We start from the raw sequence: 50,053 nt of genomic DNA on the forward strand, positions 1-50,053 counted from the left end.
TGTCAGCATCACAAGGGCCATGCAGGCATGGCCCCCATAAGATGCTTAACGGGATACTTACTCGGCGCTGCTGTCTTCTTCGCCTTCGCTTTCACCATCTTCATCTTCTGCATCAGCACGCACTTTTACTTTCGTGATGCTGAGTACTGCATTGTCGTGCTCTTCACCGTGGGACAGGTCAACTGAGGTGACGCCGGCCGGTAGGGTAAGGTCAGACAAGTGCAGTGTCGTGCCAAGCTCAACGGCAGCGATGTCGACTTCGATAAAGTCAGGCAGGTCTTTCGGCAAGCAGCTGATCGCCACTTCGTTGGCCAGTACGTGCAGTTCGCCGCCTTGGTCTTTGATACCGACACACTTCTCTTCGCCCGTCACGTGCAGTGGCACGTTGATGGTGATTTCGTGAGTCGCATCAACGCGCAGGAAGTCGGCGTGGGTCAGCAACGGCTTGAAAGGGTGACGCTGCAGGTCACGAACAACGACTTGCTCTTCTTTACCTTCGATCATCAGTTTGATGACGGAAGAGAAGAAAGACTCATCTTCAATCGCTTTGTAGAAAGCGGTTTTTTCAACAGCGATGGACTGCGCGCCTTTTTCGCCACCGTATACAACGGCCGGCACTTGCTGGTTCGCACGACGCAGGCGGCGGCTCGCACCTTTCCCCAGGTCGTTACGAACGCTGGCTTTCAGGATAAAATCAGACATGGAATTGCCTCTTAGTTTAAGTAAGGAAGACGCCGCCGACCGCGACCAGACGACGACGTTTCCGTGGCCCCAAAAGGGGGCTGTATCGTCAGCGGATTAGTGGAACATCGCGCTGACAGATTCTTCGTTGCTGACCCGGCGAATCGCTTCTGCGATCAGTCCAGCAACGCTCAACTGGCGAATTTTTCCGCTACGACGGGCAACGTCAGATAGCGGGATGGTGTCGGTCACCACCACTTCATCCAGTACGGAGTTGGTAATATTATCGACCGCAGGGCCGGACAGGATCGGGTGTGTCGCATAGGCCACCACGCGCTTGGCGCCGTGATCTTTTAACGCTTCACCGGCTTTACACAGCGTACCTGCGGTGTCGATCATGTCGTCGACTACGACACAGGTGCGGCCCTCAATCTCGCCGATGATATGCATCACCTGGGCCTGGTTGGCCTGAGGGCGACGCTTATCGATAATGGCGAGATCGGCATTCAGCTGTTTGGCGATGGCACGGGCGCGAACAACGCCGCCCACGTCAGGGGAAACAACGACGAGGTCGCTGTAATTCTGACGCTCGATATCATCCAGCAGAATGGGAGAGCCGTAGACGTTGTCGACAGGAACATCAAAGAAGCCCTGGATCTGATCAGCATGTAGATCCATGGTCATCACGCGGTCAACGCCTGCTTTAACCATCATGTCCGCCACTACTTTGGCGGAAATCGGTACCCGTGCGGAGCGCACGCGGCGATCCTGGCGAGCATAACCAAAGTAGGGAAGTACTGCCGTGATGCGAGTTGCCGAGGCGCGACGCAGTGCGTCGACCATCAGGATCAACTCCATCAGATTGTCGTTTGTCGGTGCACAGGTGGATTGTAGAATGAAGACATCCTTACCGCGCACGTTCTCATTGATCTCGACTGCGATTTCGCCGTCGCTGAATTGACCCACCGTAGCGTTACCCATACGGCTGTCTAAGCTCTCGGCAATTTTTTGAGCGAGTGCGGGATTGGCGTTCCCGGCGAAAACCATCAATTTTGACACGCGCAGCCACCTTTGCAGTGTTGGGGATCAGGGGAAAAAACGCAGGCCATTGTTGGGTTGGCTGGGGTACCAGGATTCGAACCTGGGAATGCCGATACCAAAAACCGGTGCCTTACCACTTGGCGATACCCCAGCAATAACCTAACGCACTGACCGGGCGCTTTTAGCTGCCCAGAGCGGAACTATAAATAGCCCAGAGCATCATGTAGGGGAGAGGTGTTGAGTCCGCGTGCTACCCATGCCGGCCAATGTTGTCCCGCTAATTGCGCGATTGCTTGTGCCGATTGCTGTGTATCGAAAGCAGCAAATAGACAAGCCCCCGTGCCGGTCAACCGACTAGGTGCGTGCTGTGCAAGCCAGTTCAGGGCTTCCGCAATTGGCGGATAGCGTTCCTTTACCACGGCCTCACAGTCATTGCGCCACTCCGGCGCTCCCCCCTGCAGTGCGCGCGCCATAGTAATGGGGCGGCTGTCACGTGTCAATTGCGGGTCTTGGAAGACGCCTGACGTAGACACACTAATACCCGGGTGAATAATCACAAACCAAGGGGTATCAAGCGTCACCGGGGTAAGCCGTTCGCCAACGCCTTCGCCCCAGGCGCTATGGCCATGTACGAATACCGGCACATCGGCCCCCAGCTGAAGCCCCAGACGAGCTAGTTCGACTAACGGTAGATTGAGCTGCCAGAGGTGGTTGAGCCCCACTAATGCGGTGGCTGCGTTGGAACTGCCACCCCCTAAACCGCCTCCCATCGGCAACTGCTTATCGATCGTAAGCGTAGCGCCTAGTGCAGTGCCGCTATGCTGTTGCAATAACCGTGCGGCGCGTACGATCAAATTGTCATCGTGGCTAACGCCGCTAACCTCACTGGTTAACTGAATTTCCCCGTCATCGCGGGGGGCCAACGTAAGGTGGTCGCACAGGTCGATAAACTGAAATAGCGTTTGCAGTGCGTGGTAGCCGTCTTCACGACGGCCCACTATATGCAGCATACGGTTAAGCTTGGCCGGCGCGGGAAGCGTTAATGGCGCGTTCATTGAAACGGTTACCTTTACTCTTCGCTAGCTTGCCACTGGTTGACGACCAGCGTAATACGCACATCATCGTAGTGCATGACCATGCGCCGTGGCAGCCATAAATCGTCGACTTTCTCCCAGTCGCGGTAGTCGATTTCCCAGCCGTCTTGGGTAAGATGGCTAGGAAAGCCCAGTTCGTCGGTTTCTAGCTGATAACTGCCGGTATTGTCATTATCAGGATCACCGGGCAGGCCGCGCACCCAGTTGGGCATAGCGGTGACGGGGAGTGACCAGCCCAACTGCTCTTCCATAAGCGCTTCTGGGGTTTCTGCCTCAAAGCGGCCGTCGCTATTGGAGAGGGAGAAACGTCCCTCGCGCCCCTCAAGCACGTTGCGTCCGCCGCCAAAGGGCCCGCTGATCAGCATACGGAAATAGTAGGGGGTTTGATTCCAGTCCAGGTTGGCGCTGACGTTCTCTTCTGGGGTGCGCAATCCTGCCTTGCCGACCAGCGTCCAGGTATCGAATGCTTCTACATCGGCCTGCTGGCGTTCCCACTGACCTGCCTGGCGGCCACTTTCATCCATGGGAGCCTGGGAGGCACAGCCGGCGAGCAAGAGAAGCGCGAAGCCGGCAAGCCAGAGGCGCGAAGTGTGACGTGTCAATGGCCAGCGGGGCGAGGGGGACGTCAGTGTCAACATAAACAGGCTCCATGTCAGGTGGTTATAGCGCAAGGGTAACATGATGGGGGCGCTTAAAATGGGGTTCGCAGGGTTAGGGTGCCTCTGGCGGCGTTAGTTCAGGACTTATTTAAGGACTGAGCTCAGGGCTTAGCTCAGGATAACGCTCGAGTAGCCCGTCGATCAGTGGGTGTTGGTTCGTCCGCTGCATGATTTGCTGAATCAACTGGCGCGCTTCTTCATCACGCCCCAGTGCATTTAGCACTTCGGCCAGATGCGCAGCGACCTCCTGGTCAGGTAGCTGCATATAGGCGCTTTCAAGCCAGGGCAGCGCTTCTTCAGGTTCGCCAAGGCGGAAGTAGACCCAGCCCATGCTATCGAGCACGGCAGGGTTGTCCGGATCAGCCTCGTAGGCACGCTCAATCAGCTCAAACGCCTCTTGCAAGCGCCCTGGCAAGTTAAGGTCGGCCAGTGTGTAGCCCAGCGCATTGAGCGCTTCGGCATTGTCTGGGTCGGTGCGCAGTATCTGACGTAAATCCTGCTCCATACCCGCGATGTCACCTGCTTCCCAGCGCCGCATGGCACGCATATAAAGCAGCGATGCGTCATCAGGTGTACGGCTAATTTCGCGGTCTAATAGCGCATCAGCATCAGCAGGCTGATTTATTTCGTCCAGCAACTGCACTTCGAGCATCACCAATTCAGTAAAGTAATTATCAAAGCGCATCCGTTCAATGCGTAGGAAGGCGCGAGCATCCAGCAGGCGATCTTCCTCAATCAGCATTTGCGCGGCCGCCGCGCGAGCGGGCAAAAATTCACTGCCCTCGCTGACTTGGCGATAATAGAGCAGCGCATTATCGATATCGCCTTGCTCTTGGGTGATGGCGCCAAGTAGGTAATAGGCTAAATCTGGCACGTTAGGTTGGCCAATCAGCGGCTGCAGCAAGCGTTGCGCGGGTTCAGGGTGCCCCTCTTCCAGATAAAGCTGGGCTAGCGATAAGCGCAGATCTTCATTGCCTGCATGGCTCTCTAGCAGAGCGTTGGTTTGCACTTCAGCCGCGCTAATATTGTTAAGGCGGATTTCTGCTTGAGCCAGTAGCAGGATAAACCGCACATCGTCAGGGGCGAGTTCAAGGCCCTGTTGGGCAGCGCGTTGAGCGGCCGGGTAATCCTCAACCTCCAGTGCCAAGCGAGCTTTCACCAACCATAACGCAGCAGATTCGGGGTCGAGCAACTCGACTTGATCAAGCCGCCGCTGGGCAAGCGTTGTATCACCCAGGGCGGCCTCAATCAGTGCCGTGCCCAACAGTACATCGCTGTGATGGGGCAGTTGGTCAGCGTTTGGGCGGGCTAAATGCTCACGCAGCTGCTGGGCGATCAACGTTAATGGTGCCTCTTCAGCCACCGCGATCTCTGCAAAGGCGGTGAGATCGCCATGGCCGCCAGCTTCAACAATCGCAATGCGCTGTTCAAGGCTGTCGAGCCAATCACCACGCTGCAGTGAAAAGGCCGCCAGCAGACGATTGGGTGCTTCTGCCTGGGGGGCAAGCTCTCGCCAGCGAAGTGCCGAGGCTTCGACTAATGAAGCTTCATCGCCAAAGCGGGCCGCGAAGGTGGCGCGCTCAGCAAGCGCTGGCTCGCGATAGCGCTTAGCCGCTTCCAGGTAGCCTTGGCTCGCGTAGCGATAGTCGCCACGCTGGCCAGCAAGCTCAGCGCCCAGCAGCGTACTGAGCCCCGCGGCATCCAGCCCGCGGGTTATTGGCGGCGCATTGCGCATTGGGTCATCGGCCCAGGTGCCGAGGTGGCTATCCTGAGGGCTGGGCGTAGATTGGCAGGCGCTCAGCAGCAGAGCAGCAGAAGCGGCCAAAGGTAATCGCATCGAATGCCGGAACATAGCGCTCACTAGTGAGAAGCCCGAACAGGTAGAGCCCTTTAAACCAGGGCCCAATAAAGAAAAGCGAGGTCGCATGCGTCTCTCGATTAAGTGGCCAGATGCCCAGCATAGCGGCTTGCCTGCCTGCGGCAAAGTGGTGTGGGCCAGATGATAGCCTGCTGTGATAGAATGTTCCTCCTTGAAAAAGTGGTCAGCAAACTTTATGCCTACTTATTAAAGACTATTGTAGGCAGCTTACAGATGTTTGTAGGTAGCGCCGAACCACGCTAAAGACTTGTTTTAGCAAGCCCTAATTGACGGTGCAGCCGCTTATCATCACGACGGCTGCCAAAAAGTCCGACACACTAGCGAAGACGCATAACGCATGACGCTTCTTGCCCTGGGAATAAATCATCGTACCGCCAGCGTGGCCGTGCGTGAGCAGGTGGCTTTTACGCCAACGCAGCTTGAAACCGCATTGGCTGAATTGCGTAACCTGCCACAAATCAGTGAAGCGGCGGTGCTCTCTACCTGCAACCGCACGGAGCTTTACTGTGTCACGGATGCGGCTGGCGAGCAGGCAGTACTCAATTGGCTCGGACGCTTTCATAACTTACGCGTCGATGAGCTGATGCGCTGTGCCTACCACTATCTAGACAACGATGCAGCGCGCCATTTAATGCGCGTAGCGGTTGGCCTGGATTCCATGGTGCTGGGCGAACCGCAGATTCTGGGGCAGTTGAAGGATGCCTATCAGCAGGCGCGCCAATCCAAGGGCTTGGGTGGCGAGCTTGAACGCCTGTTCCAGCATACCTTCGCGGTGGCCAAGCAGGTGCGCACCGAAACCGGCATCGGTAAAAACCCCGTTTCAGTGGCTTACGCTGCCGTCAGCATGGCCAGCCGCATTTTTGATGATTTTAGCCGTTCTCGGGCGTTGCTAATAGGCGCCGGTGAAACTATTGAATTAGTTGCGCGCCATCTAAATGAGGCGGGGGTCCGAGAGCTTACGGTTGCTAACCGCACCCGAGAGCGCGCTGAGTTGGTCGCCGGCCCTCTGGGAGGAACGGCGATCACCCTGCAAGAGATTCCTGACGCTCTCGAGAACGCCGATATTGTGATCTCTTCCACCGCGTCCCCGCTGCCTATACTTGGTAAAGGCATGGTTGAGCGCGCGCTCAAAAAACGTCGCCATCGGCCGGTATTTATGGTCGATATCGCGGTGCCTCGGGATATTGAGCCTGAAGTGGGCGAATTAGCGGATGTGTTTCTTTACACTGTGGATGACTTGGAAGAGGTCATCCAGGAAAATCGCCGTCACCGCCAGGTTGCCGCTGACCAAGCCGAGTCGCTGATCGAACACGGGGTGGGTAGTTGGCAGCATGAGCGGCGTATTCGTAATGGTGGTGAACTGATCCGCGACTACCGCCAGCATGGTGAAGCGCTGCGCGATCTTTCCCGCGACCAAGCGTTGGAGCGGCTGGCACGAGGTGAAGATCCGGCTAAAGTCATTGAGCGCTTGGCGCATCAATTGACTAACCGTTTGCTCCACCAGCCCACCCAGGCCATACGCGATGCTGCGTCTGAAGAGCACCACGATTTGCTCAACGCCGCTCCGCGCCTGCTGTTGCCCACTAAGCCTGCTTTTGAGACTACACCAGCGCCCCCGGTTAACCGCCAGAAGGATGATACGCCCGCATGAAAGAGACTCTGCGCCAACGCTTAGACAGCTTTACCGAACGCTTTGAAGAGCTGGCGATGCTGCTGTCGGATCCCGACGTGATCAATAACCAGCAACGCTTTCGCGATTATTCGCGTGAGTATGCTGAGTTAGAGGAGCTGGTGGCGGCCTGGCAGCGCTATCGTGATATTGAAACCAATATGCACGAAGCCGAGCAGCTTAGCCGCGATAGCGACGCGGACATGCGCGAGTTGGCGGAGATGGAGCTAAGCGAAGGGCGGGAGCGGTTAGCCGAGCTGGATATCGAGCTGAAGCGCCTGCTGGTGCCTAAAGACCCTGATGATGGCCGTGGGGTGTTTCTGGAAGTGCGTGCTGGTACCGGCGGCGACGAAGCGGCAATTTTTGCCGGTGACCTGTTTCGCATGTACTCCCGCTACGCTGAAAAACGTGGTTGGCGGGTCGAGGTGGTGAGCGCCAGTCATGGCGAGCAGGGCGGCTACAAAGAGATCATTTCCCGCGTCAAAGGCGATGGTGTTTACGCCCAGCTGAAATTTGAATCCGGCGCTCACCGGGTACAGCGCGTCCCTGCGACCGAGTCCCAGGGCCGCATTCACACCTCTGCTTGCACCGTCGCAGTGATGCCTGAAGTCGATGACGTGGGCGATATCGATATCAATCCTTCGGATCTGCGCGTGGATACCTACCGCTCCAGCGGCGCCGGTGGTCAGCACGTTAACACCACGGACTCTGCGATCCGCATTACTCACCTGCCTACCGGCGTGGTGGTGGAGTGTCAGGAAGAGCGCAGTCAGCATAAAAACCGTGCCAAAGCGATGTCGCTGCTGGCCGCGAAGTTGAAGCGTAACGCCGTCGATAGCCAGCGTCAGACGCAAGCAGATGCACGCCGTTCTCTAGTGGGTTCGGGGGATCGCAGTGAGCGTATCCGCACCTATAATTTCCCCCAGGGGCGGATTACCGACCATCGCATTAATTTGACGCTTTATAAACTCAATGAAGTGGTCAGCGGCGAGCAGTTGGATGACGTGATTAGCCCGCTGATTCACGAGTATCAAGCGGAACAGCTCTCAGCCCTTCAGGATGTCTAATGACCCTTGATGCGCTGTTGAAACAGGCTGCCCAACGTTTGCAGGCGGCGGGTTCCAGCTCGCCGCGTATCGACGCTGAAGTGCTGTTATGCCACGTGCTCGGGCGTGATCGCACTTGGCTCTACACCTGGGGCGATAAAATATGCTCCTTATGGGAGCAGGCCCGTTTCGATGCGCTCATCGCTGCACGTTCCCAGGGCACTCCGGTTGCCTACCTTACCGGGGAACGCGAATTTTGGGGGCTGCGCTTAGCCACCTCACCTGATACGTTGATACCCAGGCCTGATACTGAAACCCTGGTTGAGCTTGCCCTAAAGCGGGCGACGCTCCCCTCAGGTCGGCTGCTCGATCTTGGCACGGGAACGGGTGCCATTGCCCTGGCATTTGCCAGCGAACAACCTCACTGGCAGGTAGTGGGGGTGGATCTGCGCTTTGAGGCGGTCGCGTTGGCAAACCGTAACGCGCGCTCGTTAGGCATATCCAATGCTAGGTTTTTACAGAGTGATTGGTTTGCTGCTTTGGAAACGTGTGCGGATGCAGATAAGCAGTTCGATATTATCGTCAGTAATCCCCCGTATATTGCCGCCGATGATCCTCATCTAGCCGAAGGCGATGTGCGTTTTGAGCCACGCTCAGCGCTGGTTGCTAACGCCTGCGGCATGGCGGATTTGCTGCATTTGGTAAACTCCGCGCAGCGCTATCTAGCGGCTTCTGGTTGGTTGCTGCTAGAGCACGGCTATAAACAGGCCGAAATGGTGCGTGAGGCGCTTGAGCGCGCTGGCTATAAAAACGTTGAAAGTGCTCGTGACCTGGGGGGGCATGAACGGGTTACCCTGGGGCACCTTTAATAACTGCCTGATTCATCAGTATTGGATCCTGCCATGAAACCAAAAAATAGAACGCTGGACCGTATCGACCTTAAAATCCTGCGCTGCTTGCAGGAAAATGCGCGTATTTCTTACGTCGATTTAGCTTCGGAAGTGGGTTTATCCACAACCCCTTGCCTTGAACGCGTTAAGCGTTTGGAGAAAGCGGGTATTATTCGTGGTTACCAAGCCATTCTTGATCCGCGGGCTTTGAAGGCCAATTTATTAGTTTTTGTCGAGATCAGCTTAGAAACGCAGTCGCCAGCGGTCTTTGATGAGTTTCGCCGTGCTGTGGAGAATTTACCGCAGATTCAGGAGTGCCACCTTGTCTCGGGTCAGTTCGACTACATCTTGAAGTGCCGCATTCCCGAAATGGCCGCTTACCGCCAGCTATTGGGCGATGTGGTGTTAACGCTACCGGGTGTGAAAGAGTCGAAAAGCTACGTGGTGATGGAAGAGGTCAAAGAGAGCTTCAATTTACACATTCCTGCCTTTGAGGAATTTGAGGATAAGTAAGCCGATGATGGATGACCAGGCGCTGCTGCGCTATAGCCGTCAGATCATGCTGCCCGAGGTGGATTTCGAGGGCCAAGAGCGCCTGCAATCTGCCCATGCAGTGATTATTGGGGCCGGCGGTTTGGGCTCTCCGGCAGCGCTCTATTTAGCTGCTGCTGGGGTCGGGCGCATCACCATTGCCGATGCCGATCATGTCGAGCTTTCCAATCTTCAACGGCAAATTGCCCATCAGCAGTCCAGTATTGGTTTAAATAAAGCGCACTCTGCCCAGGCCAGCATGTGCGCACTCAATCCCCACTGCCAAGTGGTTGCGTTAGACCAACATGTTGAAGGCAAATCGCTTGAGCGGTTAGTCGCTTCGGCGGATGTGGTGCTCGACTGTACCGACCGTTTCTCAAGCCGCTATGCGGTGAATGCGGCGTCCCAAAAAGCAGGTGTGCCGCTGGTATCGGGTGCGGCAATTCGCTTTTCAGGTCAGTTGGCAGTCTTTGACCCACGCAATGCCGAGTGTCCCTGCTACGCCTGCCTCTATCCGCCCGACGAAAGTGGCGATGAAGCGCTAAGCTGCTCAGAAAGTGGCGTCATGGCGCCACTGGTGGGTTTGATCGGCTGCTTTCAGGCGGTTGAAGCCTTTAAGCTGCTTAGTGGCGCAGGTTCTGCCCACCAAGGCCTCTCTACCTTTGATGGTTTAAGCGGCCAATGGCGGCACTTCCTAGTGCCTCGCGATCCCGCTTGCCCTGTGTGCGCTCAGCGCCTCTGATGTGCTGAAAGCGCCTTAATCGTTAGCTTTTGCTTCTGTTGTGTCATGCTCTGCGGCGTTCGCACTCGTGGTTGAATGCTTTTCAACGGTTGCTTTTGGCGAGGTTTTAGTCATGCTGCCGATAGCGTCGCTAAAGGCACTTTTCAGCACATCGTTGTCGGGGTTCATATCGATACTGCCGTGGAAAACGCTGCCATCTTCCAGTACCAGGCAGGGGGCAACAATAGTGCCTGAAACCTGGGCTCCCTTATGAATGGTTGCGCGGTGGTGTGCCACCAGGTTACCGGTTACCTCGCCTGATATATGCAGTGTGTGAGCAAATACATCGCCGTTGATATAGCCATTGGCACCTAGCGTCACGGTGTGTTGTTTACAGGTGATAATGCCGCTTACGCGTCCCTCTACCGTCAAATCCTCATCGCTATTAATGTCTCCCTCCACTTGCGTATGACCCCCAATAACGGAGAGGCTTGGTCGCGCACTGCTGGTTGGCGTGCCTGGTGTTGCTGATGAGCGTGTATCAGGTGGCGTTAGCGCCGCAGCCTTATTCTCAGGTGGGGCATTCTTGGCTTTGTTAAACATAGGGTGGCTCCTAGTGAATGACGCCAGAGCGCCTTTGGGGTGCGTGGTATTGAGCATTGAATACCTTAATCGGCTTGTTACTGTCTCAAAGCCTGGAGTTAAGCCAAGTGAGTGGGCTTATTCACGCCGCCGCAAACTAAAAGAGCGAGTATAACGTTAGCTGGGGCAACCACATCTAAAGCGGCAGGAAGCGGTATGGGCATTCAAGTATGGTTTATTGTGCTGGGCGTTGGCGTAATGACGCTGATCGTATGGGATGGCAAGCGCCGTAAGCTAAAACAGCGCGCTTTAAGCGCCGCAGGGAGACCACACAAAGCGCCTGCAGTGAATTCCGCTTCCATCTCAGAACACCCCTTTGAAGCAATGTCGCCACCTGAAGAAGCCTCCGCTGTGACGTCTCCCGCCATCCAGTGCATGCCAGGTGGCAGCCGAATTGGGTCAGCCACTCATATTTTAGGCAAAGTGATCGCCGATGAGCCTGTGCTCATTAAGGGCCGTTTGGAGGGGACTCTTATTGCGCCTAATCATCCTGTCTCTGTGACTGCCTCTGGCCACGTCGCATCGTATCTTGAAGGCAACAGTGTCGATATTGACGGAAAAATGGTCGGTACGCTTAAAGCCAACACTAAAGCCACACTGCTGTCTCGGGCGCGTATTCAGGGGATAGTCGAGGCGCCTAGCCTAGAGTGCATGGCGGGAGCTTGGCTCCAGGTGGATGTGGCTAAGAAGGTCAACCTACACAAAATTGCCATGGTGTCTTAACCGCTAGCTGCTACATCTGTCACGCTATTTATTATACCAACGTCTAGATTCGCTCTGCAGTGCTTCAGTTGGTTTTAACCTGGCCGATACCTAATTAAATGACTTAAAAACGAAAAAGGGATCAACGGGATGAAGCACCTCTCTATTAAATGGAGCCTGACTGCTGCGTTAGCCTTGCTGGTGCTTATGATTGGGTTGATCAGTGGTCTTGGTTTTTTTGCTAATCACAATAGCTCTCAGGCGCTTGAAGAACTGACGGCTACCAACGTGCGGCTGACGAATTTAGCCAACCGCACGCAAGTCAATGCACTCAGAGCACAAACGTTTTTAGACCGCTCGGCAAGTTTTAGCACTCAGGGTAATCCAGAAAAGGGGCAGGAGAGCCTTGCCATGGCTGCAGAGGCGGTAGCTGAGGCAGAGGCACGTTTTAATGAGTTTCGTGCTGTGCCAATCAATCCTGAAGGCACACTTGCACCCCACCGTGATGCGATTATCAGCGCTTACAATGCCTTTGTGACAGAGGGCATTTCGCCACTGCTCGAGGCCGCCCCTTTCCAAATCCAGCGCAGGCAAGAGGAACTGGGAGTATTAAGCGCCGAGCTGGATCTGGCCATGAGCGGTTTTATTGCTTATACCGAAGAGCGTGGCGCTAGCGTTCTTCAGCAGGTCAATCGCTTGGCGACGACTATTGGCGTCATTGCGATTACCCTTTTAGTGATTTCACTGGTGGCCGTGGTGGTCATTCGGTGGGCAATGATGCGTAGCGTTGTAAGGCCCCTTCGGCGTGCCAGTGAGCATTTTGCACGGATTGCTGATGGCGATCTGACAGGTCAAATTGAAGATCGGGGCCGTAATGAAATTGGTCAGTTGTTCGGTGGCCTGGCGGCCATGCAGGAGAAGTTAAAACAGCTGGTGATAGCATTGAGAGGCAGTAGCGAACAGGTCTTCAGCGGGGCGGGTGATATCTCTGCGGGAAGCCAGGATCTCTCTTCACGAACCGAGCAGCAGGCCTCCGCGCTTCAGCAAACCGCTTCCAGCATGGAGGAGATGTCGACGACGGTAAGTAAAAATGCTGAAACGGCCGAAGAAGCGGATCAGCTCTCGGTGGCGGCGTCACAGTCGGCGGAGACAGGTGGTGAAGAGGTGGAGCGCACGGTGCAACTCATGCGTGAGATTGCAGCCAGTGCGAGCCAGGTAAACGATATTATCGGTGTGATTGACTCTATTGCCTTCCAAACCAATATTTTAGCGCTCAATGCATCGGTTGAAGCCGCACGTGCAGGCGAACAAGGTCGTGGCTTTGCCGTGGTGGCCAGTGAAGTTCGCTCACTAGCGACGCGAAGTGCTGACTCGGCCAAAGAGATTCGTAGCCTGATCGAGCAGACCACCACGAAGATTAACGGCGGCGCTGAACAAGCGGAGCGTAGTGGACAGACGATTTATCAAACAGTGGATGCGATTCGTCAAGTCACCACTCTGATGGGCGAAATTTCGACCGCGACGCGGGAGCAGAATAGTGGCATTGAGCAGATTAACGCTGCTCTTACTGAAATGGATTCGGTCACTCAGCAAAACGCAGCGCTGGTGCAACAAACCAGCTCGGCGGCTAGCGCTCTAGAGGGGCAGGCCCGTGAGCTGGCCGACTTGATGGCTACCTTTCGCATTGATGAGAGTGCTACCAGCGCTGTTGCGCTGACGCATAAGGACACTACTCAGCAGCAACAAGTTGACAGTCGTATTGAGCCAGCGCCACGCCAGCAGGCGACGCAAAGTAAAAAAGAGGCCGTCGATGAATGGGATGAGTTCTAGGTCTGAATTAACTACAAGCTGCCGGTGACAAGCGCACTTATCATCGGCAGCTTTTTTACATCTCACACACCTCAGAGGCAGCTATCGCTTACGCGCGAGCAGAAACGCGCAGACGCACATAATCTGCCGTCCAGTTTCCTTGCTCATCGCGTAGGCTGTGGCCCAGCAGCGTCATGGTATTCTCAAGCACGGCATCGCGCACATCCTCGTCGAGCCCATGTAAGAACGGGCTAGCAAACGTCTCAAGCCATCCAATCATGCCGGTGGGCAGCGGAGTCGGGCGTGGAATCAGCTCAATGCTTTCTACTTTGAAACCGACGGTTTCCAGCAGATGGCCATATTCATGGGTGGTCGGGAAATACCACGGATGACGGCCGCGGGCGCTAATGCCCCGAAACTGGAGAGCGGCAATCAGCGCGGTGCAAATAGCGGCGACATTGCCATGACCACCGAACTCAGCCACAAACCGGCCTCCCGGCTTCAATGCACGCTTAACGCCTGCGAGTACCGACTGAGGGTCAAGCATCCAGTGCAGCGCCGCATTGCTAAATACCGCATCAAACTCATGGTCGAAGGGCAATTGGTGGCCATCAACAACGCGAGCGGTAATGCCCCGTTGGCGGGCGGCATTTACCATCTCTTCTGAAGCGTCAACACCGAGAACGTCAGCGCCCAGTTGTACAAGGCGCTCTGTCAAAGAGCCGTCGCCGCAGCCAAGATCCAAAATACGTTCGCCGGGTTGAGGCGCTAACAGCTTGACCACTTCGCTGCCTAGCTTAGGTACAAAATTAGCATTCTGGGCGTAGTCGCTGGCATTCCACTCTTGCCCGGGTGCATTTTGAGGGGTATGGGTCATATCGGCTTCCTGGCGTCGTTATTATTCCGTCAAAATTCAGTTATCAACGTATAGCCATATCAGTATAGCTTGCTGGTGCCTAACTTATTAGATAGCCAATGAAAATCATAATAAATGACTCGCCAGCACTATCTATTTGATAATTTAGATATCGGCCTTGATAAGCAACTTTTAATAGTGGTCTAGTAAAAAAAGCTAGAATGACACCATTTAACCGCTGGAAGAGGCTGTTAATGAGCCCATCTATGCTTTGCTATAGGGTTAATTCTCCCGTTGGAGTGATTGCCGATACCCACGGTTTGCTGCGTGATGAGGCACTTTGTCTGCTGCAGGGGTGCGAGCTCATTCTTCACTTGGGGGATGTAGGTAGCAAAGAGGCAGATAAAACGATTTTGCAGCGTTTGGAGACACTGGCGCCGGTGCATTGCGTTAAGGGCAATATCGATACGGCGGCGTGGGCGACGAGTTTACCGATACATCAGGACATCATGGTGAACGAGAAGCACCTGCACCTTGTGCACCGCTTAGAGGATTACGACCCGAGGTTGGCTTGCGATGCACTTCTGCATGGCCACTCCCATAAGCCCCGCAATGAATACCAGGAGGGAATGCTGCTTTTCAACCCAGGTGCGGCGGGAAAGCGGCGATTCAAACTGCCGATTACCCTAGGCAAATTATGGATAGATCAATATGGCATACGGGGCGCGATCATGCATTTGCTATAGCCATGTTTAACGCCATCCGCAATCCTGTCATGTTGTACAAATCTGTTACCCTGTTAGTTAGCTGTTTTAAATAAGCGTTATCAAGATAAGCGAGGTTCCATGAACGACGTTATTAAGCTGCTGAAATCCCACCGTTCGATCCGTAAATTTAGCGACCGACCGATCCCGAAAGAATTGCTGCTGGAGCTTATCCAAGCCGGGCAGGGGGCAGCGACCTCCAGCCACGTTCAGGCGTATACGGTTATCCATGTAAAAGACCAGGTGAACCGTGAGCAGATAGCAGAACTGGCCGGTGGGCAAGGTTATATTGCCACCTGTGCCGACTTTCTAGTTTTCTGTGCCGATATGAAGCGTCCCACGGAGGCTTCAGAGCGCACCGGTGCAAACGTTGTGCGGGGCATGACTGAGCAACTGTTGGTAGCAACAGTGGATACGGCGTTGATGGCGCAAAATGTGGCAGTGGCGGCTGAGTCCGAAGGGTTGGGGATCTGTTATATTGGTGGTATCCGCAATAATCCCCAGGAGGTTAGCGACCTGCTACGCCTCCCCAAGCACGTGTACCCAGTGTTTGGTATGTGCCTCGGCTATCCGGATCAAGAGCCTGAAGTGAAGCCGCGCTTACCCGTGGAGGCGGTTCTGAAAGAAGACTACTACACTGAAGACGGCGAACAGGTAGAGGCCTTCGATACGACCATGCAGGCTTACTACCGGGCTCGCAGTAGCAGTAATAAAGACACCGACTGGTCTCGCAATCTCAAGCCTTTGTTCGATAACAAGCTGCGCCCTCATATGCGCGATTTTTTAATCGAGCAGGGTTTTGAAATGAAATAGTTTTGAAATGAAATAAAGGGCACTGCACACTGTTTTTAATAGGATTTTTGGAAAAGAGAACGCTCAGTCGGTCGGTTGAGGTTCTCTTTTCCTCGCTTTCAGGAGCTTTACCGTATGCGCGTATTTTCAAATCCCGTCGGTTCCGGCTCTCTATGGTTCGATAATCTCGCAACCGCAGATGGTACCCCCGTTGCCTACGACCCTCAGGCCCGGGCCTTTGTGCCAATGCCTCCTTTCTGTATTAACCGCGACATTATCGGTTGCAACTGGATTGCACCTGAAGAGGGAGCTTTTTGTCGTGCTTGTGCCATGACAGCGCTGGCTCCAGATCCTAGCCTTCCTAATGCGATTCCTAATTGGGCCAAGACTGAAGCAGCCAAACGCTGGGTGCTTGATAACCTCGGGCGTTGGCACTGGTTCCGCCCGGAAGATCCAGGCGCGCCGCCGGTTTTCCATTTGCTCGCCGAAGGCCGTACGCCTGTGCCGATGGGGCACATTGAAGGGGTGGTGACCATTAGTGTAGCCGAAGTAGACCCCGTACTAGTCACGACCCGTCGTGAAGCGCTTGAAGAACCCTACCGAACGATGATTGGCCATATGCGCCACGAAATATCGCATATGCTGTGGTGGCGGTTAAGCCTGCGGGAAGACTTTCTTGATGCTTTTCGTGAGATGTTTGGAGACGAACGTCAGGATTACACCGCAGCACTTCAGCGCCACTATACCGATGGCCCGCCGCCCGATTGGAAAGAGCGCTATTTAACCACTTATGCCTCTGCGCACCCTCATGAAGATTGGGCCGAGACTGCTGCTCACCTGCTGCATTTAACCGATATTGCCGATAGCTTTGCGGCATCAGATCTCTCTTCACCAGAGCTGCCTAGCCATCAATGGGAGCCGTATGCAGAGCCTGATGCAGAGCGCTTGATCTACGTGGCAGCTTCACTCACCGTGGGCGTTAATCATGTTAATCGCTCAATGGGCTTGCCGGATCTTTATCCCTTTGTCCTCTCAGAGACTGCCCGACATAAGCTCGCTTTCGTGCATGATTGGCTACGCCGAGGGGCGCAGGGGTTATGACCTGTATTGGCTACATCGGCAATAGTGAAGAATTTTCGTCATAACCTATACTGCAGTTTAAGGATTTTTCCGTATACCAATAACAATAAAACCGATGGCGATTAGGTTATCGGCTAACCCGCATGGAGACTGCATATGACTCTTGATCGTGCTTACTACCTGCTAGCTGCTTTCTACAGTTTAATAGTGATTATTGGGGTAATTGCTATATTGGCTGGAGGAGGAACGCTGCTTGCCCCCATTCATTTGTTGTTAGGGGCATTGTCGGTGATTGGGCTTTGGGGGTATATCCTCAAGCGCGGGTTTATGAACCCGCGTATGTGGAGGCCTCTGGCCGGTGTGCTGGCAGTGGGTATCGTGATTCAAATGTTCATCATGCTGACAACGGCGCTTTCGAGCGTTTTATTAACCTGGATGCTGACCAGCAGTATTTTTTCGGTCATGCTGGTGATTATGCTCTACCGTTATGGTGACCGAGATCAACCTCTCTGGGCATCTGATGAAGAGCGCACTGCCGCTCGACAGCTAGACGTTTTATTAAGCGATAGCTCTCCATTAACGGCCATTAAGCGTGATGGAAGCCGCGAAAATAGCGTAAAAGTGACTAAATCTAATGGCGGCTATAGAGCAAGCGTGACACGGCGTTCGCAAGAGGGCCAAGAGCGCTTCGAGGAGCGTTTCCAATATCCTGAAACGCTCGTGTTTTTCTTAGAGAAATTCACCAGCGTAACGGTTGATGATTTTAGATGTTCTGCTTCGTTGGATGATCGAGAAAGCGCCGCGGCCACGGTATAGATAAAATATTCAAGTTATTAGTGAGGTACTAACATCTTGAGCTAGCATTTCTTCTAGCTGGAGGGCCAGCGTTTGCTGTATGTGCAAGTAGAGGGGGAGCAATGATTTCTTTAATCCACTCTCTGCTTGTTGCTTATTGATGTAGTAAGCACTTCTTCTTCCATGGAAGTTGATTGTTTCGCCGACTTTGGTGAAGTGAAAGCCTGTCAGAGCAAGAAGTCGGGGCAAGCTAGGTTCCATCATTGCAAAAACTTGAATTTTACCTAGCTGCCTCCCTAAAGCATAGCCGGTGACAAATAGGCCTGTGGCTAGTAGTGGGAAGAGCTGCCTCTCTTCAGTAGAAAAAAAGGTAACATTGTGATTGGTAGTCGAGCTTTCTAAAGAAGTAGAGCTATCTTTAAGTCTTATTCTGAAAAGGCGATTCACAGCCAGTCGTGAGATTTCATAGTAACTGCCTTGGGCAAGTTTGTCGGGATGCAGCTCTGCGTGTGTAAGGCTTTGGCTGCCATAAGATTGTAATGGAAGCTGGTTAAGTGGATGAGGTCTGGAGGCCTGAGGCATAACCACCCGCACGCAGCCTGCCACTAGTCCTGTTCTGCGGTGTTCTATCAAACAATGAATAGAGTTTTGGTCATGGATATCAAATTCGAGTTTTTTTATGGGGTCGCTGGCTTCTTCGTACTCAAGTTCTTCGCAGTAAACATCATGTCTTAAACGATAAGCCAGTTGTTTCTCATGCTCAGTTATGCAGAGTTTGAATTTGAACTCTTGTATGAATCTTGTAATAAATGCCGCTGACGCATCCTTGTTCTTCACTTGCAGTGGTAAAGAGCTCATGTACTATCCCTATTTAAATCCAGAGTTAAGTATAAACGGTATCCATTATTGAGCACTAATTCCACTAAATGCTTCGATGATTTTTATAGGCCTGCCTAAATGAAACCCTTGACCATAAGTTATCCCATAGGCCTTTAGTATTGGCAATAGCGCTTCTTGATCAACGAATTCAGCAATGGTTTGCTTGCCAAAACCTTTAGCGATGTCGGCAATAGCACGAACAATGACGCGGCTGTCAGCGCTAATCAGCAGGCTGCGAATAAAGGAACCATCTATTTTAATATAGTCGACGGGTAACTGCCCAAGGTAGTGAAAACTACTAAAGCCTACTCCAAAGTCGTCCAGTGCGATACGGCAACCCAGGTCGCGTACTGCTTGTAGTACGCCACGGGCAGTAGAAAAATCGGTTACCGCGGCAGTTTCCGTTACTTCCAATATAAGGTGGTGAGGATCAGCGCCGCTAGCCGTCAGCTCGTCTGCCAAGTATTGTTTCAACCCTCCGTCGTGAAGAGACTGACCCGAAAGGTTAACTGCCAGAGTGATACCTCGATCCTGCAATTGGCTAAGTGCTTTTAAACTGTGTCGCAATACCCAGCGGTCGATTAAAATAATCTGCCCGCTTTGTTCGGCAATAGGAATAAAGTGCGCGGGAGAAATTAGGCTCCCATCTGCGTCGCGCATTCTTAGCAACACCTCGTGGTGTTTTACGTCTTGATCTTCCAAACGCATGATGGGCTGCACCATCAACTCGAAGCTATCCTCCTCAAGCGCATTGTGTATGCGTTCAACCCAGTAGACTCGTGCTTGCAGTTCGTCTTTGGCATTCTCCGACTTGGAAAGTAAATGCCAGTGCTGAAGGCCACTCTCCTTCGCTTTGTACATTGCCACATCAGCGCTAGCCATTAGGTCAGCAGGCGTATTGCCGTGGGTTGGAAACAGGGCAATACCAATACTGGCCGTTACTCGATGCCGCCGCTCACCCACAACGAAGCCGATACCGTCTAATAGTTGGACAATATATTGCGCGACACTGACGGCTTGATCGGCGTTGGTATCTTCTAATAGGAGGGAGTATTCGTCGCCACCTAGGCGTGCAATAACGCCACGGGGGCCAAGGTTGCGGAAGAGGGTGTCAGCCACTTCACGAAGCAATTTGTCGCCTACATGGTGGCCACTTAGCTCGTTAACCTCCTTGAACTGATTCAAATCAAGTAGCAATACTGCCCCTTTTGTCTTCGATGGGCGTTCAAGGGCGGTTTGCAGTGCATGTTGGAAGAAGCGCCGGTTGTAAAGTTCCGTTAGCGGGTCACGTTCGGCCAGCCACGTTAGCCGAGCTTCGGCCGCCTTACGTTCGGTAATATCCAGACCAACCGATATACGTGACACCTTGCCGTCATTACCCGTTTGTAACGGCGCATGGTACCAAGCGATAGTATGAGTCCTGTGATCGGGCGTACGGAGTGTTTTCTCCTCTTGCTGGGGATGGGAGAACGTATTCACCTTGGTAGAGGCACCTGCCTCGAATACATCAACAAAATGACGCCCGAGTAGCGAAGCTTCAGTAAGTCCTAGCATCAACTGGGTATACTCATTGACCAAGCTAATTCGTCCAGTGTCATCCTGGGCAATGATAAATACCTGGGCCGTATCCAGCAGGCCATTAACGAAATCTCGCTCTTTGGCTAGCTCCCCAATGCGCACGGCTAGTTGGTCACCGCGCTCTTGTACTTCACTCTCTAACAATTCAAGTTGGCGTGAAAGCTCAAGGGTAATGCTCTCAAGTACATCGATCTCGTCGGGAATGCGGCGGCGGTGGTTGGGAATGGCGGCGTGTATATCGCTAAATTTTCCGTCAGCTAGGGCAGGAAGCAATCCAGCGACTCTACGCAGTCGAGCCATTGGGCCCAGCAGTATGACCAATAGCAGTAGTTCAGCGGCAATCCAGCCGAGTACGCCTACGAACAAGAGTGTGCGAGTATCCTGGTTAATTGCCTTAATTTGCTCGGTAATGTCTGATATCAGCAGCAAGTATCCGATATTGCTACGTTCATTATCCTCTTCCATGCGTACTGCGCTGAGTTCTAAATGTCTGCCATCATGTTCAAGATTTAATGGTGTTTCCATTAAACGGCGAACAGGAGCTGTATCTGACGCTCGCTGCAAAGGTGCTAGGGTTTGCTCTTCGCTTGTGAGGGCTAGCAGTTGACCATTCCATGATTTTAGCTCTCGAGTTGCTGTCATCCCGCTATCTTCAGTGGGCCCGGTGACAAGTAGTGCGACTTCACTGCCAGATACCTCCTTGGCCTGCCGAGTGACATCGGCTAGCGAGCGGGTCAGTACGACCATACCAACGCTTTCTCCCGCCACTAGCACCGGCACGGCAGCGAACTGTTGGCAGCTAGCTGAACAACGCAATGTAGTGAGTGGCTGCTCGGTGTGCATCACCCGCCTGATCCAACTCAGAATGGGAAGCTGCGTTTGTGTATTGCCGGTGCCCCAATTACCCAAGATTTGCCCCTGGGTATTAATAATTAATATTTCATCGATACCCGCCTCAAGCTGTAGAGCGGGCCACTGGGAGTCTAGTGCTTGCTCAACTGCGGCGGTATTACCTGCTTGCAAGGGCGAGCCTAAGCTTGCCGAGGCCGCGGTTAACCCTGCCAACTGACGTAAATTTTCCGATGAGCGAACTAGCGCTAAACGAATTTCTCGCTGTTGGCGTTCATAGTGCTGGCTTCGGCTTTCTTGAAACTGACGGGTAAGATTGTCGTGGCCTAGCCAGGTAAAGAGCGTTACCAGCGCCAGCAGCAGCAGGCTACTTAACGCGATGACCCGCCATGTCAGGCTAAGGCGTTGGGGCGTTCGGAAAAGGGTAAATGGTTTCATCGCGGTAGCGTCCTAGCCAGGATCGAGGTAAACGTCAGAAGCGCAGCGATAATTGAAACAACCACATGCTCCATCTTCTGCTGGTCGCTGATGAATCTGGATTATCCTGAATAGGCAGCCAACCCGTGCCATCGACATGGTGGTATTCACCTGCCAGCATGACTTGAGGGTGCGGCGTCCACTGCAGGCCAACGGTTAGGTCATCTGCGAATTGGGTATGGGCTGGAACGCTTCCCCCTGTACTCGCCTCGAAAGATTTACCGTTGCGGTCTGCGCGGTTGCTGGTAAGGCTGTCATAACGCATTAACCACTGCCAGTCATTTGCAAAACGCCGAGCGTATTGGATATACCAACTTTCCCCTGTCGTGTCGAAGTTTACAGAAGACTGGTTGAAGTTTTTTAACCCTGAACGGCGCAGTGCGTATTCAGTCGTTACACTCCAGAGTTCTTGATTGTATTGGAGTGAAAATACCCAGGGTGTAAAATAAAAATCTCCGTCGCTGACACCTGATTGATGTGACTCTATTTGGGATCTCACGTTGGCATTGCTAATCGCTGCAACGACACGACCTCCATCATGTTCATAACGAACTTGGGCAATCGTAGACTGCTGAGGATCGAAGGTGCCTGATATACGCTGAAGTTGAAGCGTATCGCTTAAATCGTCACCAGCCTGAGGCTTTCCTAAGCCAAACTGTCCTCGTAGTACTCCGTTGCTTAATCTCTGTTCCAAATAGAACGTTAGGCCGTCACCTGTGAGAGCCATTGAGCGTGTTCGGTCAAAATAGATAGACTGAGGCAGTAAGATGCTGGGACGGGTAAATGCCACATCGCGGGTTTGATTATAAAATCCAAAAGGATTTTTAATCCGACCAAGCTGAACACCAAACGTACGCCCTTGGTCAGAAATCATTTGGTAATCAATGAGACCGTAATCCAGTTTAGGTTCTGCGTCGCTGCTATTGCCTCCAGCTCGACGACTTAGCACCTGAGCAGCAACGAGTACATCCTGATGGGGGCGTAAGGAGACGTTGAGGCCAATTTCGGTAAATTCTATGCTGCCTTCATCCTGGCTGCTCTGACCAAAAAAGTTGTTATTGTCAGTCACGACCAGCGCCTGACTAAGAAAGCCATGTACCTGTAAAGTATCCAGAGCGTGTTCGTCGCTTTGGGCGGGAGCAGATAAACCCATTACAACGGTGCCTAGCAAAGCGGCAAGGGCTCTGCATTCATTCCATCGAAATGACTTGGACTCTATCATCCAGATACTCCCTTTCAAGATACCCAATGGCACCCGGCGTTGAGGCGACGCGCTCGCGCATCTCTTCCTGGTCATTTACTCGGTCGGGGGCTTGACCGGTACCTGAAAAAACCATGCGATCCCAGGCTAATTGAAGTTGGTGCGGGTAAACCGCCAACTGCTCTTTGGTAAAGCGAGCATGTACTGGGTTGTTGTTACTTAAAACGAAAACCCTAACCGCTTGACCATCCGGCCAGGTGCGTTGGCGCATGGCGAAAATCGCGCGGGTAGTATCACGGTTCAGCCAGTGGGTAGTGACGTCAGGGTGAGCCACTAAAAAAAGCGGCGCTTCTCGAGCGATGGCATTCGTTGTTGCGAAAGCGAGCCCCACCAACACAATAAAAGTAGTCGCTGCCAGTAAGGCCAATCGCATTAGAGAGCCGCTTATAATGGGTAATGGCATTGGTAGTGGCTTACTGGTTGATTGATGAACGCCAGGTTCACCCGCGGTGCCGTTCTGCTCTGCGCTGAAAATGTGTATGTATTGATGACGTGTTCTCCCTCGCAGCACTAACGAGACTGTTTTTATATTCAGTCATGATGGTATGACTGAAAGATACACATCTAAAGCAACTGTGCCGTATCGATACGGCGTATACGCAAACACTACATCAATTCAAGAAAAATAACAGAAAGTTATGTCAACGAATAACGAGGATAAGCTGTGGCTATTCCATTACCGTATGCTTGTACATAATAGCTAATCGTCTGTGCGACACTGCGAATGCCATCCATCTTAAAAGGATCATCCACCATGTTCACCGGCCTAAGTGCATTCCCGCTAACCCCCATGAACGAGCAGGGCATTAATGAGTATGAGTTTGTCCGTTTAGTTGCTTATTTAGCTGAGGCAGCGGTGGATTCCATTGGCGTGCTGGGCTCGACCGGTAGCTACGCCTATTTAAACCGTGATGAGCGCGCCCGTGTTATTCAGCTTAGCGTTGAAAATGCAGTTGGCGCGCCTGTCATTGCAGGCATTGGGGCGCTACGTACTCGTGATGTGCTGGCTAATGCAGAACGCGCTCAGCAGGCAGGTGCCAGCGGCGTGCTGCTAGCGCCGGTCTCCTACCAAAAGCTCACCGACGACGAGGTCTTCGATCTATACGCCACGGTTTGCCAATCGCTGAGTGTGCCGCTCTGCGTGTACGATAACCCTGGCACAACCCATTTTGAATTTAGCGATGAGCTGCATGGGCGAATCGCCCAACTGCCCCAGGTTCGCTCTATCAAAATTCCGCCGGTGAACAATGATATTGACTCTGCAAAGGAGCGAGTGACTGGGTTGCGCAAGCTGATCCCCGCTGATGTCACTATCGGCATCAGCGGCGACGCGGCAGCAGCCACCGGTCTAAATGCAGGATGTGATGCCTGGTATTCCGTTATCGGCGGGTTATACCCTAGAGCAGCGCTGGCGATAACCCGAGCTGCTCAGGCGGGGGATGTTCAACAGGCCAAGGCGCTTTCAGACGGCCTTGAGCCGCTGTGGGCACTCTACCGTGAATACGGCGGTAGCCTGCGAGTGGCGGCTACCATTGCAGAAATCACCGGGAAGGTGAGTCAGCCCTGCTTGCCCCAGCCGCTTAAAACGCTGCAAGCGGGCGATCGTAAAAGAGTAGAGCAGGTACTGGGGCAGCTTGGGCTTGAGTAAAACCTTATTATAAAAACGCCCGGCCAAGGCCGGGCGTAATATGCCATTAAACGATGGTTACTCAACGAGCTTAAGCAAGCGATCTGGATAATTTGTGAACAGGCCGTTTGCGCCCATTTCCATCAAACGCTCCATCTCATCGGTTTCATTGACGGTGTAAACGTGCACCGGCAGGCCATTTTCATTTGCTTGACGAATAAAGTCGGCATCGATGACTTCTTGGCCTTCGTAGATATAGTTAGTTCCGATTCCTGACGCGTATTCCGCTACCGCCTGGAAGTCTTCATCATTAATCTCTGCTGGGCCCGGTGTCACACCAGTCCACTCCACTAAACGCGATTCGTCCTCTTCACTGGGGTAGTACCAAACGAGCTGGATTAGCGGAATGTCATCGTTTAGTTCCTGCACTTTTAACAGGCTCTCCTGCTCGAAAGACTGCACTAATACTCGGCCACTCTCGACCATGTCGTACTCTTCCAGCGTTTTTACCAGGGCTTCTTCCAAGCCTGGGTTTAGCTGCGGTGACTTGGTTTCAATGTAGTAGCGAGCATCGTGACCGAAACGCTCGAAAAGCTCATCCAGCGTGAGGATCTGTGCCCCTGCAAAGTCCGCGTCTGCTTTATCAGCATTGGCTTCATTGAACCAAGAGCCGGTATCCAGCGCTTTCAGCTCTTCCATGGTGTAGTCGTTAATCTTGCCTTCACCATCGCTGGTGCGGTCAATGGCGTCATCATGAAATACCACGACTTCACCATCGGCGGTGATTTGGGCGTCCAGCTCTAAGTAGTCGACATTCCACTCATGGGCCAATTCATAGGCCGCCATGGTGCTTTCCGGCGCGTGGCCGCTGGCCCCGCGGTGGGCGATCACTTGGAATGACTCAAGCTCTTTGAGCTGCTCCTCCAACGGTGTGGACTCCGCCAGCGCGGTGGTTGTGGCAGCACCAGCAAAAAGCCCCAGTGACATTGCGGCGAATAGCGAATGACGTTGCATTAAAGCACCTTAATTGAATGTTCGTTCAATAAGCGTACATGGCCTGGAGCGTTAAAGCCAAGTGACGAGAACTGTTCGGTGATTCATCGAGAGCCGAAGAGAGCAGCCATCAAGCGAATACGCAGTGGGGCTATATAGTCACCTAAGGGCTAGGTACCCACGTTGAGACTCTTCACCAACGCTTGCGCTTCTTTTATAGAGGTCAAACGTATAAATTGAATAGGCGCATAGCGTGGATTCACCATATCGGCAAAGTAGCGTTTACGGTTTTGCCGCCACGTTTTTAGTGACCATAGCAGAACCGAATCACGGCTTAGAAATGTTTTGCGGAAGCTTTCGTGATTACCTGTACCGGGCCAAAGCTCCTCTTGGCTGATGATGCGTTTAACAGCACGGGTGAGGGCTTGGCTAAATACTCGCCAAAAGGGGTAGTCGATCCACACCACCATATCCACTTCGCGCCACTTTATATGCCGAGTACGGTCAAAATTACCGTCCAGTATCCACTCTTGAGGTGAGGCTGCTAAAGCCTCTTCCAGCTCGGCGAAGAACTCATCGTCCGGTGCTCCTTGCCAGTTAGCGCGCCAGAATAATTGATCAAGCTGGACGCATGGGGCGTTCAAGGCATCTGCGAGCTGCTTTGCAAGGGTACTTTTGCCACTGCCACTCGTACCAACCACATTAATTTTCATGGGAGTTCTCTTTAGGTGGCGCGACATTTTAATAAGTGCTCAAAGAGGCAGCAAGCGCACCATACGGCGTCAATGAGTACCCTGGTACCGTACCACCACTTTTAGAATGGACGCCCTCTATTGCCCCTCGGGGATAGCGCTTTACAGCGGCGAGCTGTTCCCGCAGTGGCAGGGCGATATACTGATAGGAGCGCTGGTAAATAAGAGGTGCGCCGGGTACGTTTATCTAACAATGGCCGCGAAGCCAGCGATGTAGAAGGCCTGTTTGGTGAGCTAGACGAGCGTATAAGAGATGTGCGGGTAAGGCCCAGAAGGTGAAGTGTACCTACTTACCGACAGCTCCGAGGGCAGGCTACTTCGAGTAGTGCCAGCAAAATAGTTCATGACCTTAGATGCTATTGTTGGCTTGGATGCGCCTCACAGAAAGGAAAGCCCATGATCCATTCAGAGCACCATCGATCTCACCGTTCCGGCTGGCTGCGTGCCGCTGTGATGGGCGCCAACGATGGCATCGTTTCTACTAGCAGTTTAATACTGGGGGTAGCCGCAGCCAATACCACTCAAAGCGGTATTATGCTGGCGGGTATTGCGGGCCTGGTGGCTGGCGCAATGTCGATGGCAGCGGGGGAGTATGTTTCGGTAAGCTCTCAGTCGGACACTGAAAATGCTGATCTCGATATCGAACGCAAAGCATTGGCAGAGCACTATGAACTAGAGCAGGAAGAGCTTGCCGCTATCTATGAAACGCGCGGCTTGACGCCCGAGCTGGCGCGGCAAGTCGCCGAACAGCTGATGAGCAACGATGCCCTGGGTGCCCATGCACGGGATGAAATTGGCATCACTGATACTGGTCAAGCGCGCCCGCTTCAAGCAGCCCTCTCATCAGCAGCGACCTTTACCACGGGCGCGCTGTTGCCGCTGTTGGTCGCCTGGTGGGCACCATCATCATTATTGACTCCTCTGGTAGCGCTGTTTTCACTGCTCTTCCTGGCTTTGTTGGGTGCTCTTGCGGCTCGAGTGGGCGGTGCACCTATCTTGAAAGCTGCAGCAAGAGTGATGTTCTGGGGCGCGCTTGCAATGGCGTTAACTTCTGCCATAGGGCGTGTGTTTGGGGTTGTGGCTTGAGTGCGTGAGCGCTGAATGTAGTGTTCTTGTCGAAAAGCTGGATTTCAGCGAGAAGCTTTTAGATGCACCACCAACATCCAGCTCGCGTATCTCTGGCAATTATCGACGTTGAAGTTCTTAGGTCAGACTGCAGCATTGCTGCGGCCAGAAGCCTCAATAATCTCATGGTGTATGCGTTGCTGCTGCTCAACTGAGAGGTTTTCGTACGAACAACCAAATAGTTGCTGAGCGTATCGCACGAAAAGAGCAGCAAGGCTAGGTGGTGTTTTTTTTATTTGCTCTGCTCTCGCCAGCCCCTGCACACTTGTCAGTTTCCTATACTCATCCATGACTTGGTTGCGCATCGCATGACAGTACTCTGCTGCCTCAAGATAACTGATTCTGCCTGCTGAGATGTCTGCTTTAGCCGTCGAAGAAATACGCTGAATTTGCGATATATAACGTGCTCGGGTATGAGCATCGTTATTCGCATCAACACCGACACTGCGTTCTGCCTCGGTCATAGAGCCCCTCCTGGTAACGACTAGGCGCAAAGCGCTCACTGATTCATTATAGCTTTACCATCTCAAGTTTTACGCTTAAGCCATTCTGCCAGCGGCTCGCTGCGGGGCCATCGGCTTGCTCCGCCGGTTCAATCACCGAGTCATATATTCGCGACAACCTAACCGACGGTGCGAAAGGCCAGGTTCACAACTCCCGCAAGCATGTCTATCGCTTTAAAAAACCGTTAGATAGATCACTCGTGCTTGATGACACCCTGATGATAATTCACCCCAGCGTAAAAGCCCGCTATGAGCGCGACGCTAACTACCGGCCTCTCTACTTAAAAGCGTTGGTGGAAGAGTTCGGGTGGCAGGGGCTCACTGTGGGTAAGTGATCAGTACGGGTTGAATTTCGCCTAAGTGCCTGCATTGATAGAAGGATAAGCAATTCACAAGGAGTCGTTATGACAACGTTAGTGATTGGCGCGAATGGACAGATTGGCAAGCAGTTTTGCGAACTGGCCCAAAAAGCGGGTACGCCTATCAAGGCGATGATTCGCAGTGAAGAGCAGGCAGCCTGGTTCAAAGAGCACGGCATTGATACCGTGGTCGCCGATTTAGAAGGTGAGTTTGAGCACGCCTTTGACGGCTGCGACCAAGTGGTCTTCACTGCGGGGTCAGGGCCCCACACCGGGCCGGATAAAACCCTGATGATTGACCTTTTTGGCGCCATTCGTACCGTCGATATCGCCAAGCAAAAAGGTCTCTCCCGCTACATCATGATCAGCGCTATGCGGGCAGAAAATCCTATGGAAGCGCCCGAAAAGCTGCGCCCCTATATGGCTGCTAAATTTGCCGCCGATGCCCACCTTCGCAACAGCGGTATGCCCTACGTTATTCTCAAGCCAGGGCGTTTGACCGACGAAACCGCCAGCCAGCAGTTTGCCAGTTCACTGGATGAAGCAGGTGACAACCAAATCTCACGAGCCAACGTGGCCCATGCGTTACTTCACGCTGTGCAAAAGCCCGATTTGGTCAATCAAGAGTATCTGCTGCTGGATGGCAAACGCTCGATTGGTGAGATTATTCAGTAGTAGCGTCTTGCACGGAAGTTATCTGGCGGCTTAATTCACCCACCCCAACAATCGCCACCAAAGGTAGTCTAATGGCATCAATAGAAAGATCGTTATCAGCGCTAACGGGATGATAATCTTCAATAATTGGCTAAGGGGCTCTTTAGATAGCTGCATTGCCATAATCAGCGGCGCCACCTGATAAGGAAAGATTACCGTAGAAAAGCCGACGACCTGAGTCATCAATACGGCGGGTAGAGAGAGCCCTGAGGCGCCAGCGAGTTCTGCTGCCATGGGGGAAAGTACGGTAGGAACACTGGGGGTGGTGGCCACTACTCCCGTCAGGGTGGCCATCAGTGACAGCGATATAAAGTCCCCAAAACTGCCGCCATTGTCGGTTTCCATCAGTTGGGTAAAGCCTTGGCCCACAGCACTGCCAATGCCTGAAACGTTGACGAGTGTACCCAATCCCAGTGCCGCGGCCACAAATATCACAGTGCCAAAATCTACCACTGTGTTGAATGACTTCGGGTCTACGGCACCAGCCTTTGGCATCATTAGCACTACCGCCGCTACGAGTCCCACCCACGCCGGGTTTGCGCCGTGTAGTGTATCTGTTACCCAGAGGAGCAGGGTAATGCCCATGACTACAGCTACCTTTTTTTGCTGTGTAGCAGCACTGGTTGTTTTGATCGTCTCGATGGGCAGTTGGCATTGTGGTGCGATGCGAGCGGGAAATACCACGAGTACCAGTACCACGATTAAGATCGATTTCAGCATTCCCAGAATGGGAAAATGCAGTAGTAGATACTCCGCATAGCCAATATGAATGCCATACAGACTTTCACTCGACCCTGCCAAAATCATATTAGGGAGGTTGGATGGAAGCACCGCAAAACTTGGCATGTTACAAGCGGCAGCAAGAGCGGTGGCTACGCCCAGGCGTCCAGCACTACCCGGCTCAAAGCCCACTCGTTCGGCTAGCGCTAAGCCGATAGGGATCAATACCACTGCTCGCCCCCCGGAAGAAGGCATCACAAACCCCAATGCCATAGCGGTAAACACTAACCCGCCAATCAACTTCGGGTAGCTTGCGGTGAGGAGCGGCGACAGCACTGCTGCTAGCCGATCGCCAAGCTTGCTAGATGTAATGGCTGAGCCAATGACAAATCCTGAGATAACCATCCACACGGCTGTCGAGCCAAACCCAGCGAATAGTTGCTCCGGCGGGAGCAAGCCGAATACGCTAACCAGCGCGAAAAATAGCAAACCGGTTAGGAAGGGAGGCAGCACGCCGGTACTCCATAGAACCAGCGTAATTACTACCACACTAGCGGCGTAAGAAAATGCTGTGGGATGGGGCGCTATGGGAAAAAGTGTCAGTAGCAAAGCGGCCAGCAAGGCCGTTGCCACCATGGCATGAGAGAAACTAAGCGAGCGAAGCATGGCGAGACCCTAGCTGTGGTGAGCCAATTGCGCGGTGCGCGCAGCTGGGCCTACAATAGTTTCTGTATGCTGACGTGTTAAGGGTAAGATGTGACAATAAATAGCGATAATGCGACAATGTCGCTGCCCAGTGATATAGCGTTCATCCTTGACCCTGCTCGTCCTGTATTGACCCATGCTCGCAGTATGCAGGCGGAAACCGGTGTCTTGCCTCACGCCCACCCACGCGGGCAATTGCTGTGGGCCAAGCAGGGTGTGCTGCGCGTTACTAGTGAACAGGCGGTGTGGGTTGTACCCTCTACCCACGGTGTATGGATACCCGGTAACTGCAACCACCAAGTGAGCTGCGAAACGCTGGTGGAAACCCGCAATCTCTACATTGACCCTACTTACCCGGTACGCGATCAGGACACCCAGGTGGTGATGGTGGCGATGACCGCGTTGATGCGCGAGATTGTGCTCAGGCTAAACGATTCTCCGAAGTGTAGCGGCGATGCCAGTACCGCTCGCCTAGGCTTAGTCGCTATTGATGAGCTCAATAGCCTATCCGCCGCGGACTTGTCGCTACCTGCTGGTACTGACCCGCGGTTGCGGCGCATTATTAGCCACATGGTTAGCCACCCAGACACCCGGCATATATTGGGCGAGCTGGCCAGCTTAGCTGGGGCTAGCGTGCGCACCTTGGAGCGGTTATTCAAGTCCGAAACCGGGTTGACCTTTCGTCAGTGGCGCACCCGTTTCAAGCTGATGAACGCGCTCGAAGCCTTGGATAGAGGCGAAAGTTCAACCGCTGTGGCCTATACGGTAGGTTATAAAAGCACCAGCAGTTTTGTGGCTGCCTTCAAAGCAGAGTTTGGCTATACACCCCAAGTCCACGCTCGCCGACTGTGACCTGACCCACGTCAAGACGTCAACAGACCCTAGCAACATATTGCTAGGGCATGGCGGACAACAGGCCCTTAACTCATGAATTCACCCCCTTCATGCCCTCCGGTGTATAGCGCTCGCCGATGACAGGAAGGCGAGCAGTGGCCGCCTCAAGTTGTTGCTGCTCATCAGTGGTCAGGGTGATGGACGCCGCTGCTGCATTCTCTTCAAGGTAGCGCAACCGTTTGGTGCCCGGAATCGGTACGATGTTGTCGCCTTTGGATAGCAGCCAGGCCAGCGAGAGCTGCGCAGGGGTGCAGCCTTTGAGTGCTGCCATGTCACCAATCACCTCCGCGATTCGGCGGTTAGAGTCCATGGCCTGTTCAGAGAAGCGCGGCAGGTTAGAACGAAAATCGTCTTCGCCGAAATCAGCGTTTTCTTGAAACCTGCCCGTTAAAAAACCTCGGCCGAGAGGAGAGTAGGGCACGAAGCCGATGCCGAGCTCCTTGCAGGTGGGCAGTACCGCTTGCTCCACGTCCCGTGTCCAGAGCGAGTATTCGGTTTGAACCGCCGTCACCGGGTGCACGGCGTGTGCGCGGCGCAGGGTCTCGTCGCTAACCTCGCAGAGGCCAATGTGGGCAATTTTTCCCTCTTTAACCAGTTGTGCCAAGCCCTCCATGGTCTCTTCGATAGGGGTTTCCGGGTTAACGCGGTGAACGTAGTAGAGATCGATCTGTTCGATGCCCAGCCGCTTTAGCGACGCCTCGCAAGCTTGGCGGGCATAATGGGCGCTGCTATCCAGGCTACGCTGATACTCACCAGGGTTGCGAACAATGCCGAATTTGGTGGCGATACGTACGTTTGGCTTATGGCTGGCAAGAAAACGGCCAATCAGCTCCTCGTTATGGTGTGGCCCGTACATATCCGCCGTGTCAAAAAAGTCGATTCCCAGCTCCACCGCACGAGCCAACACCCGAAGCGATTCGCTATCGTCTCGGGGGCCGTAAAACTCGCTCATTCCCATGCAACCTAAGCCTATGGCGGAAACGGATAGGTCGGTTCCGAGAGTGCGTTTTTGCATGCTATGTCTCCTGTCATTACTTACGAAACCATGGCTCATCAAGAGATCGTGAGCCGTTTTCGAGCGCTTGTTGAAACGCGCAATAACAGCGTGGCACTATCCAATAATGAAAAAAATGAACGAGTTCGGTAAACCATTTTCCAGTTATGAAAACCAGATGCCCCGCGGGTGGGTCTGGGATGACACACGCGCCTTTCTGGCGGTGGCCCGCCAAGGCACTTTGAGCGGCGCGGCAGCGGAACTCCACCTGGGTATCGCGACGCTCTCCCGGCGTATCGAGCGGCTGGAAAAAGCCTTGAAGCTGCCGTTGTTTGTTCGTCAGCAGTCGGGCTATCAGCTTACTGAAGAAGGGGCCGGGCTAATCGAAAAAGCCGAAGCGCTGGAAGCCGCCGCAGCGGCCTTCTCTAGCGAGGGCGCACTCGCTACGCAGCTGAGCGGCAGGGTGCGCTTGGCCACCGCTGAAAACCTGGCCACGTCGTTGATTCTGCCCGCATTGCCACAATTTTATGCTCAGTACCCCGGCATCACACTTGAGCTGGTGACCGATATCACCACCGTCAATCTGCACCGTCGCGACGCTGATTTGGCGCTCAGAATGGTCAAGCCCGAGCGGGGTAATGTCACCCTTCGCCGACTCGGCTCGCTGGGGTTTGGGCTTTATGCTAGCCCCGGTTATGTGGCCCAGCGTGAGGTTCATCATGACGCGGGCAATTACGACAGCGACGCCTTTATTACCTGGGGAGAAATGCAAGCGCACCTGCCTGCCGCCCAATGGGTTGAGCGGGTTCTGCAAGGGCAGGAACCGGCGTTAACCACCACCTCGCTGGCGACCCAGCTAGCGGCGGCGAAAGCGGGGCTGGGGATAGCGGTGTTGCCGCATTTTCTGGCGTTGGAGGCTGGACTGGTGTGTGTCGCTGCGGATATTGGCGTGGATCAGCCCATCTATCTCGTTATTCAGACGGATCTCACCCAATCAGGCCGTACCCGGGCCGTGGCGGACTTTCTGACTGAGCTGGTGGCCAGTAACCGCAAGCGCTTGAGTGGGTGATATAGTCACTAAGTCTTCACTTTTTATCCGACAGGCCATCCATGACACCCACTGATATTGGCAGCGCCTACGATCAGATCACCCACCTCTGGCAAAGCGACAAATTCAATCTCGCTAACGGGATAGAGGCGCACAAAAGGGCGCTTTCGTTTGTGAAGGGCCGAGGAAAGGCACTCGATATCGGTTGTGGGTGTACCGGCCGCTTTATCGACTTCTTGCAACAAGAAGGCTTTACGCCTGAAGGCGTGGATATTTCCGATGAAATGCTGCGCCTCGCTAAGCAGAAGCACCCTGACGTGACCTTTCACCACCAGGATATTTGCCAGTGGCAGCCGCTGGAAAAATACGACTTTATCACCGCCTGGGACAGCATTTGGCATATTCCGCTAGTGCAGCAGGAAAGTGTGATGACCAAACTTATCGGAAGCCTGAATAAGGGTGGGGTACTGATCTTCTCTTTCGGCGGTACCGACGAACCTGGTGAGCATACCGATAGTTTTATGGGGCCCGAGGTCTACTACTCTACGCTTGGCACAAACGGCTTCGTATCCTTATTGATGAAGTTAGGCGCGGTGTGCAGACATCTGGAGTACGATCAGCACCCGGAGTTGCATACTTATTTGATAGTGCAGAAAAGGTAGCGTCGTGCTTTTCATCAATTAACTATTATCAGGACTGATCGTAATGTCCGCCGATGGCAAAAATATAAATAGCTTTGTCATCGAACCGGTAGATCAGCCGATCTCTTTGTGAAATGCGCCTTGACCACAAGCCAGAAAGATTGTGTCTGAGTGGCTCGGGTTTTCCGATACCAGCCGTTGGATCGTCAGAGCGGAGCATTTCTTTTAAGAGTTTGCAGAGCGCTTTATGCAGCTTCTTATCTGTTTCACGCATTTTTTCATAGGCTTCCCACGTACGGCCCTCAAATACCAGTGATCTCATTCATCTGCTCATTATCAGGTTGGTATCCTTGACCACGACTATGGGTATCTAGAGAAGCCGCAATTTGTTGCATGAGGTCTCGGTTCTGAAGCACATGCAGTGTTTCTTGCTCTCTTTCCCAGTCCTCAGCGCTAATCACCACAAACGCCTCTCCGGTACGACGGGTTACCTTTAAGGGTTCGTGCTGGCTAATCACTTGTTCTACTACGCTTTTCAGGTTGTCTCTGAATTTGTTAACACTGATAATATCCATAACGTCACCATAATGTACGGAAATTCCGTACAACTATATCTCACTAGCTCCGACAAGGCCAAGCGCAGCGATAGCTTTATCGCTGCGCTTGGCCTAGATTTCCTGAATTCATAGTTGCACGTGCTGGTAATATTGTGCAGCTAATAATACTTTGTCTGCATGATGTTGCTGTCTAAAAATCTGCTAATGGTCGATGTGAATGGTCAGTCCCTCTTTCCCCATAGCAATATGGTCAGCGAGTATATTTTGCTGATACTCCCCACCATTTTGCCGCCGGAATGGAATAGAGGATTCATTAAAAAGATTTTCGAGGCGTAGACGCCAAGCGGCTAGCTCCTTCGCTACGCTGACTTTCGAAAGTTTGCCGGTGCCATACACGGCATGGGTTGGCAGTACATCCATACCTGGGAAAAACAGGGCGCCGTGGGTGATGGGGAATAGCAATTCCTCCAAGGGGCCATTAATACCTCGGGGTGAATAGTCCTCCGCTGGGCCACCCACCATTACCGACAGTAATGCCCGTTTGCCTTTGAGAATACCGTCTCCATAGCGATAACGATTGCCTTCATCTTTGTATCCGTAAGCAAATCCATAGGCGTACACCCGGTCTATCCAGCCTTTGAGAATGGCGGGCATACCAAACCACCACAAGGGAAAGTGGAATATGACGGCGTCGGCGGCAAGCAGCTTGTCCTGCTCTGCGGCGACATCCTGCGTCTGCTGGTGAGTGGCATAGGCGTGCTGCGACTCTTGAATAAAGCCTAGCCGGTCATTATTTATACGGTTGGGGAAATCGTGCTCATCAAACGTCGCTTTCCAACCCATGCCATATAGGTCTGACTGCAGCACGGTTTGGCCTTGTCGCTCCAGTATTTGTACCGTTTCAGTTACGAACCGGCGGGTCAATGATGTGGGTTCTGGGTGCGCATACACAATCAATATGGTCTTGGACACTCTAATGCTCCTACAGGCGAATTTACTTGGTGGATACGCTAGAGATTGTGGGCAAGAATAAGCTATCAATGAAATTAATAGTTTTATGATCTACTATATAAAATATGGATAATAAAAGGCTGGATCTTAATTTGTTGGCGACCTTAGAGGCTTTGCTTGAAGAGCAAAATGTCACGAGAGCCGCCGCACGCCTGCATCTTAGTCAGCCTGCCGTCAGCGCTCAGCTGAGCCGCCTTAGGGATATGTTCAACGACCCGCTGCTCATTCCGGCTCACCGCGGGATGATGCCTACCACCAAAGCGTTGGAGTTACTTACCCCACTACGTATTGCACTGGATCAGGTGCGAGAGACGCTGATAACGCACCAGCACTTTGAACCTGCCCAAGCGTCGCTGACCATTACGATTGCATGCACCGATTACCTTCAAGCGGTCATTGGTTTGGCGGTCATGAACGAATTAAGGCGTCAAGCACCTGGCATTAGAATCGCCATACGTAGTCTGGAGCCACCCAGGCTGGAAGCTCAAATGGCACGGGGTGAAGTGGATCTTGCACTCATGACACCCGAAGAGGCGCCCAAGGTTTTACGAATCAGGCCGCTGTATGATGAGAACTATGTGCTGGTTGGATGCTGGAATCACTCACAGCTAAGTGAGGAAATGACGATTGAAGAGTATGTCCAGCTTGAGCACGTAATCGTTTCGCTCAGCGGAGGCGATTTTTCCACTCAGGTGGATCAGGTCTTACAAACATTGGGCTATAGGCGCAATGTTGTTCTGTCTACATCTTCATTCCTGTTCGTCCCAGAGATTGTTGCGCACTCACGTTTTGTGGCACTGGTGCCACGGCGTTTAGTTGCCCAGCGTTCCGACCTTAAAGTTGTTGAATCCCCCATTAAATCACTGGGATTCAAAGTCGGTATGGTGTGGCATGAGCGCAATCATGGTCACAGCGCACATCGTTGGGTGCGTGAGCAAATAGCGCGCATCGTTGGGTGCGTGAGCAAATAGCACACGTACTCTAATCTTAGCTTAAGTAGTCACAGGCAACGTCCGAAAACGACCTATCTGGTCGATCACCAATTCAACCACCGCCTTAAGATCCTTTTCGGTGGCGCCATCGCGTGCTTGCACGGACATCCCTTGGATGATTGCCCCGACAAAGCGGGCGAGTGCCGCAACATTCGTATCGACACTTAACTGTCCCTGCGAAATTCCTTGTTCAATCCTATCCCGCAAGGCATTCATCGTTGCTGCGCGCTCTTGCGCCACCATATCGGCAATAGCGTCATTGTCGCGGGCGCAGGTCAAAACAGCCGTCGAGATCATACAGCCACGGGGCCTATCCGGGCGGCAGAACTGCTTGGCTGCTTCCATCAACAGTTGCTCGAAGGCAGCCACCACATCTTCTTCTTGCAGGGCGGCAACCGCAAACGCACCAACCTCAGATTGATACCAGTCCAGTGCTTCTCGATAGAGGTCTGCCTTTGAAGTGAAGGCTGCATATAGACTCTGCGGTGTGATGCCCATAGCGGCTGTCAGCTCAGCGATTGAAGCACCTTCATAACCGAATTGCCAAAATGTCTTCCCCGCGATGGCTAAGGCCGCACTGCGGTCGAAAGCCCGTGGACGGCCACGCGAGCGTGGTGGATTACTAGTGGTGTTTTTCACAATGATCACTCTTGAAATAAATTGGGTTTACGTTAATTATGGAGTGGTCGCTCCTTATTATAGGTATTCCCATCATGAATAGGTATTTGATCGGTCTTGCAGGCATCATGCTGGCTACGTCGGCATCGGCCAGCGATGCCCTTACAGGGCAGTTGGATGCCGTCATCAATCGAGCTATTGCGGAAAATAGAATCGTTGGGACGGTCGTGTTAGTGGCTCAAAATGGCGAGATCGTCTATCGCCGCGCGGCGGGTCAGTCGGATCGTGAAGTGGGGGTTCCCATGCATGAAGACGCCGTGTTTCGATTAGCCTCTATCACTAAACCCATCGTATCAGCGACGCTAATGCGGCTCGTTGAAGAGGGCAAACTAACGCTAGATGACCCTGTGACAAGGTGGTTACCGACGTTTCGACCTCAACGTGAAGATGGCAGTGAGCCGGTTATTACGTTACGCCAGCTTTTGACGCATACATCGGGCCTAAGCTACCGCTTTATGGAACCGACAGGCAGTGAGTATGACCGTCTCAATATTTCGGATGGTCTTGATCAGCCAGGGCTTAGCCTCAATGAAAATCTGCGTAGGCTCGAACAGGCGCCTCTTGTCTTTCCTCCTGGCGAGGGATGGCGCTATTCGCTAGGGCTTGATGTGTTGGGCGCCGTTATTGCTGAGGCTTCGGGCAAGACGCTTCCTCAGGCGGTGCAGGAGGCCGTTGTTGGGCCCCTTCAATTGGCAGACACAGCCTTTGTGGCCTCCGATCCCTCTCGGTTGGTGACGCCCTATGCAGATGGAGATCCCGAGCCGGTTCGTATGACGGATGGCATGGCTGTGCCTATTTGGCAGAGCGCCGCACATTTTGCACCCAGTCGGGCAACGAATGCTGATTCTTACCCCTCAGGCGGGGCTGGCATGGTTGGAACTGCGGCTGATGTTTTACGTTTTCTAGAAGTTATTCGCAGTGGAGGAGAGCCAATCCTAGCGCCCGATACGGTATCAGCAATGATGCAGAATCAGGTCAGTGCTCAGGCGGAAACGCAAGGGCCTGGCTGGGGGTTCGGTTATGGCTGGGCGGTGCTGAATGATCCTGATGCGGCGGGTACACCGCAGTCAAAAGGCACTATTCAGTGGGGAGGCGCCTATGGCCATAGCTGGTTTGTTGACCCGGTGAAAAAGCTCACTGTTGTCGCGTTAACCAACACAGCATTCGAAGGGATGTCGGGAGCCTTTCCGACGGAAATACGAGATGCGGTCTATGAAGGGGCTGACTGGGCTTCTGAAACGGATGACACCGCACATTGATAGGCTTTAATGCGTTAAAGCTTTCACCTATTGCGCAAAAAAACGCTGATAGAGGAGCCATATTAGCAGCGGTCAGCCTCCAACTCCCGCTTAAGCCACTCCGCCAGCGGCTCGCTGCGGCGGCTATCGGCTTGGCTGGGCAACCACAGGCAAAGGCGCGCAGGGGTTTGGATACTTCCCCAAGGGGCCACCAGCCTGCCACTCCTCAGGTCGTCTTCCACCAATAGACTCGGCGCGATGGCGATACCCAGGCCTGCCACTGCCGCTTCCATCAAGTAGTAAAGGTGATCGAACCTCTGGCCTCTGCTGAGCGCCGCCTCAAGCTGTTCCAGCGCCAGCCCTTTGGCGGTGGCCCACTGCGGCCATGCCTGGGGGCGGGAAGATGTATATAAAAGCTTATTGGCAAGCAGCGATCCGGGCTTAGTTGGATCGCACTGGGCCGCCAACTGCGGGCTTGCCACCGCACATATCTGCTCTTCCATCAGCTCGAATACCTCAACACCTGTGGGCCAGGGCGGCGCGGCAAATGCTAGGGTGGCGCTGGCGTCCGTTTGTGTGCCCGGCTGCTCTCTTTCACTCACCACCACCTGCAATTTCAGCTGGGGCAGCTCGCGGTGCAGACGATCCAGGCGGGGAATCAGCCAGCGGGCCAAAAGGCTGCCAGGACAAGCCAGGGTGAAAGGAGCCTCTTCAACATCACGCTTGAGCGCTGCGCAACTATCCTTCAAGCGTGAGAACGCTTCACCCACACCACTCTGCAGTCGCTCCCCGTGCGAGGTCAGTACAATACCTCGGCCCGCTTTGGCAAAAAGTGCTACTCCAAAATGGTCATCCAGGCTCTTTAGCTGGCGGCTGACAGCACCGTGAGTCACGCTTAGCTCATCGGCAGCGGCGGTCACGCTACCCAAACGGGCAGTGGCTTCAAAGGCGCGCAGAGCGCTAAGCGGCGGCATGCTGTGTTGCATGAGACATCCTGCTGATAGTTGACTTAAGCTCACATGTTGCTGACATCTTATCGATTTTTATCTCCACCCGCTTGCGCTATTTTCACTGCATTGTTTTCACTGAACTGTTTTTACTGAACAGTTCGATAACGCATTCAGAGGTCGCGATGAATCAACCTGTAGACGTATCCAAGAGCCTGCCCGATGCCAACGGGCTATTTGGCAGCTTCGGTGGCCGCTTTGTCGCCGAAACGCTGATGCCACTGATTCTAGAGCTGCAAGACGAGTACACCATCGCTAAGAACGACCCCGAATTCCAGCGCCAGTTGGCTTATTTTCAGGGTGATTATGTGGGGCGGCCAAGCCCGCTCTACTTTGCCGAGCGGCTGACCGAGTACTTTGGCGGGGCGAGTATTTACTTGAAGCGCGAAGAGCTGAATCACACCGGCGCGCACAAGATCAACAACTGCATCGGTCAGGTATTGTTGGCCAAGCAGATGGGCAAAAAGCGCATCATCGCGGAAACCGGTGCAGGCATGCACGGCGTTGCCACCGCTACCGTTGCGGCGCGCTTTGGCTTGCCTTGTGTCATTTACATGGGCGCAACCGATATCGAACGTCAGCAGCCCAACGTATTCCGCATGAAGCTGCTGGGCGCGGAAGTCATCCCCGTTACCTCGGGCACAGGCACGCTAAAAGATGCCATGAACGAAGCGTTGCGCGACTGGGTAACGAATGTCGACGACACCTTCTACATCATTGGCACCGTAGCGGGGCCACACCCATACCCGGCCATGGTACGTGATTTTCAGGCCGTGATCGGTCATGAAACCCGTGCGCAAATGCTGGAAAAGAAAGGGCGCCTGCCGGATTCGCTAGTGGCCTGCATTGGCGGCGGTTCAAACGCCATGGGGATGTTTCACCCGTTCCTCGATGACCTTGATGTGAAGATGATTGGCGTAGAAGCGGGTGGCAAGGGCGTTAAAAGCGGCCTGCATGCAGCCAGCCTGAACGGCGGCACCCCCGGCGTGCTGCACGGCAACCGCACTTACTTGCTGCAAAACGAAGATGGCCAGATTATCGACGCTCACTCGATTTCCGCCGGGCTGGATTACCCCGGTATCGGGCCGGAGCACGCATGGTTGCACGAGCAGGGGCGGGTCGAGTACGTCTCTGCCACGGACGACGAAGCGTTGGAAGCCTTCCAGGTCTGCTGCCGCCAGGAGGGCATTATTCCAGCCCTGGAGACCGCCCATGCCCTGGCCGAAGTGGCCAAGCGCGCCCCCGGCCTGCCCCGCGAGCACTTAATGGTGGTCAACCTCAGCGGCCGTGGTGACAAGGACATGATGAGCGTGGCCCATCACCTTGGTGAAAAATTCGGGGTTAAACAGCTATGAGCGCAACACAGGAGAACGTCATGACCCATACCTCTCGTCTTGAACACTGCTTTGCCGCTCTCAAGCAGCAAAACCGCCCGGCGCTGGTCAGCTATCTCACCGCTGGCGATCCGGATGCCGAGACCTCCCGCCGCCTGTTGCACGGGTTGCCAAAAGCGGGGGTGGATATCATCGAACTCGGCATGCCGTTCAGTGACCCGATGGCCGATGGCCCCGCCATCCAGAAAGCCGCGCTGCGCGCCTTGAATAACGGCCAGACACAAGCCAAAACGCTGGAAATGGTGCGCCGCTTCCGTGAAGAAGACAGCACCACGCCCATTGTGCTGATGGGCTACTACAACCCCATTTACTGTTACGGCGTCGAGCGTTTCTTGACTGATGCCGCCAAGGCCGGGGTCGATGGCCTGATCGTGGTAGATCTGCCGCCCGAGCACGATGAGGAACTTTGCCAGCCAGCGGCGCAACACAACATCGATTTTATTCGCCTGGCCACGCCGACCACCGATGCCAAACGCCTGCCCAAGGTGCTGGCGAATGCCTCCGGGTTTATCTACTACGTTTCCGTTGCCGGTGTCACTGGTGGAAGTGCACCCACGCCAGAACGGTTGGAAGGCGCAGTAGCCGGGCTTCGTGAACATACGGAGCTGCCCATCGCCGTTGGTTTTGGCATCCGTACCGCCGAACAAGCCGCCACCATTGGCCGCTTCAGCGATGCAGTCGTCGTCGGCTCAGCACTGGTTGACTGTATCGAAAATGCCAACACGCCTGATGAAGCCGTTGAGCGTGTGCATGGTCTGGTAAGTGAACTGGCGGAAAGCGTCAGGGCGTGCCGGGAGGTGATTGAGCCGCAAGTTTGCTGATATGGGCACATGGGCTTCGTCCCTCACCGATTAACGCTGTTGTTGGGAAATGTATCGCCTCTGTTTGGTATCAAAGATTGAGCCAAGCCTTCGTGAGCAGCTAATCTAAGCACTTGGGCATATAGTCTAATGCTAATGAAGTACTTTGCTGCGAGCCTAGAGAGGCGATTTTCATGAATCTAACCACGCTGCTGTTGTTTATTCCTGCCTGCTTCGCCCTCAATATGGCGCCAGGGCCTAACAATCTGCTGTCACTGGCAAATGCCAAGCGCTATGGCGTTAGGGCAGCTTGTCTTGCAGGTATTGGGCGGCTGGCAGCCTTTGTTGGCATGATTACGCTTGCTGCAACCGGCTTGGCTACGCTGCTTTACACCTCTGAAAAGATTTTCCTGGTCATCAAGGTAGTTGGTGGTCTCTATCTGTTATGGCTGGCGTATCAATTATGGGGTGCCGACAGCACTGAAAGTGTTGACGGAGACACCCAGCCCAATAGCCTATTTGAGCTGGCGCGACAAGAGTTCCTGCTTGCCGCCGGTAACCCAAAAGCCATCCTGATTTTTACCGCATTCCTACCGCAGTTTGTGGAGCCCAGCGGCCATGTAGGGCAGCAGTTTATAGTGCTAGGTGCGCTGTTTTTGCTGCTGGAATGGGTAGCGATTGCCGGTTACGCCTATGCAGGCAGCTTTTTAAGCCACTGGTTTTCACGCCCCGCCATGCGTCGTTTATTCAACCGCGGCTGCGCAGGCTTATTGGCCAGCGCAGGAGTAGGGCTGCTATTGGCTAAGAAAGAATGAGCAAGCTCTAACATGGGAGACACGCATTGAACCAAGCGCTAGTCGTTAACCATGGGCACTGGCTCAACGCAGATGATTATCTAATGCTAAGGGAAAGGAATGACTACAAGGTTGATAATAAAGACGATGACGGTGGTTTTTGCGCTGATCGGGTTCATAAGCGTACTGCTCCTATGTATTGGCTTCATCATGGATTTTCGATCCTTCGATCAGACCCAGGGCGGTTACGAACCCCCTTACACTGACTTCACCGGCCAGCCGATACGCTGGCAAGAGCTTGATACCACGACAGTGGGCATGGTTCATCGCGGTTATGTGGTAGACGTTCTGATCAATTGCCGCTCGGGTATGATGACGTTTGATGTGTTTGGCATGGAGATCCCGTGGCGTAGCTTTTCTGAACGCGCCTTAGTGGTGCATAAACCTTGGGATGCCTGCGAAGATCGGGGGTTCTCACCGAGGTTTTAAGAGAAAACTCTCAGCAGATGACGAAACTGATTAACTAGGCTTTGTACGAAAAGTCGGCGAGCGAAGGTCAGGCAAGGCAAAAAAACGGCGAAAAAGCGGAGTTTACGGGGTGTAAATGAGCATTTTGATCGGACTCGCGCACGAGCCTTTTTTTAACGCCGCATGGCCGAGCGCAGTCAGTTTTCGTACAAAGCCTAAGTAGTGAGGTAGAAACAAGTGGCCTTTTCGGATCCAGAAAGAGAAGCTTTGTTGAGCGTGAAGGGCATTGGCCCTATCGTCATTAAGCGTTTTGAAGAGATCGGTATTGATTCATTTAGCGAACTTGCCACCCGCCAGGTCGATGAAATAGCCGATATGGTTGCATCTATGCTGCAAACGACTTGCTGGAAAAATAGCCCGCGATCGAAGTCAGCGATTGCTGCCGCCATTGCGAGAGCCCAGCAAGGGCTATAAAAACAGCAACAGTGAGAGAGCGCTTTAACTCGCGACCTTCCCAGACTGTCTATAGACGTTGGGATAGCGAAAAGATAATAGGTGATATACCTTCAACTTGATGCATTAATAAAGTAACGCTATGAACATTCAAGAGCTTGTTAGTGAAGCAGAGTCATTACCCGTTGAAGAGCGCGCAAGAGTAGTCGATGCGCTGCTGCGTAGCCTCAACTCTCCAGAATCAAGTATCGACAAGCAGTGGGTCGATGCTGCCCAAAGTCGTTTAGACGACATTCTGGCGCGTAAAGTAGCTACTGTTTCAAGTGAGCAAGTGTTTGCTAATTTGCGCGCTAGAATGCATTTACATTGTGAGCCAAATTACGGGAAGTAATCAGCTATAAGTTAGGTTTCCACTTCCGCAATGACGGATTAATAAAAATAGCCTTTTTGCCGCTAACTGAATATTTTATGGCTGAAGTGAACAAAATATTTAAAGGCGAGGCGTGTTGAAATGAAATTCAGAAGCACAAGCGGTACCACTATCGCACTCGTTCAGTTGCCTGTTGTAAAAGGCGCAGTGGCCGAAAATCTTGAAACGCACCTTACCTATATTCAGCAAGCTGCCGTGCGAGGGGCCGATCTAGTAGTGTTCCCTGAGCTTTCGCTGACCGGCTATGAGCTTGAGCTATTAGAGCAGCTAGCGTTGCTGAAAGATTCAGAGGTGTTCGACACACTTTCCACAGCCGCTGTTGCCCATAATATCGTCGTGATAGCAGGCTGTCCGCTCATTAGTGAAGGCAGAAAGCCGAAGATAGGGGCAGTTATCTGCTTCCCGAGCGGCGAGCGAGCATTCTACGCAAAGCAGTACCTGCACGAAGGGGAAGCGGTTTACTGTTCGACTGGTAACGAAAGTTATCTATGTACGGTTAACGGTACTCGAATAGCCTTGGCCATTTGTGCAGACTTCGCCAATCCCTCCCATGCAGAAGCGGCATCCGCCCAGCAAGCGGAGGTATATATTGCCAGCGCGCTGATATCTGAAGCAGGGTATGAGGTCGATGCGTAGCTACTCGCTGCCATGGCGAAACGCCACCAGTTCCCGGTGCTACTTGCTAACCACATTTCCAACACAGGTGGCTGGCAAACCTGCGGTAAAAGCGGCGGCTGGAATGCGGATGGTGAACTCGCGATCACTGCTGACGGCACTGAAGCTTGCATTGTGATTTGCGCTATAAACGGAGGCGCACTCGACGCCTCGCTAGTGACCAATTTACCTATCGAGAACAGCTGCCCAGTGGGCTAGCCCGCCCGCTTTATGATGGGTGTGCGTCAAGCGAATCCTTCGGTGCCTCGCGGCGGTCATTCATTCCGTAGTCCCGGATGACGGAAGCGACGCGGAGCCGGTAGTCGGCAAAGATATCCTGCCGGCCCGCTTTCTGGACGGAACGGTGAGGTTCGAACGTGCGCCACTGCTTCACGGCTTCTTCGTCCCGCCAGAAGGAGAGCGACAGGATCTTTCCAGGATGTGTGAGGCTCTCGAAGCGCTCAATCGAGATAAAACCGTCGACGCCTTCCAGGTGTTGGCTCAGCCCGCTGGCAGCGTCCAGGTAGTCCTGTTTCCGCTCCGAATGCGGTAGAACTTCAAATATCACGGCGATCATAAAACACTCCACGGATAGACAGATTCAACGCCCAGTGTGCCGTCCACCACCTCAACGAAGCTGCGCTCCTCCTTGAGAATAAACTTCTTCTCTTGAGCCATGGTGAAGTTCGCGTGCCCGCCTTCGTCAGACTTCAGCCGGGCGCGGTAGGCCTCATAGGTAGCCAGGCTATCGAATGCGATTAGCCCCCAGGCAACATTGTTAGTGCCCTCGTAGGGAAGAAAATAACCGATAAGGTGGCCACCGCACCGGGGTATGATTTGCCCCCAGTTTTCGGCATACGCCTTGAAGGCGTCGCGTTGGAAAGGGTCGATCTCGTAGCGGATAAAGCAGGTAATGCTCATAGGGGTATCTCCTTTGAACGGTAGCTAGGACGATACCGCGTTGTCGGCCCCAGGTGGTTCGACTAGAATCGAACCATGAGTGAAGGCCCTAACATTGTGCGCGTTGCAGCGCTTATCGGCGATAATGCTCGGGCGGAGGTTCTCTCCGCCCTGATGTCAGGTCGTGCGCTGACGGCGACCGAACTGGCGGACACGGCCGGTGTTACCAAGCAGACCATTAGTTTTCACCTTGGCAAGCTGCTAGACGCAGGGCTGATCACGGTGGAGCAGCAAGGCCGTCACCGCTATTTCCGGCTGATGGGTCCGGAGGTGGCCAGTCTCCTGGAGTCGCTGATGGGCCTCGCTTGCCGCAGTGAGGGGAACCGCCTTGTTACAGGGCCACGCGATCCCGCCCTGCGCAAGGCCCGTATCTGTTACGACCACCTTGCCGGGGAGTTGGGTGTTTCAGTGTATGAACAGATGCTGCGAACGGATATCCTTCATCAGCACCCAGGAGGGCTACAGCTCACTGAGCAGGGAAGGGTGTGGTTTAATCAATTTGGCATCGATACAGATACGCTTGCTTCTTCAAAACGCTCATTTTGTAGGGAGTGTCTTGATTGGAGCGAGCGCAGGCATCATCTAGCGGGCGCGCTCGGCAGTGCACTGCTTACCCGAATTCAGGCGCTTGGCTGGGCGAGGCGAGAAAAAAACTCTCGCGTTATCGTCTTCAGCGCCCAAGGGGAGAAGTTGCTGTGGGCAATGCTTGAACCGCAGAGTGCGCCACCTGTTTCAGCCCGACAAGCCGCTGTAACCCTCTAAGATTCTATAAAACTGAGAGAAATAATGGGAAAGCTCTTTTCACTGGTTGTATTGTTAGCGCTTGGCTATGCCGGTATCTATTTCTATTACGGCGTTGTCGTTGAACGGGAAATTCAGCAGCAGTTGGATGAGCGCGGCCTCTCTGCCGTCAGCGTGGATAACATTGAGTATGGGGTGCTGGCGCCCATTAACACGACTGCGAACATTGAAGTGAGCGTCACTTATCGCGGCTCTCAGGCGACGCTGGATTTGATAGTGCAGGGCCATCCGTTATTCTCTGACGAAGTAAGTGTCGAATTCGACGGCTTACAAGCCCTGCGACTGGGGATCAATTTCGGGCAGTAAGTGGTACCCACACATGCTCAACACCAATCGAAAGCGCCACGGCCACCAGCAAAGCTGCCATCAGCCAATTAAAGCCCTTAACGATAGCAGGGCTTTTAATACGGCTGCCTACGGCGCTGCCAATCACGATATAGCTACCGGGTGCGCCCGCGGCTAACATCGCCAGCCCGAATGCCCAAAACACTAAGCTAAGCCCATGAATGTCAGCGGCAGGAAACTGCAGTGTGGCAATGGGCAGGGTGGCCAAAATGGCTTTGGGATTAAGCAACTGCATGACCAGCCCATCACGATAACTGACTAGCCGTGGGGCGTTGTCTGGCTCGCTTATATCAACACTTGAACGGGCAATCTTGCTCGCGAGATAAACAATATAGCCGCAGCCCAAGGCACTCACCACGATGAGTGCTTCATCATCGATCCATGCAGCACCCGCCCAACCCAATACTAATAAGTACGCCAGCATCGCAGTACCCACGCCAAGGCAAAACCCAACCGACTGCCTGGCTTGCCCATTGATGCCAATATTCAAGCCAAGCAGATTCACAGGCCCAGGCGAATACATAGCGCCTAGGGCATAGGCGACAATTCCTAACATGGTTAAACCTCTATGCTGGTATTTAGGTGTAAGAGCCTGTACGAAAAGTCGGCGAGCGCAGGCAGTTTTCGTGCAGAGCCTAGCGTGCGATATCACGCTGGTACTGATGGGGCGTCATGCCATAAATTCGCTTAAAGCGGCGATTGAAATGGCTGAGATCGGCAAACCCATAGCGCAAAGCGACCTCTGTTAGAGAAGCGCCTAGGTCTAGCGCCGAACGGGCCGCATTGATTCGGCAATTAATCACATACTGATGCGGCGTAATGCCGTAATGCTGACGAAACAGGCGTAAGAAGTGGTACTTGGAGATATGCGCCGCTTGGCTGATGTCATCCAGGGAGATATCCGTATCCAAGTGGGCGTGAATATAATCTTTCGCCAGGCCCAGCAGCGCATCGGGGCGGGTGAGCACCTGGTTGGGCTGAGAAATCCCGCCGAGTTGCACAGTACGCTCGATTACCTGATAAAGCGCATTCTCCTGATCGATACAGCTACCAGAGTGAGAAGTGACTAAGCGCGCCAGTTCCAAAATGGCATTGCGTAGCCGAATGTCCTGAACAAGAGTGTTATTTGAGCGAAAGTCCGCCGTGCGCTCGTGGCCTAGAGCATCAGCAAACAGGGCATTAACCTGCTCGGGATGCGCATATACCATCAGGTAATCCAGTGAGCGATCTCCGCCCGGTTGGCCGTCGTGAACTTCCTCAGGGTTGAACAAAATTACGTTGCCCGGTGGGCTACGATGAAACTGCCCGCCGCTGAAGAAATCCTGACGTCCCGCCAGCGTAACGCCGAATGCATACTCCTCGTGGGCATGGCGGTCGTAGCTGAAATCCTCAATAGCAGCGTGAAGTACCGTCAGCGTTGGCACGTGCTGGCTCTTGATGAATTGAAACCGGCTTGCGTTACTCATGCCGCCCCCTCCTGATTAGTCACACCACCTAGCTTATGCCAACCCCGCACCCGGATGCTTGTACATAATTGCTAATCGGCTGCGGGGGAAGGAGGCGAGATAACCGACAACGATGCATTGGCATCTATTGCGCTATCGAAAGGTAGCCATGCGAAGGGATTTAGCAGTTGAACCTTCAGCCATCGGTCGAGCGCGTGAGTGTCTCCCATTCACTGATTTCGTCGGCAAGCGCCGACAATTTGCCGCGCACCAGCGCTAGTGCATCGCTTCCCAGCAGCAGATGCTCCGGCGGCGTGTCGCTGGCTATTGCGTCCAGCATTGCGCGAGCTGCCTTTGCCGGATCGCCAAGTTGCTGACCGCTTTTCTCGACGCGGGCATTACGAATCGGATCAAATAGCGCGTCGTAGTCGGAGATCGAGCGCGGCGAGCGGGACATCGAGCGACCAGCCCAGTCGGTACGAAACGAGCCGGGTGCCACGGCAGTGACATGAACATTGAACGATTTCACTTCCTTGCCAAGCACCTCCGAAATACCTTCCAGTGCAAATTTACTACCACAGTAATAAGCGATGCCTGGCATCGTGATGAAACCACCCATAGATGTGATGTTGAGGATATGTCCGCGCCGACGTGAGCGCATGTATGGCAACACAGCCTTTGTGACGGCAACAGCTCCGAATACGTTCACGTCAAACTGCCGACGCATTTCGGCCAATGAGGACTCCTCCAGGATACCTTCATGGCCGTAACCGGCGTTGTTGACGAGAACATCGATCTCTCCGACGTTTGCCTCTATCTCGGCCACGACCCCGTCGATGGCATCGAAGTCGGTCACATCGAGCACACGGCCCACTGCTTTCTCCGGATTGAGTGCCTCAAATGCCTGCCTGGCCCGTTCGCTGCGTACCGTGCCGACCACCTGATGGCCGGTAGCAAGTGCTTCCTGAGCCAGCGCCCGGCCAAAGCCGCTACTGACGCCCGTGATGAGTATAAGTTTGCTGGTAGACATGCAAATAGCTCCTGTGTATCAGTGGAGGATGCACATTACCCCTTTGTATTGCCTGCTTTCAGGCATAAAATTCTTATATTATTGCCTATTCTGATAATTCCAGTCGGTACCGCGTGAAAAAGACATTTTCCACTCTGCAGACGGCTGAACAGCGGCACATGGTGACGCTGCTTCAGGCGCTGGCGCCGGAAGAAGGATACAACCTCACGGCTCTGCCCGACGTACGCATTCTGCGTTCGGATCGTCCCTTGTCTCGTACCCCCGTGCTGTACGACCCCGGTATCGTGATTGTTTGCCAGGGGCGAAAGCGGGGGTATTTCGGCCATCAGGTTTATCTTTACGACGAGCAGCACTATCTGGCGGTCGCGGTGCCGGTACCCTTCACGATGGAAACCGAGGCGACGCCAGAACACCCACTGCTAGCCATATATATGCATCTGGACTTTCAGCTCGCCGCGGAGCTGATGATCCAGATCGACCGCCATCAGTCTCCTACCCAGAAAAACGTGGCCCAAAGCCTAATGTCCAGTCCCATGGATGCTGCGTTGCGGGTGTCCGTGACACGTTTTCTCGAAACGATGAGTCAGCCGCTTGAAGCGGAGATTCTTGGCCCCGCGCTGGTGAGAGAACTGTATTTTCGCGTGCTCACCGGTGCACAGGGCAATGCCATGCGTGCGGCGCTGGCAATGCAGGGGCAGTTCGGGAAAATCAGCAAGGCGTTACGCCACATCCACGCGACCTACGCTCAGCCTCTTAACCTGTCGCAACTGGCTAGCGAGGCCGGTATGAGCGTTCCGACGTTTCTTAATCACTTCAAAGCCATTACGCACACTTCACCCATGCAGTACGTTAAATCCACGCGACTGCATCAAGCACGGCTGCTGATGGTTCGTCAGAGCATGACGGCAGAGGCCGCTTGCCACGCCGTCGGCTACCTGAGTGCTTCGCAATTCAATCGGGAGTTCAAACGGCTTTTCGGATTGACGCCAGCTGCCGAAACGAAGCGAATGCGGGAGAACTTCGCGCTACCGCCTGCTTTCACCAAGTCGGATTACGTCTCGTCGCATTGAGGCTGACCTGAGTTTAGTCACAACGCCGCCATGCGCAGGCTAATGAGTTGCGCTCCCAACGCAAATAGCACCGTTAGTGCGTAAGCGTTCATTCTAAGACGTCCTGCCGCCCGGCTGACATTCGCCCTACAGTAACCTCACATTTGCCCACACGAG

The 50,053-nt window shown here is 53.7% G+C and carries 57 protein-coding genes and 1 tRNA gene; 31 read left to right on the forward strand and 27 right to left on the reverse strand.

Features of this window, described 5'->3' with window-relative positions:
- Positions 1-57: 57 nt before the first annotated feature.
- The 6 genes from HALA3H3_RS15860 to HALA3H3_RS15885 all read right to left on the reverse strand — a co-directional run bounded on the left by HALA3H3_RS15860 (position 58) and on the right by HALA3H3_RS15885 (position 5,402).
- Positions 58-702 (reverse strand): 50S ribosomal protein L25/general stress protein Ctc, encoded by a 645-nt coding sequence (locus tag HALA3H3_RS15860; RefSeq protein WP_009287568.1) that lies wholly within the window; start codon positions 700-702, stop codon positions 58-60.
- Positions 703-798: 96 nt separating this feature from the next.
- Complete coding sequence (locus tag HALA3H3_RS15865) at positions 799-1,740, reverse strand: ribose-phosphate pyrophosphokinase (protein ID WP_009287569.1); 942 nt, start codon at positions 1,738-1,740, stop codon at positions 799-801.
- Between the two features lie 58 nt (positions 1,741-1,798).
- Positions 1,799-1,873 (reverse strand) — tRNA-Gln (locus tag HALA3H3_RS15870).
- A 49-nt stretch (positions 1,874-1,922) separates the two neighbouring features.
- Entirely contained in the window at positions 1,923-2,777 is an 855-nt protein-coding gene (gene ispE / locus HALA3H3_RS15875) for a 4-(cytidine 5'-diphospho)-2-C-methyl-D-erythritol kinase (protein ID WP_009287570.1), read from the reverse strand.
- Between the two features lie 14 nt (positions 2,778-2,791).
- Entirely contained in the window at positions 2,792-3,454 is a 663-nt protein-coding gene (gene lolB, locus HALA3H3_RS15880; protein WP_022522563.1) for a lipoprotein insertase outer membrane protein LolB, read from the reverse strand.
- A gap of 109 nt (positions 3,455-3,563) precedes the next feature.
- Positions 3,564-5,402, reverse strand: a complete 1,839-nt coding sequence (locus HALA3H3_RS15885; protein ID WP_022522564.1) for a tetratricopeptide repeat protein — start codon at positions 5,400-5,402, stop codon at positions 3,564-3,566.
- A 289-nt stretch (positions 5,403-5,691) separates the two neighbouring features.
- Here HALA3H3_RS15885 and hemA point away from each other — a divergent pair, with 289 nt between their 5' ends.
- From hemA to HALA3H3_RS15910, 5 genes are read left to right on the forward strand one after another with little or no spacing between them, the layout of a single operon-like run.
- Complete coding sequence (hemA, locus tag HALA3H3_RS15890) at positions 5,692-7,005, forward strand: glutamyl-tRNA reductase (RefSeq protein ID WP_009287573.1); 1,314 nt, start codon at positions 5,692-5,694, stop codon at positions 7,003-7,005.
- Positions 7,002-8,090 carry a peptide chain release factor 1 gene (gene prfA / locus HALA3H3_RS15895; protein WP_009287574.1) on the forward strand — a complete coding sequence of 363 codons (1,089 nt, stop codon included), beginning with the start codon at positions 7,002-7,004 and terminating at the stop codon, positions 8,088-8,090. The genes hemA and prfA overlap by 4 nt, the downstream gene beginning before the upstream one ends.
- Positions 8,090-8,938 carry a peptide chain release factor N(5)-glutamine methyltransferase gene (gene prmC, locus HALA3H3_RS15900; RefSeq protein WP_022522566.1) on the forward strand — a complete coding sequence of 283 codons (849 nt, stop codon included), beginning with the start codon at positions 8,090-8,092 and terminating at the stop codon, positions 8,936-8,938. The genes prfA and prmC overlap by 1 nt, the downstream gene beginning before the upstream one ends.
- Before the next feature lie 33 nt (positions 8,939-8,971).
- The gene (locus tag HALA3H3_RS15905) at positions 8,972-9,472 is read left to right on the forward strand and encodes an Lrp/AsnC ligand binding domain-containing protein (RefSeq protein WP_022522567.1); all 501 of its coding nucleotides are present in this window, start codon (positions 8,972-8,974) and stop codon (positions 9,470-9,472) included.
- A gap of 4 nt (positions 9,473-9,476) precedes the next feature.
- Positions 9,477-10,232: a HesA/MoeB/ThiF family protein gene (locus tag HALA3H3_RS15910; protein ID WP_022522568.1), complete on the forward strand. Its 756-nt coding sequence runs from the start codon at positions 9,477-9,479 to the stop codon at positions 10,230-10,232.
- A 15-nt stretch (positions 10,233-10,247) separates the two neighbouring features.
- On the opposite strand, the gene HALA3H3_RS15915 is transcribed toward HALA3H3_RS15910, so the two are convergent.
- Positions 10,248-10,814, reverse strand: coding sequence for a bactofilin family protein (locus HALA3H3_RS15915; RefSeq protein WP_022522569.1), 567 nt, complete (start codon positions 10,812-10,814; stop codon positions 10,248-10,250).
- Between the two features lie 195 nt (positions 10,815-11,009).
- Here HALA3H3_RS15915 and HALA3H3_RS15920 point away from each other — a divergent pair, with 195 nt between their 5' ends.
- Both HALA3H3_RS15920 and HALA3H3_RS15925 read left to right on the forward strand, forming a co-directional pair.
- On the forward strand, positions 11,010-11,576 hold the full coding sequence (locus HALA3H3_RS15920) for a bactofilin family protein (RefSeq protein WP_022522570.1): 567 nt from the start codon (positions 11,010-11,012) through the stop codon (positions 11,574-11,576).
- 129 nt (positions 11,577-11,705) lie between these two features.
- Positions 11,706-13,385, forward strand: coding sequence for a methyl-accepting chemotaxis protein (locus HALA3H3_RS15925; RefSeq protein ID WP_022522571.1), 1,680 nt, complete (start codon positions 11,706-11,708; stop codon positions 13,383-13,385).
- 88 nt (positions 13,386-13,473) lie between these two features.
- Here the strand turns inward: HALA3H3_RS15925 and HALA3H3_RS15930 are convergent, their stop codons facing one another.
- Complete coding sequence (locus tag HALA3H3_RS15930; protein ID WP_022522572.1) at positions 13,474-14,241, reverse strand: class I SAM-dependent methyltransferase; 768 nt, start codon at positions 14,239-14,241, stop codon at positions 13,474-13,476.
- 233 nt (positions 14,242-14,474) lie between these two features.
- On the opposite strand from HALA3H3_RS15930, the gene HALA3H3_RS15935 reads away from it, so the two are divergent.
- From HALA3H3_RS15935 to HALA3H3_RS15950, 4 genes are all read left to right on the forward strand, one after another.
- Positions 14,475-14,966, forward strand: coding sequence for a metallophosphoesterase family protein (locus HALA3H3_RS15935; protein WP_022522573.1), 492 nt, complete (start codon positions 14,475-14,477; stop codon positions 14,964-14,966).
- Between the two features lie 99 nt (positions 14,967-15,065).
- The gene (gene nfsA, locus HALA3H3_RS15940; RefSeq protein ID WP_022522574.1) at positions 15,066-15,797 is read left to right on the forward strand and encodes an oxygen-insensitive NADPH nitroreductase; all 732 of its coding nucleotides are present in this window, start codon (positions 15,066-15,068) and stop codon (positions 15,795-15,797) included.
- Between the two features lie 114 nt (positions 15,798-15,911).
- Positions 15,912-16,877 (forward strand): zinc-binding metallopeptidase family protein, encoded by a 966-nt coding sequence (locus tag HALA3H3_RS15945; protein WP_022522575.1) that lies wholly within the window; start codon positions 15,912-15,914, stop codon positions 16,875-16,877.
- 135 nt (positions 16,878-17,012) lie between these two features.
- Positions 17,013-17,672, forward strand: coding sequence for a hypothetical protein (locus tag HALA3H3_RS15950; RefSeq protein WP_022522576.1), 660 nt, complete (start codon positions 17,013-17,015; stop codon positions 17,670-17,672).
- A gap of 9 nt (positions 17,673-17,681) precedes the next feature.
- On the opposite strand, the gene HALA3H3_RS15955 is transcribed toward HALA3H3_RS15950, so the two are convergent.
- The 4 genes from HALA3H3_RS15955 to HALA3H3_RS15970 are packed head-to-tail and all read right to left on the reverse strand — an operon-like array spanning position 17,682 to position 23,068.
- Complete coding sequence (locus tag HALA3H3_RS15955; RefSeq protein WP_022522577.1) at positions 17,682-18,509, reverse strand: PEP-CTERM/exosortase system-associated acyltransferase; 828 nt, start codon at positions 18,507-18,509, stop codon at positions 17,682-17,684.
- 45 nt (positions 18,510-18,554) lie between these two features.
- Entirely contained in the window at positions 18,555-21,395 is a 2,841-nt protein-coding gene (locus HALA3H3_RS15960; RefSeq protein WP_022522578.1) for a bifunctional diguanylate cyclase/phosphodiesterase, read from the reverse strand.
- 34 nt (positions 21,396-21,429) lie between these two features.
- Positions 21,430-22,656, reverse strand: a complete 1,227-nt coding sequence (locus tag HALA3H3_RS15965) for a hypothetical protein (protein WP_022522579.1) — start codon at positions 22,654-22,656, stop codon at positions 21,430-21,432.
- On the reverse strand, positions 22,625-23,068 hold the full coding sequence (locus HALA3H3_RS15970; protein ID WP_022522580.1) for a hypothetical protein: 444 nt from the start codon (positions 23,066-23,068) through the stop codon (positions 22,625-22,627). The genes HALA3H3_RS15965 and HALA3H3_RS15970 overlap by 32 nt, the downstream gene beginning before the upstream one ends.
- A gap of 381 nt (positions 23,069-23,449) precedes the next feature.
- On the opposite strand from HALA3H3_RS15970, the gene HALA3H3_RS15975 reads away from it, so the two are divergent.
- Entirely contained in the window at positions 23,450-24,343 is an 894-nt protein-coding gene (locus HALA3H3_RS15975) for a dihydrodipicolinate synthase family protein (protein ID WP_022522582.1), read from the forward strand.
- A gap of 57 nt (positions 24,344-24,400) precedes the next feature.
- Here the strand turns inward: HALA3H3_RS15975 and HALA3H3_RS15980 are convergent, their stop codons facing one another.
- On the reverse strand, positions 24,401-25,336 hold the full coding sequence (locus HALA3H3_RS15980; protein ID WP_009287588.1) for a glycerophosphodiester phosphodiesterase family protein: 936 nt from the start codon (positions 25,334-25,336) through the stop codon (positions 24,401-24,403).
- Positions 25,337-25,485: 149 nt separating this feature from the next.
- Complete coding sequence (locus tag HALA3H3_RS15985; protein WP_022522583.1) at positions 25,486-26,028, reverse strand: P-loop NTPase family protein; 543 nt, start codon at positions 26,026-26,028, stop codon at positions 25,486-25,488.
- 106 nt (positions 26,029-26,134) lie between these two features.
- On the opposite strand from HALA3H3_RS15985, the gene HALA3H3_RS27425 reads away from it, so the two are divergent.
- Both HALA3H3_RS27425 and HALA3H3_RS15990 read left to right on the forward strand, forming a co-directional pair.
- The gene (locus HALA3H3_RS27425) at positions 26,135-26,284 is read left to right on the forward strand and encodes a PQQ-dependent sugar dehydrogenase (RefSeq protein ID WP_233974233.1); all 150 of its coding nucleotides are present in this window, start codon (positions 26,135-26,137) and stop codon (positions 26,282-26,284) included.
- A 179-nt stretch (positions 26,285-26,463) separates the two neighbouring features.
- Positions 26,464-27,153 carry a VIT1/CCC1 transporter family protein gene (locus tag HALA3H3_RS15990; protein WP_009287590.1) on the forward strand — a complete coding sequence of 230 codons (690 nt, stop codon included), beginning with the start codon at positions 26,464-26,466 and terminating at the stop codon, positions 27,151-27,153.
- A gap of 122 nt (positions 27,154-27,275) precedes the next feature.
- Here the strand turns inward: HALA3H3_RS15990 and HALA3H3_RS15995 are convergent, their stop codons facing one another.
- Entirely contained in the window at positions 27,276-27,656 is a 381-nt protein-coding gene (locus tag HALA3H3_RS15995) for a hypothetical protein (protein ID WP_022522585.1), read from the reverse strand.
- A gap of 443 nt (positions 27,657-28,099) precedes the next feature.
- On the opposite strand from HALA3H3_RS15995, the gene HALA3H3_RS16000 reads away from it, so the two are divergent.
- Positions 28,100-28,729, forward strand: coding sequence for an SDR family oxidoreductase (locus tag HALA3H3_RS16000; RefSeq protein WP_022522588.1), 630 nt, complete (start codon positions 28,100-28,102; stop codon positions 28,727-28,729).
- 30 nt (positions 28,730-28,759) lie between these two features.
- On the opposite strand, the gene HALA3H3_RS16005 is transcribed toward HALA3H3_RS16000, so the two are convergent.
- Positions 28,760-30,154: an SLC13 family permease gene (locus HALA3H3_RS16005; RefSeq protein WP_022522589.1), complete on the reverse strand. Its 1,395-nt coding sequence runs from the start codon at positions 30,152-30,154 to the stop codon at positions 28,760-28,762.
- Positions 30,155-30,244: 90 nt separating this feature from the next.
- Here HALA3H3_RS16005 and HALA3H3_RS16010 point away from each other — a divergent pair, with 90 nt between their 5' ends.
- Positions 30,245-31,045 carry an AraC family transcriptional regulator gene (locus HALA3H3_RS16010; RefSeq protein WP_009287591.1) on the forward strand — a complete coding sequence of 267 codons (801 nt, stop codon included), beginning with the start codon at positions 30,245-30,247 and terminating at the stop codon, positions 31,043-31,045.
- 73 nt (positions 31,046-31,118) lie between these two features.
- On the opposite strand, the gene HALA3H3_RS16015 is transcribed toward HALA3H3_RS16010, so the two are convergent.
- Complete coding sequence (locus tag HALA3H3_RS16015; protein WP_022522591.1) at positions 31,119-32,102, reverse strand: aldo/keto reductase; 984 nt, start codon at positions 32,100-32,102, stop codon at positions 31,119-31,121.
- Between the two features lie 106 nt (positions 32,103-32,208).
- Here HALA3H3_RS16015 and HALA3H3_RS16020 point away from each other — a divergent pair, with 106 nt between their 5' ends.
- Both HALA3H3_RS16020 and HALA3H3_RS16025 read left to right on the forward strand, forming a co-directional pair.
- Positions 32,209-33,150, forward strand: coding sequence for a LysR family transcriptional regulator (locus HALA3H3_RS16020; RefSeq protein ID WP_022522592.1), 942 nt, complete (start codon positions 32,209-32,211; stop codon positions 33,148-33,150).
- Positions 33,151-33,191: 41 nt separating this feature from the next.
- A complete protein-coding gene (locus tag HALA3H3_RS16025) occupies positions 33,192-33,791 on the forward strand; it encodes a class I SAM-dependent methyltransferase (protein ID WP_009287594.1) in 600 nt (199 codons plus the stop codon).
- Positions 33,792-33,819: 28 nt separating this feature from the next.
- On the opposite strand, the gene HALA3H3_RS16030 is transcribed toward HALA3H3_RS16025, so the two are convergent.
- From HALA3H3_RS16030 to HALA3H3_RS16040, 3 genes are all read right to left on the reverse strand, one after another.
- Positions 33,820-34,092, reverse strand: a complete 273-nt coding sequence (locus HALA3H3_RS16030) for a Txe/YoeB family addiction module toxin (RefSeq protein ID WP_022522593.1) — start codon at positions 34,090-34,092, stop codon at positions 33,820-33,822.
- On the reverse strand, positions 34,073-34,345 hold the full coding sequence (locus HALA3H3_RS16035) for a type II toxin-antitoxin system Phd/YefM family antitoxin (RefSeq protein ID WP_022522594.1): 273 nt from the start codon (positions 34,343-34,345) through the stop codon (positions 34,073-34,075). Before HALA3H3_RS16035 ends, HALA3H3_RS16030 begins: the two co-directional genes overlap by 20 nt.
- A gap of 183 nt (positions 34,346-34,528) precedes the next feature.
- Positions 34,529-35,299, reverse strand: a complete 771-nt coding sequence (locus HALA3H3_RS16040) for an NAD(P)H-dependent oxidoreductase (protein WP_022522595.1) — start codon at positions 35,297-35,299, stop codon at positions 34,529-34,531.
- A 104-nt stretch (positions 35,300-35,403) separates the two neighbouring features.
- Between HALA3H3_RS16040 and HALA3H3_RS16045 the strand changes: the two genes are divergently transcribed.
- Complete coding sequence (locus HALA3H3_RS16045; protein ID WP_022522596.1) at positions 35,404-36,309, forward strand: LysR family transcriptional regulator; 906 nt, start codon at positions 35,404-35,406, stop codon at positions 36,307-36,309.
- A gap of 21 nt (positions 36,310-36,330) precedes the next feature.
- On the opposite strand, the gene HALA3H3_RS16050 is transcribed toward HALA3H3_RS16045, so the two are convergent.
- On the reverse strand, positions 36,331-36,969 hold the full coding sequence (locus HALA3H3_RS16050; RefSeq protein ID WP_022522597.1) for a TetR/AcrR family transcriptional regulator: 639 nt from the start codon (positions 36,967-36,969) through the stop codon (positions 36,331-36,333).
- 74 nt (positions 36,970-37,043) lie between these two features.
- Between HALA3H3_RS16050 and HALA3H3_RS16055 the strand changes: the two genes are divergently transcribed.
- Complete coding sequence (locus HALA3H3_RS16055; RefSeq protein WP_082116870.1) at positions 37,044-38,267, forward strand: serine hydrolase domain-containing protein; 1,224 nt, start codon at positions 37,044-37,046, stop codon at positions 38,265-38,267.
- Positions 38,268-38,329: 62 nt separating this feature from the next.
- On the opposite strand, the gene HALA3H3_RS16060 is transcribed toward HALA3H3_RS16055, so the two are convergent.
- Entirely contained in the window at positions 38,330-39,232 is a 903-nt protein-coding gene (locus tag HALA3H3_RS16060) for a LysR family transcriptional regulator (RefSeq protein ID WP_022522601.1), read from the reverse strand.
- A gap of 146 nt (positions 39,233-39,378) precedes the next feature.
- Between HALA3H3_RS16060 and trpB the strand changes: the two genes are divergently transcribed.
- The 8 genes from trpB (at position 39,379) to HALA3H3_RS27430 (ending at position 44,465) form a co-directional block, all read left to right on the forward strand.
- A complete protein-coding gene (gene trpB / locus HALA3H3_RS16065; protein ID WP_022522602.1) occupies positions 39,379-40,608 on the forward strand; it encodes a tryptophan synthase subunit beta in 1,230 nt (409 codons plus the stop codon).
- Positions 40,609-40,628: 20 nt separating this feature from the next.
- Positions 40,629-41,468, forward strand: a complete 840-nt coding sequence (gene trpA / locus HALA3H3_RS16070; protein ID WP_022522603.1) for a tryptophan synthase subunit alpha — start codon at positions 40,629-40,631, stop codon at positions 41,466-41,468.
- Positions 41,469-41,641: 173 nt separating this feature from the next.
- On the forward strand, positions 41,642-42,262 hold the full coding sequence (locus HALA3H3_RS16075; RefSeq protein WP_022522604.1) for a LysE family translocator: 621 nt from the start codon (positions 41,642-41,644) through the stop codon (positions 42,260-42,262).
- A 99-nt stretch (positions 42,263-42,361) separates the two neighbouring features.
- Entirely contained in the window at positions 42,362-42,730 is a 369-nt protein-coding gene (locus HALA3H3_RS16080) for a hypothetical protein (protein ID WP_022522605.1), read from the forward strand.
- Between the two features lie 216 nt (positions 42,731-42,946).
- A complete protein-coding gene (locus tag HALA3H3_RS16085) occupies positions 42,947-43,183 on the forward strand; it encodes a helix-hairpin-helix domain-containing protein (RefSeq protein ID WP_022522606.1) in 237 nt (78 codons plus the stop codon).
- Positions 43,184-43,304: 121 nt separating this feature from the next.
- Positions 43,305-43,553 carry an addiction module protein gene (locus HALA3H3_RS16090; RefSeq protein ID WP_022522607.1) on the forward strand — a complete coding sequence of 83 codons (249 nt, stop codon included), beginning with the start codon at positions 43,305-43,307 and terminating at the stop codon, positions 43,551-43,553.
- 120 nt (positions 43,554-43,673) lie between these two features.
- Positions 43,674-44,228, forward strand: a complete 555-nt coding sequence (locus HALA3H3_RS16095; protein WP_022522608.1) for a carbon-nitrogen hydrolase family protein — start codon at positions 43,674-43,676, stop codon at positions 44,226-44,228.
- A gap of 12 nt (positions 44,229-44,240) precedes the next feature.
- Positions 44,241-44,465 (forward strand): hypothetical protein, encoded by a 225-nt coding sequence (locus tag HALA3H3_RS27430; RefSeq protein ID WP_022522609.1) that lies wholly within the window; start codon positions 44,241-44,243, stop codon positions 44,463-44,465.
- A gap of 10 nt (positions 44,466-44,475) precedes the next feature.
- Here HALA3H3_RS27430 and HALA3H3_RS16100 read toward each other — a convergent pair whose 3' ends face one another.
- Both HALA3H3_RS16100 and HALA3H3_RS16105 read right to left on the reverse strand, forming a co-directional pair.
- Positions 44,476-44,823, reverse strand: coding sequence for an antibiotic biosynthesis monooxygenase family protein (locus HALA3H3_RS16100; RefSeq protein WP_022522610.1), 348 nt, complete (start codon positions 44,821-44,823; stop codon positions 44,476-44,478).
- A complete protein-coding gene (locus tag HALA3H3_RS16105) occupies positions 44,820-45,167 on the reverse strand; it encodes an NIPSNAP family protein (RefSeq protein WP_022522611.1) in 348 nt (115 codons plus the stop codon). Before HALA3H3_RS16105 ends, HALA3H3_RS16100 begins: the two co-directional genes overlap by 4 nt.
- Before the next feature lie 75 nt (positions 45,168-45,242).
- Between HALA3H3_RS16105 and HALA3H3_RS16110 the strand changes: the two genes are divergently transcribed.
- Both HALA3H3_RS16110 and HALA3H3_RS16115 read left to right on the forward strand, forming a co-directional pair.
- Positions 45,243-45,968 carry an ArsR/SmtB family transcription factor gene (locus HALA3H3_RS16110; protein ID WP_022522612.1) on the forward strand — a complete coding sequence of 242 codons (726 nt, stop codon included), beginning with the start codon at positions 45,243-45,245 and terminating at the stop codon, positions 45,966-45,968.
- Positions 45,969-45,992: 24 nt separating this feature from the next.
- Positions 45,993-46,313: a hypothetical protein gene (locus tag HALA3H3_RS16115; protein ID WP_022522613.1), complete on the forward strand. Its 321-nt coding sequence runs from the start codon at positions 45,993-45,995 to the stop codon at positions 46,311-46,313.
- Here HALA3H3_RS16115 and HALA3H3_RS16120 read toward each other — a convergent pair.
- The 3 genes from HALA3H3_RS16120 to HALA3H3_RS16130 all read right to left on the reverse strand — a co-directional run bounded on the left by HALA3H3_RS16120 (position 46,297) and on the right by HALA3H3_RS16130 (position 48,827).
- A complete protein-coding gene (locus HALA3H3_RS16120) occupies positions 46,297-46,908 on the reverse strand; it encodes a LysE family translocator (protein ID WP_022522614.1) in 612 nt (203 codons plus the stop codon). The two genes, HALA3H3_RS16115 and HALA3H3_RS16120, sit on opposite strands and share 17 nt — an antisense overlap.
- A 79-nt stretch (positions 46,909-46,987) precedes the next feature.
- Positions 46,988-47,818 carry a helix-turn-helix transcriptional regulator gene (locus HALA3H3_RS16125; RefSeq protein ID WP_022522615.1) on the reverse strand — a complete coding sequence of 277 codons (831 nt, stop codon included), beginning with the start codon at positions 47,816-47,818 and terminating at the stop codon, positions 46,988-46,990.
- Positions 47,819-47,993: 175 nt separating this feature from the next.
- A complete protein-coding gene (locus HALA3H3_RS16130) occupies positions 47,994-48,827 on the reverse strand; it encodes an oxidoreductase (protein ID WP_022522616.1) in 834 nt (277 codons plus the stop codon).
- A gap of 113 nt (positions 48,828-48,940) precedes the next feature.
- Here HALA3H3_RS16130 and HALA3H3_RS16135 point away from each other — a divergent pair, with 113 nt between their 5' ends.
- Complete coding sequence (locus HALA3H3_RS16135; RefSeq protein ID WP_236557319.1) at positions 48,941-49,897, forward strand: AraC family transcriptional regulator; 957 nt, start codon at positions 48,941-48,943, stop codon at positions 49,895-49,897.
- Positions 49,898-50,053 lie beyond the last annotated feature (156 nt).

The sequence above is a fragment of the Halomonas sp. A3H3 genome (assembly GCF_000982975.1).
Lineage (GTDB): Bacteria > Pseudomonadota > Gammaproteobacteria > Pseudomonadales > Halomonadaceae > Vreelandella > Vreelandella titanicae.

Bases quoted from the DNA above. Each gene is read 5' to 3' on its own strand.
- HALA3H3_RS15860 (WP_009287568.1), bottom strand. From the start codon at position 702: ATGTCTGATTTTATCCTGAAAGCCAGCGTTCGTAACGACCTGGGGAAA.
- ispE (WP_009287570.1), bottom strand. From the start codon at position 2,777: ATGAACGCGCCATTAACGCTTCCCGCGCCGGCCAAGCTTAACCGTATG.
- lolB (WP_022522563.1), bottom strand. From the start codon at position 3,454: ATGTTGACACTGACGTCCCCCTCGCCCCGCTGGCCATTGACACGTCAC.
- HALA3H3_RS15885 (WP_022522564.1), bottom strand. From the start codon at position 5,402: ATGCGACCTCGCTTTTCTTTATTGGGCCCTGGTTTAAAGGGCTCTACC.
- hemA (WP_009287573.1), top strand. From the start codon at position 5,692: ATGACGCTTCTTGCCCTGGGAATAAATCATCGTACCGCCAGCGTGGCC.
- prfA (WP_009287574.1), top strand. From the start codon at position 7,002: ATGAAAGAGACTCTGCGCCAACGCTTAGACAGCTTTACCGAACGCTTT.
- prmC (WP_022522566.1), top strand. From the start codon at position 8,090: ATGACCCTTGATGCGCTGTTGAAACAGGCTGCCCAACGTTTGCAGGCG.
- HALA3H3_RS15905 (WP_022522567.1), top strand. From the start codon at position 8,972: ATGAAACCAAAAAATAGAACGCTGGACCGTATCGACCTTAAAATCCTG.
- HALA3H3_RS15910 (WP_022522568.1), top strand. From the start codon at position 9,477: ATGATGGATGACCAGGCGCTGCTGCGCTATAGCCGTCAGATCATGCTG.
- HALA3H3_RS15915 (WP_022522569.1), bottom strand. From the start codon at position 10,814: ATGTTTAACAAAGCCAAGAATGCCCCACCTGAGAATAAGGCTGCGGCG.
- HALA3H3_RS15920 (WP_022522570.1), top strand. From the start codon at position 11,010: ATGGGCATTCAAGTATGGTTTATTGTGCTGGGCGTTGGCGTAATGACG.
- HALA3H3_RS15925 (WP_022522571.1), top strand. From the start codon at position 11,706: ATGAAGCACCTCTCTATTAAATGGAGCCTGACTGCTGCGTTAGCCTTG.
- HALA3H3_RS15930 (WP_022522572.1), bottom strand. From the start codon at position 14,241: ATGACCCATACCCCTCAAAATGCACCCGGGCAAGAGTGGAATGCCAGC.
- HALA3H3_RS15935 (WP_022522573.1), top strand. From the start codon at position 14,475: ATGAGCCCATCTATGCTTTGCTATAGGGTTAATTCTCCCGTTGGAGTG.
- nfsA (WP_022522574.1), top strand. From the start codon at position 15,066: ATGAACGACGTTATTAAGCTGCTGAAATCCCACCGTTCGATCCGTAAA.
- HALA3H3_RS15945 (WP_022522575.1), top strand. From the start codon at position 15,912: ATGCGCGTATTTTCAAATCCCGTCGGTTCCGGCTCTCTATGGTTCGAT.
- HALA3H3_RS15950 (WP_022522576.1), top strand. From the start codon at position 17,013: ATGACTCTTGATCGTGCTTACTACCTGCTAGCTGCTTTCTACAGTTTA.
- HALA3H3_RS15955 (WP_022522577.1), bottom strand. From the start codon at position 18,509: ATGAGCTCTTTACCACTGCAAGTGAAGAACAAGGATGCGTCAGCGGCA.
- HALA3H3_RS15960 (WP_022522578.1), bottom strand. From the start codon at position 21,395: ATGAAACCATTTACCCTTTTCCGAACGCCCCAACGCCTTAGCCTGACA.
- HALA3H3_RS15965 (WP_022522579.1), bottom strand. From the start codon at position 22,656: ATGATAGAGTCCAAGTCATTTCGATGGAATGAATGCAGAGCCCTTGCC.
- HALA3H3_RS15970 (WP_022522580.1), bottom strand. From the start codon at position 23,068: ATGCGATTGGCCTTACTGGCAGCGACTACTTTTATTGTGTTGGTGGGG.
- HALA3H3_RS15975 (WP_022522582.1), top strand. From the start codon at position 23,450: ATGTTCACCGGCCTAAGTGCATTCCCGCTAACCCCCATGAACGAGCAG.
- HALA3H3_RS15980 (WP_009287588.1), bottom strand. From the start codon at position 25,336: ATGCAACGTCATTCGCTATTCGCCGCAATGTCACTGGGGCTTTTTGCT.
- HALA3H3_RS15985 (WP_022522583.1), bottom strand. From the start codon at position 26,028: ATGAAAATTAATGTGGTTGGTACGAGTGGCAGTGGCAAAAGTACCCTT.
- HALA3H3_RS27425 (WP_233974233.1), top strand. From the start codon at position 26,135: ATGGACGCCCTCTATTGCCCCTCGGGGATAGCGCTTTACAGCGGCGAG.
- HALA3H3_RS15990 (WP_009287590.1), top strand. From the start codon at position 26,464: ATGATCCATTCAGAGCACCATCGATCTCACCGTTCCGGCTGGCTGCGT.
- HALA3H3_RS15995 (WP_022522585.1), bottom strand. From the start codon at position 27,656: ATGACCGAGGCAGAACGCAGTGTCGGTGTTGATGCGAATAACGATGCT.
- HALA3H3_RS16000 (WP_022522588.1), top strand. From the start codon at position 28,100: ATGACAACGTTAGTGATTGGCGCGAATGGACAGATTGGCAAGCAGTTT.
- HALA3H3_RS16005 (WP_022522589.1), bottom strand. From the start codon at position 30,154: ATGCTTCGCTCGCTTAGTTTCTCTCATGCCATGGTGGCAACGGCCTTG.
- HALA3H3_RS16015 (WP_022522591.1), bottom strand. From the start codon at position 32,102: ATGCAAAAACGCACTCTCGGAACCGACCTATCCGTTTCCGCCATAGGC.
- HALA3H3_RS16020 (WP_022522592.1), top strand. From the start codon at position 32,209: ATGAAAAAAATGAACGAGTTCGGTAAACCATTTTCCAGTTATGAAAAC.
- HALA3H3_RS16025 (WP_009287594.1), top strand. From the start codon at position 33,192: ATGACACCCACTGATATTGGCAGCGCCTACGATCAGATCACCCACCTC.
- HALA3H3_RS16030 (WP_022522593.1), bottom strand. From the start codon at position 34,092: ATGAGATCACTGGTATTTGAGGGCCGTACGTGGGAAGCCTATGAAAAA.
- HALA3H3_RS16035 (WP_022522594.1), bottom strand. From the start codon at position 34,345: ATGGATATTATCAGTGTTAACAAATTCAGAGACAACCTGAAAAGCGTA.
- HALA3H3_RS16045 (WP_022522596.1), top strand. From the start codon at position 35,404: ATGGATAATAAAAGGCTGGATCTTAATTTGTTGGCGACCTTAGAGGCT.
- HALA3H3_RS16055 (WP_082116870.1), top strand. From the start codon at position 37,044: ATGAATAGGTATTTGATCGGTCTTGCAGGCATCATGCTGGCTACGTCG.
- HALA3H3_RS16060 (WP_022522601.1), bottom strand. From the start codon at position 39,232: ATGCAACACAGCATGCCGCCGCTTAGCGCTCTGCGCGCCTTTGAAGCC.
- trpB (WP_022522602.1), top strand. From the start codon at position 39,379: ATGAATCAACCTGTAGACGTATCCAAGAGCCTGCCCGATGCCAACGGG.
- trpA (WP_022522603.1), top strand. From the start codon at position 40,629: ATGACCCATACCTCTCGTCTTGAACACTGCTTTGCCGCTCTCAAGCAG.
- HALA3H3_RS16075 (WP_022522604.1), top strand. From the start codon at position 41,642: ATGAATCTAACCACGCTGCTGTTGTTTATTCCTGCCTGCTTCGCCCTC.
- HALA3H3_RS16080 (WP_022522605.1), top strand. From the start codon at position 42,362: ATGACTACAAGGTTGATAATAAAGACGATGACGGTGGTTTTTGCGCTG.
- HALA3H3_RS16090 (WP_022522607.1), top strand. From the start codon at position 43,305: ATGAACATTCAAGAGCTTGTTAGTGAAGCAGAGTCATTACCCGTTGAA.
- HALA3H3_RS16095 (WP_022522608.1), top strand. From the start codon at position 43,674: ATGAAATTCAGAAGCACAAGCGGTACCACTATCGCACTCGTTCAGTTG.
- HALA3H3_RS27430 (WP_022522609.1), top strand. From the start codon at position 44,241: ATGGCGAAACGCCACCAGTTCCCGGTGCTACTTGCTAACCACATTTCC.
- HALA3H3_RS16100 (WP_022522610.1), bottom strand. From the start codon at position 44,823: ATGATCGCCGTGATATTTGAAGTTCTACCGCATTCGGAGCGGAAACAG.
- HALA3H3_RS16105 (WP_022522611.1), bottom strand. From the start codon at position 45,167: ATGAGCATTACCTGCTTTATCCGCTACGAGATCGACCCTTTCCAACGC.
- HALA3H3_RS16110 (WP_022522612.1), top strand. From the start codon at position 45,243: ATGAGTGAAGGCCCTAACATTGTGCGCGTTGCAGCGCTTATCGGCGAT.
- HALA3H3_RS16115 (WP_022522613.1), top strand. From the start codon at position 45,993: ATGGGAAAGCTCTTTTCACTGGTTGTATTGTTAGCGCTTGGCTATGCC.
- HALA3H3_RS16120 (WP_022522614.1), bottom strand. From the start codon at position 46,908: ATGTTAGGAATTGTCGCCTATGCCCTAGGCGCTATGTATTCGCCTGGG.
- HALA3H3_RS16125 (WP_022522615.1), bottom strand. From the start codon at position 47,818: ATGAGTAACGCAAGCCGGTTTCAATTCATCAAGAGCCAGCACGTGCCA.
- HALA3H3_RS16130 (WP_022522616.1), bottom strand. From the start codon at position 48,827: ATGTCTACCAGCAAACTTATACTCATCACGGGCGTCAGTAGCGGCTTT.